Below are 57,671 nucleotides of genomic sequence, written 5' to 3' on the forward strand. Positions count from 1 at the left end.
CCGCGGAGCTGGTCGCCAACGCGGTCGAGCACACCGGGAGCGACGAACCCATCGAGCTGGTGGTGGAACTCCTGCCGACCGGCTGCCAGGTGGAGGTGCACGACCGCGCCCCCGCCCCGCCCGGCGGCCTCTACGCCGCGGCCCTGCTCAAACGGCTCGACCCGGCCCGCGACATCACCGTCTGGGAGCGCAACGCCCCCGACGACACCTTCGGCTTCGGCGTCGTCCTCTCCGACGAGACCCTCGGCGGCATCGAGCACGCCGACCCCGTCGTGTACCGGGCGCTCAAGGACGAATTCGTCCGGTGGGACGACATCGACATCGTCCACCGGGGCGTCACCCAGACCTCCGGCGGCCACGGCTTCGCGGCACTGGGCAGGCGCAGGCTCCTGGAGATCCTGCGCGAACGCTGCGCCTCCCTCGGCGTACGCCTCCACTTCCGCACCGCGGCGCCACCGGCCGCCGAGCTGGCCGCCACGCACGACCTGGTGATCGCCGCCGACGGCGTGCACAGCCCCACCCGCGCCGCCCACGCCGACGTGTTCGGCCCCCGTCTCACCACCCACCGCTGTCGCTACATCTGGCTCGCCGCCGACTTCGCCCTCGACGCCTTCCGCTTCGAGATCGCCGAGACCGCGTACGGGGTGATGCAACTCCACGGCTACCCCTTCTCGGCCGACGCCTCCACCGTCATCGTCGAGATGCGCGAGGAGGTCTGGCTCGCCGCCGGGTTCGACACCTGCTCCGTCGAGCACTCGGTCCTGCGCTGCGCCAAGGTCTTCACCGAGGCGCTCGGCGGTCGGCCGCTGCGCTCCAACAGGTCCGCCTGGACCGCCTTCCGCACCGTCGTCAACACCCGCTGGTCGCACGGCAGCACCGTCCTCATCGGCGACGCCGCCCACACCGCGCACTTCTCCATCGGCTCCGGCACCAAACTCGCCGTCGAGGACGCCCTCGCCCTCGCCGCCTGCATCGAGGAACAGCCCGACCTGCCCGCCGCGCTGTCCGCGTACGAGGCCGAACGCCGGCCGGTCGTCGAATCCACCCAGCGGGCCGCCGCGGCCAGCCTGCGCTGGTTCGAGGAACTGGGCACCTACGTCGACCAGCCGCCCCGCCAGTTCGCCTTCAACCTCCTCACCCGCAGCCGCCGCGTCACCCACGACAACCTGCGCCTGCGCGACCCCTCCTTCACCGCCGCCGTCGAGGAGGAGTTCGACGGCCTCCCGGACACCCCGCCGATGTTCACCCCGCTGCGGCTGCGCGGCCTCGAACTCCGCAACCGCGTCGTGGTGTCCCCCATGGACATGTACTCGGCCGTCGACGGCGTCCCCGGCGACTTCCACCTCGTCCACCTGGGCGCCCGCGCGCTCGGCGGCGCCGGACTCGTCATGACGGAGATGGTGTGCGTCAGCGCCGAGGGCCGCATCACACCCGGCTGCGCCGGCCTCTACACCGACGAGCAGGCCGCCGCCTGGAGCCGCGTCACGGACTTCGTCCACGCGAGCGCCCCCGGCACCGCCATCGGCGTCCAACTCGGCCACTCGGGCCGCAAGGGCTCCACCCGCCGGATGTGGGAGGGCATCGACCAGCCGCTCGACCACGGCAACTGGCCGCTCGCCGCCGCCTCCCCGATCCCGTACCGGGACGGCGTCAACCAGGTCCCGCACGCCCTGGACCGGGCCGGACTCGACGCCGTGCGCGAGCAGTTCGCGGCGGCGGCCCGCCGCGCCGACCGCTGCGGCTTCGACCTGCTCGAACTCCACTGCGCCCACGGCTACCTGCTGTCCGGCTTCCTCTCGCCGCTCACCAACCACCGCACCGACGCGTACGGCGGCTGCCTGGCCAACCGGCTCCGTTTCCCCCTGGAGGTCTTCGACGCGATCCGCGACCGGTGGCCGGACGCCCGGCCCATGACCGTCCGGATCTCGGCGATCGACTGGGCCGAGGGCGGCACGACGGCCGACGACGCCGTCGAGATCGCCCGTGCCTTCGTCGCCCACGGGGCCGACGCCATCGACGTCTCCACCGGACAGGTCGTGCCCGACGAACGCCCCGAGTACGGCCGCTCCTATCAGACCCCGTACGCCGACCGGATCCGCAACGCCCTGTGCGTGCCCGTCGTCGCGGTCGGCGCGATCTCCTCCTGGGACGACGTCAACTCGCTGCTCCTCGCGGGCCGGGCCGACCTCTGCGCCCTGGCCCGCCCCCACCTGTACGACCCGCACTGGACCCTGCACGCGGCGGCCGAGCAGGGTTACGCCGGACCCGGCGCGCCCTGGGCGGCCCCGTACCGGGCGGGCAGCCGGCCCCCGCCGACGGGCCGCACGGACGCGCCGAAACCGCGGCTCACCCTGGGGTGACCGGCAGGCACTCGTGGCAGAGGCACGGGTCGGGGTGCGGAGCCCCGTGATGGGCGTGCCGCTCCTCCCGGGCGACCCGCTCCAGCAGCGCGGCCAGCTCCTCGGCCTCCTCCCGGGTGGCCGCGACCGTCCACGGGCACCGCTTCAGCACGGCCGGGGTGTACACCAACCGGGCCCGGAAGGTGTGGAGATGACGGGTCCCCGTGTCGATGGTGATCCAGTGACCGTTGTGCCGCCCGCGCCCGACGGTGGTCAGCTGCTGGTGCCCCATCCCGGCGTAGGTGTCGACGACGTACACCTTCGCCCCGCCCCGGTACGCCTTCGTGCCGGGGCGCAGCTCCTGCCCGCCGTCCCCGTACCGCCGCCACAGCACCACGTTCGCCACGACCAGCCAGGCGGGTTCCGGCGCCCCGCTCACCGCTCCACCGCGCTGATCAGCAGCCGGTCCGAGACCGCCCGGTAACCGATGCGCCGGTACACGCCGTTGCTGGTCGGGTTCGCCAGGTCGGTGAAGAGCAGCACCTCCCGCGCACCCGCCTCACTCGCCGCCCGGCTGCTCTCCGCCGTCACCGCGGCCGCGTAGCCCCGGCGGCGGTGCTCGGGGGGCGTGTAGACCGTCGAGATCCGTACCGTGCCCGCGATCCGCGGCGAGGCGCCGGCCATCGACACCGGGACGCCGCCATCGTCCTCCCAGAGCGTCAGCCCGCCGGACGCCAGCCGCTCGTCCACCATCCGTCCGGCCCGGGCGCCGGACTGGCCGGTCCCGTCGGCGAACGCGAGGTGCCAGCGCACCAGCAGCTCCCGGTCGGCGGGGACGGCGGCCCTGGGCCGGCCCGGGGGTGCGGGGGAGGGCGGGACGAGCGTCCCCAGCCGGTGGAGCCGCTGCTCCTGGTCGACCCGGTGGCCGGGCCAGAGCCCGGCGAGCACCTCGGCGGAGGCCCGGTCCGCGTTGATCCGGGTCAGGGGCAGCGCGGCGGCCAGCGGTTCGAGCGCCTCCGGGGCGACGGACCCCAGCAGCGGCGGGTGCGGCGGGGTCCGCACCAGCGTCCCCGCGACCTCGCCGTCCGCCCCGCGCCACCAGCCCAGCAACGGAGCGGCGTCGCCGTAGGCGTGCGGGCCGTCGCGCCGGAGCGTCTCGGTGACGGTCAGCACCAGGGTGTTCTCGGCGGGCCGGACGGCCAGCGAGGCGCCGGCCGCGTCGAGGAAGACGTCTACGTCATCGGTGAAGGTCCAGGGCATGCCTCATCCTGCCGGGCGCGTGACGCGCGGGGCACGCGTATTTCGGGGCGCCGGGATCAGCCGTCCCGCAGCCGGAAGCGCTGCAGCTTCCCGGTGGCGGTACGGGGGAGCGCGGGCAGGAACTCGACGACGCGCGGGCACTTGTGCGGGGCCAGCTCGTTCTTCACATGTGCGCGCAACGCGTCGGCCGGGACGTCCGAGCCCCCGCGCAGCACCACGTACGCCACCACGATCTGGCCGCGCAGCTCGTCCGCCCGGCCCACCACCGCGGCCTCGGCCACCGCGGGATGGCGCAGCAGGGCGTCCTCGACCTCGGGGCCCGCGATGTTGTACCCGGAGGAGATGATCATGTCGTCGGCGCGGGCGACGTACCGGAAGTAGCCGTCCGGCTCGCGCACGTAGGTGTCCCCGGTGAGGTTCCAGCCGTGCGCCACGTACTCCCGCTGGCGCCCGTCGGCGAGATAGCGGCAGCCCACCGGGCCGCGCACCGCGAGGAGTCCCGGCTCGCCGTCCGGCACCTGCCCGCCGTCGTGGTCCAGGACCCGGGCCTGCCAGCCGGGCACGGGGACGCCGGTGGTGCCGGGGCGGATCGCGTCGTCGGCGGCCGAGATGAAGATGTGCAGCAGCTCGGTGGCGCCGATGCCGTTGATGATGCGCAGCCCCGTCCGCTCGTACCAGGAGCGCCAGGTGGACACCGGGAGGTTCTCCCCGGCCGACACGCAGCGCCGCAGCGCGCCCAGATCGTGCTCGTCGACGTGGTCGAGCATCAGGCGGTAGGCGGTCGGCGCGGTGAACAGCACCGAGACCCGGTGGGCGGCGAGCGCGGGCAGCAACCGGTCCGGGCCCGCCTGTTCGAGCAGCAGGGCGCTGGCACCGGCCCGCAGCGGGAAGACCACGAGCCCGCCGAGCCCGAAGGTGAAGCCGAGCGGCGGGCTGCCCGCGAACACGTCGTCGGGGGTGGGCCGCAGCACATGGCGCGAGAAGGTGTCCGCGATCGCCAGCACGTCCCGGTGGAAGTGCATGCAGCCCTTGGGGCGTCCGGTGGTGCCCGAGGTGAACGCGATCAGCGCGACGTCGTCCGCGGCCGTGTCCACGGCCCGGTACGGACCCGTCACGGTCTCGGTCAGACGCAGCAGGTCGTCCTCGTCCCCGCCCCCGTACACCGTGATCCGCAGCCCCGGCACCCCGGCCCGCACCAGGTCGTCGACCGCCCCGGCGTCGCACAGCGCGTGGCTCACCCGGGCGATCGAGCAGATGGTGGACAGCTCCGCGGGCCGCTGCCGGTCCAGCACTGTGACGGCGATCGCGCCCGCCTTCAGCACCGCCAGCCAACAGGCGGCCAGCCGGGGCGTGGTGGGACCGCGCAGCAGGACGCGGTTGCCGGGGACGACCCCGAGGCGGGAGGTGAGGACGTGGGCGATCCGGTCCACCCGCTCCCGCAGCTCCCCGTAGCTCCAGACCGCGCCGTCGGCGGTGCGGAAGACGGGGCGGTCGGGGCCGAGGCGGTCGATCGTGCGGTCCAGCAGCTCCGCCGCGCAGTTGAGGCGGTCGGGATAACGCAGTTCGGGAAGGTCGAAGAGCAGGTGCGGCCACTGGTCCGGAGGTGGCAGGTGTTCCCTGGCGAAGGTGTCGAGGTGCGCTGAGGTGTTCGGGTCCATGACGGATCGCCCCCTTGTCGCCCTTGGAGCGTATCGTTTGTGTGACGGTAGTCAACGGTCCGCGATAGAGCGAGTCGGAGGGGGCAGGAGCCGACGAGGGGGAACGGCCGACCGGGTGACGGGAGGTCGGGAGGACGGGCGCGGACGGGTACGGAGGAACGAGCGGACGGGAACGGGAAAGCAAGCAGACGAGACGCGACAGGAGAGGCGCCCGTATGACGGCATTCTCACTCGATCCGGAACAGAACGCCTGGTGCGAGGAGCTCGAAACCCTCGCCGGGCGGCAACTGCGCCCCCTCGCCGAGAAGGGCGAACCGGGCCACGTCAACCGCCCCCTGGTCGCCGCACTCGGCGCGGCGGGCCTCATCGACCGGCTGCTGGACTCCGGCGCCCTCGACCTCTGCCTGCTCCGCGAGTCCCTGGCCCGGGGCTGCCCGGAGGCCGAGACCGCGCTGGCCCTCCAGGGGCTCGGCACCCACCCCGTGGTCCGGGCGGGCACCCCCGCCCACCGCGCCCGCTGGCTCCCCGGGGTACGGGCCGGGCGCACCGTGGCCGCCTTCGCGCTCAGCGAACCGGGAGCCGGCTCCGACGCGGCGGCCCTCGCCCTGGCGGCCGGACGCGACGGCGACGGCTGGCGGCTGACCGGCGAGAAGTGCTGGATCTCCAACGCGCCCGAGGCCGACTTCTACACCGTGTTCGCGCGCACGACCCCCGGCGCCGGAGCGCGCGGCGTCACCGCGTTCCTGGTCCCCGCCGACCGCCCCGGGCTCACCGGCACCGCCCTCGACATGCTCTCGCCGCACCCCATCGGGGCCCTGGTCTTCGACGGGGTCCCGGTCACCCCCGACGACGTGCTCGGCGAACCGGACCGGGGCTTCCGTGTCGCCATGGACACCCTCAACCTGTTCCGGCCCAGCGTCGGCGCGTTCGCCGTCGGCATGGCCCGCGCCGCCCTCGACGCCACCGTGGAACACACCGCGCACCGCACCGCGTTCGGCGGCCCGCTGAAGGACCTCCAGGCCGTCTCCCACCAGGTCGCCGAGATGGCCACCCGGGTCGAGGCCGCCCGCCTCCTGGTGTACGCGGCCGCCGCCGCGTACGACGCGGGGGAACCCGGTGTGCCGCGCCGCGCCGCCATGGCCAAGCTGTACGCCACCGAGACCGCCCAGTACGTCGTCGACGCCGCCGTCCAACTGCACGGCGCCCGCGCCCTGCGCCGCGGCCACCTCCTCGAACACCTCTACCGGGAGGTCCGCGCGCCACGGATCTACGAGGGCGCCAGCGAGGTCCAGCGCACCATCATCGCCAAGGAGCTGTACGCGAACCGGGAGGCATCCGCATGAGTCCGGTCCACCGGATCAACCCCGTCGAACTGTCCCCGCCCACGGGCTTCTCGCACGCCGTCACGGCCACCGGCGGCCAACTGGTCTTCCTGGCCGGGCAGACGGCGCTCGACCAGGACGGCAAGGTGGTCGGCGACGACCTGACCGAGCAGTTCGCGACGGCGCTCGCCAACCTGCTCACCGCCCTGCGCGCGGCGGGCGGTGCCCCGGCGGACCTGGCCAGGGTCACCGTGTACGCCACCGATGTGGCCGACTACCGCAAGAGGGCCGCAGACCTGGGCAGGATCTGGCGGCGGCTGGCGGGCCGTGACTATCCGGCGATGGCGGTCGTCGGAGTGGCCAGGCTCTGGGACGAGCAGGCCCTCATCGAGCTCGACGGGATCGCGGTACTTCCCTGATTCATCGTCAGGAAGGTTGCCGCAGGCGGTCGTACGGGTCCGGGGGCCGGACCCGTACGACCGTCGGTCAGTACGGCTTCACCAGCACGTGCGCCGCGCCCGGGATGCCGACCTTCAGCAGCTCGTCCTCCTCGGGCGTGGTCGCGCTGCCCGTCTCCTGCTTGAGCACCGCGCGCGAGATGGCCTGCACCCACATGGCGCGGGGCCGGCGGCGGGCCTCCCACGCGGCGAGGGCCGCGGGCACCCCGTCCTCGGAGTCCAGCGACCGGGCGAGCACCAGGGCGTCCTCGACGGCCATCGCCGCACCCTGCGCGATGTGCGGGGTGGAGGCGTGCGCGGCGTCACCGGCCAGGGCGACCCGCCCGACGTGCCAGGGCTCCTCGACCGTCACCTGGGAGATCCGCGAGTACACCACGGCGGCCGGGTCGGTGACGTGACCGAGCGCCTCGGCGACCGGTCCCGAGAACATCGCCAGCCGCTCCGCGAGCTGCTCGTGGGCCCGCAGCGGGTCCGGCCGGAAGTCCTCGGCCTCGGCGAACACCGCGCCCAGGTACATCAGTTCCCCGGTGATCGGGGTGAGCAGCGCCTTGGCCTCCTGCCCCGCGGTGCTCATCAGGACACCCCGGACCCGGTCCTGCCGGGGCACCGTCACCCGCCAGTTGGCGAAGCCGGTGTACCGGGGGGCGTAACGGTCCCCGTACAGCCGGGTGCGCAGCGGCGAACCGATGCCGTCGAAGCCGACCACCAGGTCCCAGCGGCCCGAGGAGCCGTCGGAGAGGGTGACGTCCACCCCGGCGCCGTCGTCGGTCAGCTCGGTGATGGTGGTGCCGAAGCGGATCTTCGCGCCCGCGGCGACGGCGGCGGAGTTCAGGATCCGGGCCAGGGCGGGCCGCGGGATGCCGTTGTTGGAGGGGGCGTCGCCCATCCGGGGCTGGGGTATCTCGGCGAGGGTGTTGCCGGCCGGGTCGGCGATGGTCAGCACCTCCCACTCGAAGCCCGCCGCGAGGCATTCGTCGAGGACCCCGATCTCCCGCATGACGTGGAGGGCGTTGGACGGCTGGATGATGCCGACGCCGAGGGCCTCCAGCTCGTCGCGGAGCTCGGCGACCTCGACGGTGTGGCCGCCGCGGGCCAGGGCGGTGGCGAGGGTGAGCCCGCCGATGCCGCCGCCGTGGACGAGGACGCGCAGGGGTGTTGCCATCTCAGATCTCTCCAGAACGAGAAGAAGTACGGGAAGTGCGGGAAGTGCGGGGCCGGCGATCAGCCGGCCGCGACGGGCAGGCTCATCAGGTGGTCGACCAGGGCCAGCAGCACGTCCCGGCCGAAGGCCCGCTCCCGGACGTCGCCGATCAGCAGCGGAACGTGCGGGTCGAGGTCGAGGGCGGCCCTGATCTCTTCGGGGGTACGGGAGTTGTGGCCGTGGAAGCAGTTGATCGCCACGACGAACGGGATGTCCCGGCTCTCGTAGAAGTCGATCGAGGCGAAGCTCGTCTCCAGCCTGCGGGTGTCGGCGATCACCACGCCGCCGAGCGCCCCGTTGACCAGGTCGTTCCACATGAACCAGAAACGCTCCTGGCCCGGGGTGCCGAAGAGGTAGACCACCAGCTCGGGACTGACCGTGATCCGGCCGAAGTCCAGGGCCACGGTGGTGGTGTCCTTCTGGCCGACCCCGGCCAGGTCGTCGATGCCGACGCTGGCCTGGGTCAGGTATTCCTCGGTGCGCAGCGGGGTGACTTCGCTGACCGCGCCCACCAGGGTGGTCTTGCCGACGCCGAAGCCTCCGGCGATGAGTATCTTGACGGCGGCGGGGGCCGCCTGACTGCTTGTCATGTGGTTCAGAGTCTCCGGAGTCCGTCACGAACGGCGGCGAGCAGGCCCATGTCGGCCCCGCCGGCCGCCCGCGCCACCGAGAGCGGGGCGCGGGCCAGCAGCAGGCCCTGGGCGACGAGGTCGGCCAGCAGGATCTTGGTCACCGACACCGGGAGGCCGAGGTCGGACGAGACCTCGGCGACCGCGGACGGGCGGCGGCAGCGTTCCAGGATCATCCGGTGCTCCGGCTGGAGCCGCCCCGGCAGGACCGGCGCGCCGCGCTCGTCCCGGGGGTCCTGGACGGTCGTGAGTACGGTGATGAGGCTGAAGTCGTCCCGCTCGGGAGCGGTCCGGCCCCGGGTGATGGTGTACGGGCGCACCATCGTGCCCGCACCGTCCTCCGCGTCCTCCTCCTCCCAGTACGGGGTCACGCGAGCTGCCCGCCCCCGGTACCGAAGGCGTCGAACTCGCTGCGGGCCGGGGTGCTCAGCTTCTGGCCGACCTGCTGCACGAGGTTGTGCATGGCGAGCGACATGATCTCGGCGTCCACCTCCTGGGAGGCGATCACGGCCAGGTGGGTGCCCTGCCCGGCCGAGATGATGAAGAGCCAGAGTTCGTTCAGCTCGACGATCACCTGGTGCACGCTGCCGCCGTTGAAGAGCTGGCCGACACCGCGGGCCAGGCTCTGCTGGCCGGTGCAGATCGCGGCCAGCCGCTCGGCGTCGGGGCGCTCGATGGTGCGCGAGTGGCTGACCACCAGGCCGTCGTCGGAGAGCAGGACTGCGTTCAGGGTCTCGGCCACCGAGTCCACCAGCCCGTCGAGCAGCCAGTCGAGGTCCTGGTGAGTGGCGGTTGTGCGTGTCATGGCCGTTCTTCTCTCGTGGAAAGGGGGGTGGCGGGCGGTGCGGGCTGCGCGGACGCCTCTTCGGTGGCGCGGGCGGCGCGGGACCGGCGCTGGAACGCCCCGATCGCGGCTCCGGCCCGGCGCGGCGTCGCCGGCCGCGACGGCGGGTTCTCCTGCCGTCCGGGCTGGTCCGGTGCGGTGGGCCGGGCAGCCGGCGCGATCCGCAGTTCGTCGGCCAGGCTGGCCTGGCGCACCCGGCGCGGCAACGGAGGCTCCGCTCCGGGCGAGGGGAGGGCGGACCGGTCGGCCCCGCCCTCCTGGTGGACGGCCTCCGGCTCCGGCGGGGCCGGGTGGTCGGGCACGGAGACCGGCAGTTGCGCGGGCCGGGCGGCCTGCGGGCCGGGGCCCGGGAGGGACGAGCCGTCCCCGGCACCGGTGGGGTACGGCGCGGCGTACGGCTGCTGAGGGACCGTGTACGGCTCCTCGGGCGCCGGGTACGGCGGCTGGTCCACGGGGTACTGCCCCGCCGCCGTCATGTACGGCCGCTCGGCCTGCCCGTACGGGTCCTCGGGCGCGGGGTACGGCGCGGCCGGTGTGGTGTAGGGGCTTTCCGGCACCCCGTGGGCGGCGCCCCGCACCGGCTCGGCGGTCCCCGGTGCGTCGGGGGACCGTTCCGGGCCCGCGGCCGGATTCCCCGGTGCGGCGTACGGCTGTTCCCCGCCGGGGAACGGGGCCGGGTCCGGCTGGTGGGACCGCTGTTCCCGCTCCGCCGGGTACGGCTGCTGCTCCGCGGTGGCGTAGGGCGCGCCCGCGGCGTTCAGCGCGGTGACTCCGGCCAGGGCCTGGCCCTGTACGCGGGTGGGCAGCGCGCCGTCGGCCCGGTCTCCCACGTGCTGGCCGAGCTGATCGAGAAGAAGGGTGAGGGTGGAGCGGTAGGTGCCGGACTCGCCCTCGGTGAGCGGGGTCTCCAGGGTGAGGCCGGCGGCGGCCATCCGGTCGTACTCGGCGAGGATCAGGTTCTTGGTGCGGTATTCGCCATGGGCCTTGATGTCGTTGTCGCGGGTGACGTTGAAGGTGTCCAGGATGTACGCGGTGTCGTCGCGGGTGATGCCGTAGAGGTGGAAGAAGAGCGCGTCCAGCTCGGCACGGATGACGGCGCGGCGGTCGGTGTCCCAGCGGAAGGGGGCGCCGGTGTCGCCTAGATCGCGGGCGAAGGGGGTCATGTCGGTTGCGGTGTAGGTGAGTTCGAGGACGCGGGGGGTGATGAACTCCGCGTGGGGCGCGAGCTGGTTGGGAGTGGGGACAGGCATCTGCTGGATGTAGCCGTAGGTGAGGTGCGTGCCGCCGATCTTCTGGCGGACGGAGTAGTCGCAGGCCATGGAGGACCAGACGGCGGAGAGCAGAGGGGTGTGGTCCGGCGAAGCGGGGAGGGCCAAGGGGTAGGGGTGGCCGAAACCGTGGGCCGGAGTTGCAGTTGCGATCAGCGTGCGCTCGTTGCCCGCGTTGGTGATGTCACGCCACCCGAAGACCCACTCCCGGTTCCACCCCTTGGCAGTCAGACGGCTGTGGGCGCCCGGCTTCATGATCGGCTTGCCGTCCTTGTCGACCTCGCCGGTCGGGACATCCTGTTCCGGCACCCAGTAGCGTGGCAACGGTACGGCGGAGGCGTCCTGATGCTGCTCCACGGTGAAGCGCGGCAGGGTGCCCACGGCAAGCTGCTTTTCCGTGGCGTTCTCGTACGTGGAGAAGCGGTGGTCGTAGTGGTGCAGCACCTTCGCCTCGTACAGCGGGAGCAGGCGCTCCTCGCCGCGGGCGAGCACGTTGCCGTCGAGGGTCCAGCCGGTCTTGAGGAGGTCGTCGAGCGTCTCGGCGTTCTGGGCTGAGGGGCGGAACAGATGGGAGTCATCCGACATGTGGAACATGCGCATGAGCGAGATGTCCCAGGGGTTCCCACCCGCCTCCTTCGCCTCGTCGATCAGTACCGGCACGCGGCGATAGATCCCCAGTGTGATCTCGGCGTCCCGGCGGCTCCGGAAGACCGGGCAGGTGCCGGTGTTCGGGTTGAGGAGCTGGATGTCGCGGCCTGTCAGGGGGTAGGAGCGTTCCGAGATCTGCTCGATCTGACGGACTCGGAAAGCGATGGAGATCGGGGTGTCGGGAGAGCCGGAACCCGCCATGCAGAATAGGAAGAATGGCCGGTCGTGGTGAACACCGGGGAAGATCCGCTCTTCGTTCTCGAAGCCGTACAGCGCGACGAGGTGCCCCCTGGTAATCAGGTCCTTGAAGAAGAACTGCGTCGTCGCGTCCGTGGCGATCCCCGTCGGCACGATTACGCCCGTCCGCCCCCGAGGCCTCGTCAGCACGCGGTCGCTCTCCGTGAACACGGCGTACGTGTTGATGTCACCCCGCCCTGTCAGCGGGAACCGATCGCTGGCCCGCAGGAAGTGCTTTTCGCCCTCCGCGCGCCGCTTGGCGGCCTCGAACTCGGCGTAGAGGTGCGCGCCATCACGGTCATCGCGCAACTCAGCAATGAGCCGCTTCCGCGCGGCCGCGTTCTTGGCCCCGGCGATGCGGGGGTCACGCTGCGCGAAGAACTCCTGCTCCTGGAGCTTCACCCGCTCCCACGGCGGGTTCCCCACCACCGCGTCGAACCCGCCGGCCCACCCCGTCCCGCCCTGCACGCCAACCCCCGACTCCGGGACGGCGAACACCTCCGGGAACTCCAGGTGCCAGTGGAAGAACCGGTACTGGTCCCGCAGCTCCAGGATCTGCTCGTGCGTCGCGTCCGACACCGAGGACTGGTCCCGACCCCGCAGCGCCCGGAACACCTGGTCGGTCGGGGCATCCGGCGCACCCGCGTGCTTGGGCCACACGAACGCCGCGCACCAGGCGTCGGCGGCGTGGAGGTCCTGGACGTACGCCGACGACTCCACGTACACCCGGTACGCGGCCTCCTGGGCGTGCACGTCCTCCAGCGAATCGGCGGGAGCGGCAGTGATCGCGGCGAGCTCGACGGCGTACCGCTCGTTGCCCGGCAGGGGCTCCGTGTCGAAGAGGAGTTCGTCCTGGCCGCCCCGCTGGGCCTTGTTGCGCTTGACGAGGCCGGAGGCGTGCTTCTTGTCGTCGCCCTCGATGGGCTTGAAGGCGTCGTCGGGGACGCCGTCCGCCAGCAGTTTCGGTGTCGCGCCGATGAGGCCGTTGCCGTGCTTGACGTGGGCGTCGAGGAAGCCGAGTGCCTTGCCCGGTTCCATGGCCTCCAGCCACAGGGAGACCTTGGCCAGTTCCACGGCCATCGGGTTGAGGTCGACACCATAGATGCACCGGGCGACGACCTCGCGCAGGGCGTGGCGCACGGTGCCGTCCGTCGGCTCCGGGTTGTGCTCGCGCACCGAGGCCACCCGCTTGGCGATACGCCGTGCCGACGCGACGAGGAAGTGGCCGGAGCCGCACGCCGGGTCACAGACCGTCAGGGACAGCAGCTCGGCGACGATGTCGTCGGCCGGGTCGGGGCGGCCGGCGGCGGTGGCCCGCTGGTCACCCCGCTTGAAGGCTTCGTCCAGCACCGGGTCGAGCGTCGTGTCGAGCAGGCACTCGATGAGCGAGGACGGGGTGTAGTAACTGCCGGTCGTCTTACGGCTGTTGCCCGCCACCTCCACCAGCTCGAAGGAGCGGTCCGTCGCGGAGTGCTTCGGCTCCAGCTCAAGCAGGGACTCGTAGACCGAGCCGAGCTCCTCCGCGTCCAGGTGGCGGTAGTCGACGGGACGCCAGCGGCGGGCGCCCGGGTCGCGGACCTGGGCGAGGTGGCGGACGGCGGAGAGCAGCGACTCGTTGGACAGCTTGAGGCCGTCGAGCGGGGCATCGGTCTCGGTGGGGGAGAACAGGCCGCCGAGGCCGGGCAGGGCCAGCTCGGGGCGGCCACCTTCCTTCCCGAGGGCTTCGAGGACGATGCGCAGGGCCTCGTACTGGTCGCCGTGGGCCGTGCCCTGGCGGCGGCGGGCGCGTTCGCGGAGGCGGGCGGAGGAGAAGTACCGCTCGTACGCCTCTCGACGGGAGTCGTCGGCCTCCGGGTCGAGCAGGGCGTCCCGGTCCTCGGCGACGAAGACGAACAGCAGCCGGTAGACCAGGCGCAGCAGGGCGTCGCGGAGGGCCTTCGGGTCGGTGTCCTCCCGCAGCGCGCCGTTGTCCGGGTGGCGCAGGAAGCCGGTGCCGAGGACGGTCAGGGCGTTCTGGACACCCAGGCGGAGCTGGTCCAGGGCGCGGGTTCCGGAGGTGACGGCCTCGGCGCGCCACTTCTCCAGCCAGCACCCCGACGCCGCCGTCCCCTCAGGCACCGCGAACCGTGACGCGTGCAGCAGGCTGTACAGCAGCACGAACTCGCTGAACAGCTCGCCGTCGAAGAGGGCTTCCAGGTCGAAGTCGACGTAGGCCGCCGTGGAGAAGGACGACGAGTCGCGCAGCAGGCGCAGCTGACGGCCGTTGGTGACGATGGCCCACAGGTGGGCCTCGGTGCGGTTGAGACAGTCCTGCACCATCGATTGGGGCGGGATCTGGCCCTTCACCGGGGGCTTGTCGAGCTTCACGTTCCACGGGACCTGGTGGATGAGGGCCGGGCCGTGGCGGTGGGAGACCGGGAAGCGCTTCTCCGGGTCGGAGTCCGCCGGAATCCCCGCCGCGCCGACCTCCGTCAGCGCGCCGAAGTCCAGCTTGCGGAAGAGCTGGGCCAGCCAGTCGGTGCCCGCGCGGCCCGTGGGGTCGGCGGCGGGATCGCCGGTCACCGGGTCGGAGGGGAGCGCGGTGCGCAGGTCGCGCCAGAGGGGCTTGAGGTACTCCCAGGCGCGCTCGGCCTCGTTGCGTACGGGCACCGAGGCGGGCAGGCCGTAGTCGGCGGGCTTGGTGCCCGGCAGGTTCCGGGTCTCCGCGATGCGCAGCAGCATGTCGGAGGGGAGCAGGCCGCCGACCGGGGTGACGGCGGTGAAGGCCAGGGAGTTGCGGGTGGCGGCGGACATCAGGCTTCGGCTCCGGACACGGTAGAGGCGGCGGACGCGACGGGGGCGGGCTGCTGCGGCAGGTAGACGTAGACGCCGAGGACGTCGGCGGGCTCCTGCGGGACGACCTTCAGGCCGCGGACGATCTCCTCGTTCGCCTTGCGGACCCGGCGGTGCGAGGAATCGAGCTCGGCGGCCAGGCGGGTGCCGTACTCGGTGAGGTGCGCGGCGAGGTCCGGCAGGCCGTTCAGGTCCTTGGCGATCTGGTTGCGGACCAGCTGCTCGTGGGTGTTGGCGGTGGCGCGGGCCGAGAGGAGGGCGGCGGTCGCGTCGTCGTCCAGCCAGCGGGCGCGCGACGGCATCCCCTCGTACGCGAGCAGACGGGCGTCCTCGGCGACCAGCTGCCGCTCGCCGTTGCGGGACGGGAGCGTGAGGTGGAAGCGGTAGCGGACCAGCAGGAGTGTGGTGCGGGTGGTGACCGCGTCCGTGGTGACGACGCCGCAGCGGCGGGCCGGCCGGGGGCCGGGGGTGTTCGCGTCGAGGGCCGAGTCCAGGACGTACGAGGCGATGGCGCCGATCACCGGGTCGGTGCGGACCAGGGCTGCCTCGCCGCGCGCGACCGCGGGCGTGGTGCGGAAGGGGATCTCCCGGTCCTCCTCGACGAGCCGTCCACCGAGCGTGGCGGCGAGCGCGTCGCGCAGTCCGGCCGGGGCGCCGCCGGGCTGGGCCGTGAAGTCGCCGCTGTCGTCACGCGGGTCGCGGACCAGCGTGTCCAGGCCGCCCAGCGCCTCCAGGGCGAAATCGCGGACCTCCTCCGCGCCGCCGAGCGCCGCTCGTACGGCGGCGACCTCGCGCGCCACCTCCTCGGGGTGGATCGCGCGCTGGGCGTACTTGGAGCGGGACGTCTTCTCGCGTTCGGCGGCCGAGTTCCACTCGCGCTCGATGCGGTCGAACGACTCCTGGTGGCCGTCCAGTTCGAACAGGCTCTCCTGGCTGCCCTGCCGCCCGTGCAGCAGCAGCCACTCCACCACCGCGTCGGTGACGCCGGAGGCGGTCTCGTCGGGGACGGAGACGGAGATGCCCAGGTCCTTCATGATCTGCCGGTGCTTCATGAACAGCACCTCCAGGACCTTGCCGTCGATGCCGTTGTCCTCGCCGAACATGGTGATGACACGGACCTGGTCGCGCTTCTGCCCGTAGCGGTCGACCCGGCCCTCGCGCTGGTCGTGACGGGTGGGGTTCCAGGCCAGGTCGTAGTGGACGACGGCGTCGAAGTGGTGCTGGAGGTTGACGCCTTCGGAGAGGCAGTCGGTGGCGATCAGGACGCGGCGGACTGCCGGGTCACCGGCTTCCCCGGCCGCCTCGGCGGTCTCGGCGGCGAGCTGCTCGATGCGCTCCAGGCGCTGCTGCGGGGAGAGGGTGCCGGTCACCGCGGCGATCCTCGTCTTCTTGCCGAGCTTGCCCTCCAGCTGGGTGGCGAGGTACTCGGCGGTGGGGATGTAGCGGCAGAAGACGATCGGGTGGTAGCCGTCGGCGATCAGGCTCTTCAGATGCCGGGTGAGCGCCTTCAGCTTCGCGTCCCCGGCCGGGCCGACGAGTTCGGCGGCCCGCTGGGAGAGTTCGAGCAGCCGGGCACCGGCCTCCTCCGACTCGGCGGCGCCCGGTGCGACGTCCATGCCTTCGAGCCGGTCGTTGTCGGCGGAATCGGCGGCCACCGGGAAGCCCAGCGCGTCCGCCTCCTGCGCGGTGCGGGCGGCGGCGGACTCGGAGCGGGTCTTCAGGGTCTGCGCGGCGGCCGCGGGCGAGGACACCATCGAGCGCAGCAGCGCGATCACCGACCACCAGGCGATCCGCGCCTCCCGCTTGCCCTGCTCGCCCGCGGTCGCGACGCGGTCGCGGGCGTACGCGATGGCGTCGTCGAGCAGCGCCCGGTAGGCGGGTGCCAGCTTGTACGGCTCGTCCTTCGTCCAGCGGTCGGACGGGAAGGCGGTCCGCTCGGCCAGGGAGTCGTCGGCGAGCCCGTCCTCCTTGGTGAGGTAGTCGCGGACGTCGGCACGCTTGCGGGCCACGAAGTGCTCGGCGAGCTTCGCCCGCCCCGCGGGCGACTCCAGGTCCAGCGTCGCGAGTTCGGGCCGCACCAGGCCGAGCAGATTGCGGAACGCGGACTCCTTGCCGGAGTGCGGGGTCGCGGTCAGCAGCAGCAGATGCCGGCCCGTGTCGGCGGAGATCTTGCGCAGCAGCTCGTGACGGAGCTGGTTCGACGTGGACGCGGAGCCCTGCGCGGCGTCGTCGGCGGCCACGCAGGAGTGGGCCTCGTCGACGATCACCAGATCGGGGCAGTGCCGTACGAAGTCCTCGCGGTGCCGGGTCGACTTGATGAAGTCCGTCGAGATGATCGTGTACGGGTGCTTGTCGAACAGGGACTGGCCCAGCTCCAGGCCACGCTCCAGGCGCGACACCGTGGAGGCCAGGACCAGTTCGGCGTCGATGGCGAACTTCTCCCGCAGCTCGGACTGCCACTGCTCGGCCAGTGCCGGGGAGCACAGCACCGCCAGCCGGGCCGCCTCGCCCTGCGCGAGCAGTTCCTTGGCGATCAGACCGGCCTCGACCGTCTTGCCGATGCCGACGTCGTCCGAGATCAGCAGCCGCACGGTGCGCTGCCGCAGCGCCATCAGCAGCGGGACCAGCTGATAGGCCCTCGGCTCCACGGCGATCGAGGCCAGCGAACGGAACGGGCCCGCGCCCGAACGGAAGCCGATACGGAGCGCCGTGCGCAGCAGACCGGCGGACCGCTGGTCACCCAGGTCGTCCGGGCCCGGTGCCGCGAATTCGGCCGGGCGCACCTTCTCGAAGGAGGGGAAGACGGCCGCGATGTCGTCCTCGCTCCCGCCCAGGGGGCGCAGCACCAGCATGTCGGGGGCGCTCTCGGGCAGCACCACCCATTCCCGGCCACGGGCGGCGACCAGGGAGCCGGCTGTGTACGTGAGGCTCATGAGATGTCCCAGTTCCTTGGATCGAGAAGAGGTGGTGCGGTCAACGCATGTGGAAGTAGGCGGCGTTGTGATCGATGATGGCGTCCCAGTCCGCATCCGTGGGGAAGCGCAGGACGTCCCATCCGGCGTCCTCCAGGCGGTAACCGGCCTCGACGTCGCGGGTCGAATCGGCCGCCCGGCCGGGGACGTCGACGAACACGGCGAGGTTGGCACCGTCCAGACGGAAGACGAGATCCGGGCAGGCCCCCGCCTCCGGGACGAGGACCTTGGCCTTGTCCGGCATCCGGAAACCCTTCGCCCTGAGCCAGCCGAGCAGGTCACCGCTCGCGACGAGGGCCCCCAGATCCGTCTCCAGTGGCGTCGGCGTCGGCGCGGGCGCTGCGGGCTCCGCGGCCCCGGCGGGCGTGTCGGTCTTGCCGTTCGCTGCCGGGGCCAGCCTGCGGAAGCGTTCGCTGCGGGACTCACCGCGGTCCTCCCGCGTGGTGCGGGCGGTGGCCAGCCGCGCGAGCAACGGCTGCGCGCTGTGCCGGCTCAGCTTGCGGTGATGAGTCTGGTTGGCGTAGGTCAGCAGGCAGGCGTAGCAGCCGCGGGCGCACTTCTCGCCCTGTGCCGGACCGCCCTCGTCCTCGCCCGTCTCCGGGTCGAAGTGGCAGATCTCCAGTGCTGTCCGGGCGGCCCTGGCGAGGGCGTCCTTCTCGTGCTGGATGCGCCGCAGCACACCGGCGCCGCCCTCGGCCGCCTCCGTGAACAGGATGCGACGCCGCGGGCCGTCGTCCGGAGGCAGCAGTTCGGCGGTCAGCTCGGAGTCCTCCAGCTCGAACGCGGCCTCGATGCCCCGCTCCAGCGCGTACAGGAACGACAGGGCCACCGGCTCGGGCTGCGGCTCGTCCAGGGTGAGCACGAGGATGTTGCGGCGGTCCTCCACATAGGGCAGGACACGCTTCTTGCGGCGCTTCTCGTTGCCGTCCTCGTCGACCACCGGCATGCCGGTGCCCTCGATGGCGTCCGCGGCGGCCCGGTCGTTGAGCCAGCGGCCGTCGCCGAGATCGAGCCAGTAACCGTCCGGCTCGTTCTCCTTGTCGCGGACCCGGCCGAGGTTGGTGATGCGGACGGTCGCCGAGTCGCCGTAGTCCAGATCGAGGACAGGCGCCCCGTCGATGTCGGTGACGTGCGAGGTGAGGCGTCCCTTGCGGGCGCCGTGGCCCTGGAACGCGTACGAGGTCTCCAGGCGGAAACCGGCCCGGCGGCGCTCCTCCTCGTCGGAGGAGATCCGCTCGCGCGGGGTGGTGTACACGGTGTGCAGGTGGAGCAGGCCGGTGCGCTTCTTTCCCAGGCTCTCGTCGCACATCTCGCACACGTCCACGCCGGGCTTGACGACGTGGTGGTAACCGCAGTTGTCGCAGCGCCGCGTTTCCGCCGTCGCCAGGTCGCCCGAGGCGTCCGGCGGCAGTTGCACGCGGGTGACCTGGTAGCGGGCGCCCTCGTGGTAGATCAGCGCGCCGGGGCCGAACTCCCGGATCGCAAGGAACCGGGGACGCTGGAGGTAGTCCCCGTCGGCGTTGCGGCGGTTGCCGGAACGCGGGATGTACGCGGCCAGCGGGAGCCGCGGGAAGCTGTAGCCGGGCAGGAACCCCTCGGACGCCAGATAGCGGTACGGATTGAAGTCGCTCATCACCGACTTGCTGTCGGACGAGCGGTTCAGCAGCAGGTTCGTCTGGGTCTCGGCCTCGCGGCGCCGACTGCGCGCCCGGCTCTGCTCGCCCTGCGAGAGCGTGTGGTCGACGACCCGCTTGTTCTGCTCGTACTGATCGACGACAGCCGCCCGGAACAGCTCGCGCCACCGCTCGAAGGACTCGTCGAACCAGTGCGGCGCCCGGTCGATCCGGTCCTCGATCCACTCGTCGTACCACCAGGTGGTGGCCGCGAAGTCGGCGATCAGCGGGGCGAGGACGGTACGGGCGGCGGCGACCGCGCGCCGCCGCGCGCCCTCGTCCAGGGACAGGTCGCGGATGTGGGGGAGGAGCGGCAGCGGCATCTGCGGATCGGGGCGGTCGCTGCCGTCGGGGTCGTAGGCCACGTCGACGACGTCCGGGATCGCGATGCCCAGCTTCATCCCGGTCTCCGCCAGCCAGATGCCCTGGAGGTGGGAGCGGACCAGATCCTCGTTGGCGAGATCCAGTCGCGGGGGCGCCACCTGCCCGGACACCATGTCCTGGGAACGCCGGAAGTAGTACTGGTCGTGGCTGTTGCCCGTGGCGCAGTACGTGGTCACCAGCGCGGGCTGACCGGAACGGCCTGCCCGGCCCGAGCGCTGCGCGTAGTTCGCCGGGGTCGGCGGCACATTGCGCATCAGCACGGCGTTGAGCGAGGAGATGTCCACGCCCAGCTCCATCGTCGGGGAGCAGTACAGCAGCGGCAGTTCGGCCTTCCGGAACTCCTCCTCGCGCTCCAGCCGGTCCTCCGGGGGAACCTGCGCGGTGTGTTCCCGGGCGAACAGTCCGGCCAGTTCGGCCGCCGCCGTCCGGTACAGGTCGCGGAAGAACGGGTTGACGCGCGGGCCCTCACCGCTGCTGTACGTGCGCGCCAGCGGGTCGACCGCGCCCCGCTCGCCGTCTCCGGCCCGCCAGACCAGGGCGGCGGCCGACACCCGGTAACCGGTGCGCTTCTCGGCCGCCCGGCGGCGGAAGGCGGGGCCGGAATACTCGGGGGCCGCCTCCACCTCGCGCACCAACTCCGCCTGGAGCAGCACCTTCAGCAGGTCCCCGATGACGGCCTGGACATCGTCCAGCGACAGCGCGCGCAGCTCGGGCATGTTTCGCCGGAGGTACTTGCCGAACTTGCCGCGGGCCGACAGGAACAGCGCGGAGCGCTCCATGCCCGGCCGCGAACCGTACGGGTACGCGGTGCCGACGGTGGGCTTGTCGCTCTCGCTCAGGACCCACGGCCCGACGAGACGTTCCTCGCTCGCCCGCTGCAAGGTGTCGAAGTCGTCGCGGAAGTACTGGACGTCGATGGCGAGGGCCCGCCGCATGTGGTCGAGCAGTGTGCGGGCGACCTCCTCGCGCAGGGCGGGGTCGGCGTCGCGCAGCACGGCGTGCGCGGACTGCCAGCGGTCCGGCCGGGCCGCGATCCAGTCCAGGTCCTCGTAGTCGATCCGCAACAGCCCCGTCTGTTCGAGGTTGGGCATCGTGATGCGCCAGCCGCGCTCCAGATCCCGGTAGAGCCGGTACCCCACGACGTCGCGGAAGGCCTTCGTCGCACGGCGTTCCATGGAGGGAGCGAGGGAGGCGGCTCCGGCGTACTCACGGGGCGACAACCCCATCACCTCGGTCACCGCCTCGGCGAGGTCGTCGTGGCGCAGCCCCTCCTCGCCCGCCTGCGCCGCGGCCCGGTACAGCGCGCCGCGCAACTGGGTCACCTGCGCGAAGTCGTTGAAGTGGCCGGCCTGGAGCGAGGCGTCCTGCCGGTTGTCGACGAAGGTGAGGAGCTTGCGCGCCTCCTTGCCCAGGCTCTCCTCGGGCACCGCGCGCAGGGACTTCACGATCGACGCGGAGATCAAGGAGGTGGCCGAGGAACGCCCCTCCTGGTCCAGGGTGGCCAGCTTGGCGAAATCCCGGCCGCGGGTCTGCTCGTAGGAGACCTGGCAGTGCACACAGAACAGGAACGGCGCCGGGACGAACGCCGCCACCAGCCCCTCGCCCGACTCGTTCCCGAACGCGTCCACGACGACGCGCCTGGGCACCCGGGGGCGGTAGGACTTCTTGACGACGGTCACGCCCTGCGCGTCCGGCTCCAGCCACGACTCCGGCAGCCGCCTGTCGTCCACGGCGCTCTGCGGATCGGCCGGCCACTCGTAGTCCTCCCCGGGCATGCCCAGGTACAGGTAGCCCTCGCCGTCGCGGCCGCCCGACGCGGAGGTGTTCCGGCGCGGTTCGTACCGGTACGTGCCGTTCTCCTCGGAGCGCCAGACGGTCAGGTACTCCTGGCCGCACTCGCGGCAGAACGCCAGCGGGAACAGCGGCTTTCCGTCACTGTCCGGCTGTTCCAGCTGGTAGGTGCGGGTGAGCGGACGGGTGAGCGGGTCCTCCAGCGTGGTGTAGACGGTGTCGCCCTTGGAGAGGAACTGGTGCAGCCGGAAGGCGAACAGCGGCCGCTCCGTCACCGGATGCTTCGCCTGCGCACCCGCCTCCAGCGTGGCGCGGATCGCCTCGCGCACCCTCTCCTCGGGCACCCCGGACTCCGCGGCCAGCCCGGCCGCCGCGGCCTCGACGGTGTCCGGTGCGCAGCGGCGGAGCCGCCCCGTGCCCGCCTCGTGTTCCAGACCGAACCGGGACTCCACCCAGCGGGCCAGCGAGTCCTTCGTCAGCGCCTCGTACGAGCGGGGCGCCGCGGATGACCGCAGCCGCTCGGCGGGCACGGTCGCCGGGGCCTCATCGGCCGCCCGAATGAGAGTTTCGCCGATGACCCGCTTCGGCAGCACCGTCGTACCGAACAGCCGGCCGGCGACCTTGGCGACCTCGCGCCGCTGGTCCTCCCAGGAGCCCTCGGTGGACATGGTCGCCGAGGTGCCGATGCACTGCATGGTCGCCGAGGCCCGGCAGGCCTCACGGACCCGGCGGATCAGGAACGCCACGTCCGCGCCCTGCCTGCCCCGGTAGGTGTGCAACTCGTCGAAGACGAGGAACTGCAGACCGTCGGCCATCCGGATCAGGCTGGACCGGTCGTCCGGCCGGGTCAGCATCAGTTCCAGCATCACGTAGTTCGTCAGCAGGATGTCCGGAGGGTTCTTGCGCAGCTCCCGACGCTGCTCCTCGGACTCCTGGCCGGTGTAACGGGCGAAGGTGACCGGCTCGCGGCCGTCCCCGAAACCGTGGTGCAGGTACTTCTCCAGTTCCTTCAGCTGGGAGTTGGCCAGGGCGTTCATCGGGTACACGACGATCGCGCGCACCCGGCCACCCGCGCCCGGACCGGCCGCCTCGCGCTCCTTCAGGACGTGGTCCACGATCGGGACGATGTACGACAGGGACTTCCCGGAACCGGTACCGGTGGTCAGCACATAGGAGTCGCCCGCCTGCGCGGCCTCGATCGCCTGTCGCTGGTGGAGGTGGAAGGTGAGCGGACGGCCGTCCGGGCGCGGCGAGGTCTCCTTCTTGTCCGCCTGGAAGATCTCCGCGCACCGGGGGTGCAGCATGCCGTCCCGCACGAGATCGGTGACCTTGCCGCCGTCGGCGAAGAACGGGTTCAGCGACAGCCACGGGTCGGGCCACTGCGACTTCGCCGCCAGGTCGTCCTTGACGAAGCCGTCGATCCGGGCGTCCCGGAACACCGTCGCGCTCCGGGTGAAGTTCTCGTACTCGCGGATCAGGTCGGAGTGGATGCCGAAGACGTCCATCGTCTCGGGCAGGCGCGGCTTCCTGCGCGGCACGGGTGCGGGCGCGGCCGGGGTGCGCTCGGGAAGCAGAGTTCGCAGCCGCTCCACCGGGTCCATCACCTGCCAGTGCGGGGCCAGCAGGGCGGCGGTGTCGTCCGGCGCGAGCGCGAGCGGGACCAGCGCGTCATGGACCAGAGCGGCGTTCTCGGGCCGGAGCTCGGCGTCCTTCTCCAGGAGTCGGTCCACGAGCCGGACCAGTCCGGCGGGCAGGTCCGGGCGGACCAGGGTCAGTGACGGCGGCTGCTCGTGCTGGTGCTGTTCGGAGAGCTCGAACGGGGTTCTGGCGGAGAACGGCGGCTGCCCGACCAGCAGTTCGTACAGGATGCAGCCGAGCGCGTAGAGGTCGGCGAGGGCGGAGACGCGCTCGGCGCGGAACTGCTCGGGCGCCATGTAGCGGGCCGTGCCGACGCTGACGCCCGTGCTGGTCAGACGGGTCTGGTCGGGATCCTCGACGATCGTGCCCATGCCGAAGTCGAGGATCTTGACCGTGCCGTCACCGGTCAGCATCACATTGGCGGGCTTCAGGTCGCGGTGGACGACCCCGGCCGTGTGCGCGGCGGCGAGACCGGAGGCGATCTGCGCCCCGACGGCAGCGGCCCAGGAGACCGGGAGCTGAGGCTCTTCGTCGATGAGGTCCGCGAGCGGATGACCGTCCAGCAGCTCCATGGCGAGGTAGGGCAGACCACTGCCGCCCGGCGTCCCGTCGACGCCGCCGTCGATCAGCCGGGTGAGGTTCGGGTGCCCCTGGGAGAGCATGCGCATGATCCGCACTTCGCGGCGGAAGCGGTCGATCTCCGTGTTGGACCCCGAGGTGTCGACGGCGATCCCGGTCCGGCCGCGCAGCACGGTCTTGAGCGCGACCTCCCTGTGCGGGGAGTCCGGGGCGGCATGGAGGTCCTCGGCCCGGTGGACTTCGCCCATGTTTCCGCGCCCCACGATTCCCTTGATCCGGAACCGTGCGTCGACCGTCTCCGGGCTCATGCCCCTCCCCGTTCCACTTGTCGCGTACATCCCGCGAGGGAGTGTACACCAATGCCCTGTTGACTCAAGTCGAATGAGTGTGTTGACGTCGTCAACGCACTCAAGGGTTCTGGTCTGTGGAGATGGATCCGGCGGTGCGGCGGATCGAACGGGCGGCACTGTGAGGGGGTGAACGTGCGGTGAGCCGGGCCGGGTGGGTCGCACAGCCCTTGATCCTGCCCGGGCAGGGGAGGCCTTTTTGGTTCCGGCTGCCCGGCTACGATCGTCCCATGACGACCTCGGACACCCCCCAGCTGCCGAAGATCACGGAGGAGCACTTCCTCGACACAGGCACCGGAGTCGAGGCGGAGATCGAGACCGAGGAAGCGCCACCGGAGATCGAGCGGCCGTGGAATCCGGAGCAGATTCGGGTCAATACCAAGCAGTTCTCGTTGCGCAACGTCCTGGACATGATCGAGGATGAGTCGTTGGAACTGGCACCGGACTTCCAGCGCGGTCAGGTGTGGAAGCCGGTGCAGAAATCGAGGCTCATCGAGTCCGTACTGCTGCAGATTCCCCTTCCGGCCTTCTACTTCGCCGAGGACACCGATGGGCTCATGCGTGTGGTCGACGGTCTCCAACGCTTGTCGACCATTCGCGATTTCGTGCGCGGGGGAACGGAGCGGGGATTCGCGCTGAAAGGCCTGGAATACCTGAAGGGCGCGGTGGAGGGAAAGCGCTTCGAGGATCTCCCCGCCCCGTGGAGGAGACGCATCTACAACACTCAGATCGTCACCAACGTCATCGACCCGACGACTCCGTCGGATGTCATGTACGACATCTTCAAGCGCATCAACACAGGGGGTACGCCCCTGAACGCGCAGGAGATCCGGCACTGCATGAGCAAGGACCGCAGCCGGACAGTCCTGAGGGAGATGACCTCCACGGCGGAGTTCAACGCGGCGACCAACGACTTGGGCGGCCACATCCGGATGAACGACCGGGAGATGGCCCTGCGCTTCGCCGCGTTCTGGTTGATGGGGACGGACGGCTACGCGAAGTACGCTGCGATGGACCCCTTCCTCCAGCGGACCACCATCATGCTGGACAACGAGAAGGACGTGACTGAGGCCAGGATCGAGGACCTCATGGCGGCTTTCCGTAAGGCCATGGTGAATGCCCGGCTGGTTTTCGGCGACCAGGCGTTCCGCAAGTGGCCGTTGGGGTCGGTTGGTCGGAACCCGATCAACCGGGCGCTCTTCGAGACGTGGTCGATCGTCCTCGCCGATTATGATTCCTCGGATCTTGAGCAGCGCAGTGAAGAGATCGTCACCCTCGCACGCAAGCTGATGACGCGCGACTATCGCTACCTGGAGGCCATCACCTCCTCCACGGGTGATGTCCGTCGGGTGATGTACCGGTTCGAGGCCACCGCCCGGATCGCGGGGGATCGGTAGATGATCACCAACCTGCGTGTCCGGTACTTCAAACGCTTCGCCGATGAGTCCTTCGCCCTGCGTCCTCTCACCGTGCTCACCGGACTCAACGGCACGGGAAAGAGCACCACCATCCAGAGCCTGCTACTGGCCCGCCAGCTCGTGGACGCACCGGCCGGCAAGGTGGTGCAGCTCAACGGCCCCTACGGACTCGCCCTGGGCGAGGCGCACGAAGTCCTTCACCCGGACGCCCCCGACTCCACCATCGAGATCGAGATCACCGGCGACGGCGCGGAGCCGCCGAGCGTTCACCGTTTCGTGGTCCGCGACGAGCAGGCGCTCTACCTGGGGGTTGCAGACAAGGTCGATCGGCCGCCGACGGCACTGTGCGGCAGGGGAAGCGCGTTCACCTATCTCTGCGCCGAGCGTCTCGGGCCCCGCGACCAGCTGGGCGTTTCCGCCGAGCATCCCGACCTTCTCGGTGTCGGCGTGCAGGGCGAATACACGGCGCAGGTGCTCGCCCTGCACGAGACCCGGCAGGTGTCCGAGCCGCTGCTCCACCCGACGACCCGGAGCACGCACAACGTCACCACCTTGCGTACACAGGTGGAGACCTGGGCCTCGGACATCATCCGCCCCATCAAGATCACCGCGCAGTGGCCGCCCGGGATCACGGCGAGCACCATCCGCTTCCAGGAGCCGGGACTGCTGAGCGAGCCGATCCGCCCGGCCAACATGGGCTTCGGGTTCTCCTACGCCCTGCCCGTGATCGTCGCGGGTCTTCTCGCCGGCCCCGGGGACCTGTTGATCGTCGAGAACCCGGAGGCTCATCTCCACCCCGGCGGTCAGTCCAAGCTGGGCCGTTTCCTCGCCCGAGTCGCCGGGACCGGTGCCCAGGTGATCGTGGAGACGCACAGCGATCACGTCCTCAACGGGGCCCGGCTGGCCATGGCGGAGGAACAGAGTCTGCTGCCCGAGAACGCGGTCGTGCACTACTTCGGCGAGGAGGAGGCCGGCTCCGTGCCCATCGAGTTCACCGCGAAGGGCGAACTGACCGAGTGGCCGCGGGGATTCTTCGACCAGATCGAGCAGGACCTGGGGAGGTTGGCACGTGCCAGGCGCAGGGGACGGTGAACCGTACCGGATCGTCGTGGACGAGTCGTCCTTCGACTTCAGGGGGCTGACGGAGGAGCGGCTGACGGACCTGCTGGACGATTTCAGCGACACGCTGGAGGAGCTGTTCGAAGAGCAGGCGGTCGCTGTTTCGCCGTTCTGGTTGGACGTGGAGTGCGTGGACGACCGTGCGGTCTACGACGTCCTGTACGAGGGGGAGGCGCCGCGCGCCGGGCGGGACGCACGGCTGAGGATGGTCCGCCTCATGGATCGCTGCCCCACCTGGGACACGGACCTCTCCGGCTTGCCCGACCGCGTCGAAGTAGTGGGCACCGAAAGGGACTTCGCCTGGTCTCTCTGCTACGCCTGGTGGCAGACGAGGCAGAGGCGCCACGTGGCATGCCTGGTCTTCCCCGCCGAAGCCCGCAGCGGCTGGCTTCCGGTCTCCGCCATTGACGGGGTGGTCGGCGAGCCGATGGCGGAGAAGGTCTTTCACTTCGTCGATCCGTCTGCGCTTTCCGAGTTCTGGCGCTCCCTCTTCGAGCGGGAGAACACCACGGAGCAGGACTTCTTCGACCGTGCCCGCCAGAGTTTTCCCGGGTTGGTCTTCGCCGATTCCCTCTCCTTCCGCAAGTTCGACGGCACCTACACGGAGATGCGTGACTGGGTCGTAAAGATTCTGGGCGTGGTGCACGACCACTTCGCCGATGCCATGACCCTGCACTCGGGGCAGCCGCACCAGGTGCAGGCGGAGTTGGGGCGCTTCGGCCTGGCCCTGTCCCCCGAGAGCCCCAACACCCGTTCAAAACCCGGGATCATGAAGCAGCGGGACGTCGACCATGAGGGCGAGACCTATCGCTGCGAGTGGCACGGCAAGAAGGAGCGGCATCGCAACCGCGTCCACTTCAGCCTGCCCGAAGCCCGTCTCGGCGGTCGCATACTCATCGGAATCTTCGTGGACCACTTGGACACCTGACGAGAGTGTTCAGGAGACAGGGGCCGGGCCGCGTACCGATCCGGTCCTGGGACGTCCCCGGGGAGAGGCGGTGGACAGCTTGCACCCGAGGAATGTGGTGAGGCGATACGGCGGCTTGCGGTTCTGGTTCAGGAGTGGGCAGAGCCGCCGAGGGCTCCCCTCCGCAGGGGTTCGGTCTGCGGAGGGGAGCCCTCATGGAGCCCGGTGTCGGGACACCGGGCTCCTGCGTCCGGTCGGCAGGAGGTCGGGTCAGACGCGGTCGGCCGCGATCAGGAGGTACTGGAAGGAACCGTCCTTGTAGGAGTTGATGAACGCGTCCTCGATCCCAGTGACCAGCGAGGACGTGGCCCGCAGCTCCCAGTAGGGCAGGGTGTCGGGGGTGAGGTCGATGACGGCCTGCGGCACGAGGCGGTTGTCGGCCATGGCGCGCAGGTACTCACGGCGCGAGTGGATGTTGCACTCGAAGTGCGCGTTGATCTGCGAGACCCACTTCGAGGGCTGGCCGTACCGCGGGTTCCAGCAGCCGGTGATGGTCACGTAGCGGCCGCCGACCGAGAGGACGCGGGAGTGTTCGGCGAAGAGGTCGTGCAGGTCGACGTACATGCTCGACTCGTTGTTCCACGAGGCCGCGGCCGAACCGGTCTCGAAGGGCGTGGCGAGCATGTTGCAGACGCGGGCGCGGACGTGGTCCTCGAGGCCGAGCTCACGGGCGCGTCCGTTGGCGAAGTCGGCCTGCTTGGCCGACAGCGTGACGCCTTCGACCTTGCACCCGAAGCGCTGGTGGGCCATCACCATCGTGCCGCCGCGGCCGCAGCCGGCGTCCACCAGGGTGTCGTCGCGCCCGATGTCGCCGAGCTGCCCCAGGAGGAACTCGGCCTGCGCCGACTCCAGTCGGTGGAGCTCGGTGATCAGCTTCTTCTCGCGCTCGCTGTCCTCGGGGTCGCCGAGCGCGGCGTGGTCGACCTCACCGATGCCGTAGTGGTGGTGGTAGAGGCCGTCGACAGCGCCGAGACGCAGGTTCACGGGCCTGGCCTCCCCGTCCCAGTAGCGGGCGATGTCCCCCTGGTAGGGCGTCGCCGGGTGGGGGATGAGCGGGGATGCGACGGTGGCGGTGAGCTCGGTGTTGGGCACGGATGAATCCATTCTCTTACCAGAAATCGGGCAGGCTGTAGCGATAGGTGTTGGACTGGTGCCAGTGGTGGTTGCCGTCGACCCACGCGGCCACGCCCCGCAGGAAGCGCTGCACGGTCGGGACGGGGCAGGCGGCGGCCAGGGCCGCGGCCTCGGTCTCGAAGTCGTGCATGAGGTCGTTGTGGACCTCGATCGACTTCAGATAGGCATCCCGGTCGGAGAGGCCCTCGCGCTCGGCGATCACGACGGGCAGGTTCAGGTGCTGCCCGGGAGCGTCGAGCTCCTTGGTGTACGAGTACAGGTCGTTCACGATGGTCGTCGCGTTTCCCGCGAGGGCGATGACCTTCTGCATGGCGGCTTGGGCGTGCAGGTCCGCCGGCAGTTCGTAGCCACCGACGGTGTCGGTGATGGTCGGGCAGGGGCGGAAGTTGTTGAACTGACGCATCGCCAGGTACTCCCACACCTCCGGGACGCGGCCCAGCTGGGCCCAGGCCGCTTCGGCGAGGTACCCCATGTGCAACCGGGCCATGTCGTGCCGGAACCGGTCCGCCTGGGAGGGACTGGCCGCACTGACGAAGTACTCCATGGCGGAGCGGTAGGCGCGCCGGGGCGCGTCCGAGTGGAGCGACTCGGCCCACTGCGGCTGGTATTCCTTCGTCGTGTACAGGGGGTCGAGGGCGGTGTGCGCCAGCAGGAGGCGTTCGCCCAGGCCGACGGGCGAGCCCCCGTGGTCCTCGCAGTAGCAGTCGTCCACCGCGTTCTCGGCCACCATCAGACGCGTGGCGAGCATCAGGTGGTCGACGGTGGGCGCGTCCGGGTGGCAGCCGACCATGTAGCGGCCCACGGAGAAGCCGTCGAACTGCTCCTCCCACTCCTCGGGGTACAGGGAGACCTCGTCCAGCGCCCAGGACTTGATCCTTCGGCTGACCTCCTCGACCCGCACCGGGTCGGGCTCGGGCACCGGGTGGTGGTAGAGGCCCGGGACCGGCATGCCTTCCGGCGCCCCCGCCGGGGGGACCGGAGGTGTCGGCGGTTCCTCCCGCGGTGTCAGGCGCAGGCCCGCCGTGCCCAGCCCGTTGGGGCCCCGCAGGATCCGGTCCAGGTCGGCGACCGGTACCGGTGCGGATGCCCCGGCCGCCGGGGCGTCGGGGACGGGCGGGGCAGGCACGGAGGGCGCGGAAAGCGTGGGCGGGGCGGGCGGGAAAGGTGCGGCGGGCGGGCCGCCGAAGGCGGCCCCGGCATCGCGGGCGCGGGCCGCGGCGGCAGCCAGTACGTGCGTCCCGAAGCGGGAAGCGGCCTCGGGCAGGCTCGACTGCGGCGGTGGCAGTTCGGGCACGGGCATCCAATGGCTCCTCGGTGGGTGGGCGGCTGTCCCGGGGCCCTCGGGCACGCGCGACCTCCCCGGAGGGTCCGGGGTGTCGCGCGTCTGCCCTCCGGGCCGGGGCCGTTACTTGGGCCAGCGGGCGATCTGCACGTTCTCCAGCACGCCGACCGCGTCCGGCACGAGGATCGCGGCGGAGTAGTAGGTGCTGACGAGGTAGGAGATGATCGCCTTCTCGTCGATGCCCATGAAGCGGACCGACAGGCCCGGCTCGTACTCGTCCGGCAGCCCGGTCTGGTGCAGGCCGACGACGCCCTGGTTGTCCTCGCCGGTACGCATGACCAGGATCGAGCTGGTCTTCTCCGGCGTGATGGGGATCTTGTTGCAGGGGAGGATCGGCACCCCGCGCCAGGCCGGGACCTGCTGGCCCCCGAGATCGGTGTGGTCGGGGTAGATCCCGCGCGCGTTGAACTCGCGCCCGATCGCCGCGATCGTCCGCGGGTGCGCGAGGAAGAACTTGGAACCGCGGCGCCGGCAGAGCAGTTCGTCCAGGTCGTCCGGGGTCGGCGGGCCGGAGTGCGTCTGGATGCGCTGCTTGAAGTCGGCGTTGTGGAGCAGGCCGAACTCCCGGTTGTTGATCAGCTCGTGCTCCTGGCGTTCGCGCAACGCCTCGATGGTGAGCCGGAGTTGCTCCTTGGTCTGGTTCATCGGCTCGTTGTAGAGGTCGGCTACCCTCGTGTGGACCCGCAGAACGGTCTGGGCGACCGAGAGTTCGTACTCGCGCGGGTGCAGTTCGTAGTCGACGAAGGCGCCGGGCAGTTCGTGTTCCCCGACGTGGCCGGCCGACATCGCGATCTCCGCCTCGCCGCGGTGGTTCTGCCGCCGGTCGGAGAGCGAGGAGAACTCCTGGACGTGGGCCTGGAGGCCGGGCGCCGTGGACAGCACGGCCGCGAAGTCGGCGCGCGACAGCGTGAGCAGCGTGCCCGAGGTCTCGGCGGTGACGGTGTGCTCCCACCGGCCGTCCCCGTCCAGGAGGGCGTGCTCCCCGAACCGGTCGCCGTCGGCGAGGACTTCCAGCGCGACCTCGTCACCGTAGTTGCCGACGGAGGTTTGGTTGACGCGGCCGTGGGCGATCAGGTGGAGCTTGTCCGCGGGCGTCCCGCGCTCGGCCAGCGTCTCGCCCGCCCGGAAGTCCTGCTGGACGCAGCGTCCGGCGAGCGCGGTCAGCACCTCCAGGTCGTCGAAGCCGCGCAGCATGGCCAGTTCGCCGAGCTCACGGGGGATCACCCTGACGTGGGAGCCGTCCTGGACGAACTCCACGGTCCCGTCGCCGACGGTGTAGGACAGGCGGCGGTTCACCCGGTAGGCCCCGCCCCGGGCCTCCACCCAGGGGAGCATCCGCAGCAGCCAGCGGGAGGTGATCTCCTGCATCTGCGGGGCCGATTTGGTCGTGGTGGCCAGGTTGCGGGCGGCCGCCGTGCCCAGGCTGGATTGCCGGGGCAGCTCCGGTCGTACTTCCGGGCTCGAGTCAACAGTCATCGGGCAAGCGCTCCTTGGGAGGGCGGCGACACGCGTATGCGGACGTCATTGGGCAACGGGGGAGGAAAGGTGTATGTGACGGGAATCCGTCCAGATCCAGGGGAACCCTAGTTGCCGCTTCGCTTTCCGGAGCAAGGAAAGCTGTCGACGTTAACTCGATACGCTGATCGTGCCCGCCCGCATGTTTGCCCGAGGACCGACGTGATTCAGCCGCAATCGGCGATGCGCCCGACAGGTGGCCGATTTGGCATCCGGCGATGCGGTAGTGACGGCCCCGAGCAACGGGAAGGCCTGACTCCTCCCGGCCCAACTCCCCGAAGAAACAACGGGAATGCCGTCGCACCCTTCCCCGCCCGGCATGCATGCGGGGTGGGGAAGGGCGCGACGGCATTCGCGGTGAAGAGGGGGTGTGCAGGTGTCCGCGGCGAAGGGGTGCGACGGTGTCCGCGGCTCAGATGTCGCGGAAGATCTCGATCTGCGCGCCCACCGAGTTGAGCCGTTCCGCCAGCTCCTCGTAACCCCGGTTGATGACGTACACGTTGCGCAGGACGGACGTGCCTTCCGCCGCCATCATGGCGAGCAGCACCACCACCGCGGGGCGCAGGGCGGGCGGGCACATCATCTCGGCGGCGCGCCAGCGGGTCGGACCCTCGACCAACACCCGGTGCGGGTCGAGGAGTTGGAGCCTGCCGCCGAGGCGGTTCAGGTCGGTGAGGTAGATGGCCCGGTTGTCGTAGACCCAGTCGTGGATGAGGGTCTGGCCGTGGGCCGATGCGGCGATCGCCGCGAAGAAGGGCACGTTGTCGATGTTGAGCCCGGGGAACGGCATGGGGTGGATCTTGTCGATCGGCGCCTCCAGCTTGGAGGGCCGGACCGTGAGGTCGACCAGGCGGGTGCGGCCGTTGTCGGCGGCGTACTCCGTCGTACGGTCGCAGTCGACGCCCATCTCCTCCAGCACCGCGAGTTCGATCTCCAGGAACTCGATCGGCACCCGGCGGATCGTCAGCTCGGACTCCGTCACCACGGCGGCGGCGAGGAGGCTCATCGCCTCGACCGGGTCCTCGGAGGGGGAGTAGTCGACGTCCACGTCGATGTGCGGGACGCCGTGCACGGTCAGTGTGGTCGTGCCGATGCCGTCCACGCGTATGCCGAGCGTCTCCAGGAAGAAGCAGAGGTCCTGGACCATGTAGTTGGAGGACGCGTTGCGGATGACGGTGGTGCCGTCGTGCCGGGCGGCGGCCAGCAGCGCGTTCTCGGTCACGGTGTCGCCGCGCTCGGTCAGGACGATGGGGCGGCCGGGGGTGACCGTGTGGTCGACCTGGGCGTGGTAGATGCCCTCGGTCGCGGCGATCTCCAGGCCGAAGCGGCGCAGCGCGATCATGTGCGGCTCGATGGTCCGCGTGCCGAGGTCGCAGCCGCCCGCGTACGGGAGCTTGAACCGGTCCATGCGGTGCAGCAGCGGGCCGAGGAACATGATGATGGAACGCGTCCGGCGCGCGGCGTCCGCGTCGATGGCGTCCATGTCGAGCCGGGCCGGCGGGACGATCTCCAGATCGGTTCCCTCATTGATCCACCGGGTGCGCACGCCGATGGAGTTGAGCACCTCCAGGAGGCGGTAGACCTCCTCGATCCGGGCCACCCGGCGCAGCACCGTGCGGCCCTTGTTGAGCAGTGAGGCGCAGAGCAGTGCCACGCACGCGTTCTTGCTCGTCTTGACGTCGATGGAGCCCGAGAGCCGGCGTCCGCCGACCACCCGCAGGTGCATGGGCCCGGCGTAGCCGAGCGACACGATCTCGCTGTCGAGCGCCTCACCGATGCGCGCGATCATCTCAAGGCTGATGTTCTGGTTGCCGCGCTCGATGCGGTTCACGGCGCTCTGGCTGGTGGCGAGCGCCTCGGCGAGCTGACTCTGTGTCCAGCCCCGGTGCTGACGGGCGTCACGGATGAGCTTGCCGATGCGTACGAGGTAATCGTCTGACATGGCGAAAGGTTATCTCAGATATGAGATGAGACTTGCGCCGGGGTATGCCGTTCGGGTGAACGGGTGCGCATGACCGCGTGGCGGTCGCGCTTCCGGGCCCGTACGAGTGGTACGGGCCCGGCGCTCACCGCGCGTTCCATGGTTCCCGCGGGCCGCCGCGACGGCACGCGCTGCGCGTCCGTCCGGGGCGGAGGGGGCTCCTCGCCGTCAGTTCTCGAAGCCGTTCGCGCGCAGGATGTCGTCGATGCGGGCGCGGTGCGCGGCCTCCCACGCGTCGAGGGACTCGCCGGCCTCCTTGTCCGCCTTCTTCCGGGCGTCGGCGAGCACCTGCTCCCGCCGGTCCCGGGGCGTGACCACGATGCCCTCCTCGTCGGCCACCACGATGTCACCGGCGTTCACCAGCACACCGCCGCACCGCACCGGTCCGCCCAGCGGCTCGACGGCCTTCTTCGTGCCCGGGATGGGGATGATGCCCCGGGCGAAGACGGGGAAGCCCATCTCGCGCACCTCGGCGAGGTCGCGGATCACCCCGTCGGCCACGAACGCCGCGATACCCCGGCGCCGGGCGACGGCGCAGACGTTCCCGCCGGCCAGCGCGTGATCCACGTCGCCCGACTCGACGACGATGACGGAGCCGGGCTCCGCGCGGTGGATGGCCGCGTGGAGCATGAGGTTGTCGCCGGGCGGGCACCGCACGGTGAACGCCGGTCCGGCGACGCGCGACACCGGGGACCACAACGGGCGGATGCCGATGTCCATGACCTGTCCGCGGCCCAGGAGGTCGGCGAGGGTGGTCGGGGAGATGTCCTTGAACCCGCTGACGTCGTTCACGTTCCGTCTTCTCCTTCGTCTTCGGTGGTTCGCGCCTTCACGGACGACGCGTTCTCATGGGTGCCGGGTGTTCAGCAGTGGAGCCCGAGGACGCCCCAGCCGCGCCGGTCGGCCTCGGTCATGACCTCGCCCCAGTCCTTCAGCAGCAGGGCGAACTCGTCGAAGTCCGCGATCCAGCTTCCCGGGGACGCGGCGTGCTCCGCGAACGGCTCCCGCAGCGTGTCGAGTTCGGGCGCGGCCCGGTCCCAGAGCCGTTTGATCCCCGGCACATCGTCCGGTGCGGACCACATCAACGTCCGTATGTCCCAGGGGCATTCCTGCTCGGACTCCTCCTCGCCGTCGCCGCCGTCCATGAACGGAAGGCCGCCCCAGAACAGCGCCGACAGGTAGTGGTCCAGGGCGGTGCGCAGACCGGGGGCGGCGTGGTCGCGGACGGCCTCCCATCGTTCGCCCGCCCAGAAGTGGGGCTTGTAGGAGCCGAGCGTGCCGTGGAAGTCGTATCTGCGGCACCAGTCGGCGTCCTCCTCCCTCGGCCGGACCCACCCCGCCGGAGGGGGAGGGCTCCAGGTGTCATCGTCGTCGTCGAAGATGTCCCAGAGAAGGGCGGACCGCTGGTCCGCCGGGACGGTTCCCAGCCGTTCCCAGTCCACGATCAGGACCTCGATGCACACTCCCATTGCACGGAGGCTAGTCCCGCGGGTCCGGCGCCCCGGCGAGCACCTCCCGCGCCGGGGCCGCACGGGGCCTGTCGCGACGCCCTTACTCGGCGGTAATCTGCGGGCCCGTCCGCAGCATGGGGGAGTGGTATGGGCACCGTCACGAGGTTCGATCCCGTCGCCGAGCACGAGAGGGCCCGCGCCGCGCTGGGGGTTGTGATCCCGCGGCTGGTCCGGCTGTTGCGCGACGTCCCCGACGCGGGCGCGGCCTCCGGCGTCCCGGTGTGGACGGTGGGCGACGTCGGCGCGCACCTCGCGGCCGTGTACCTCGGGTACTGCTCCGTCGTCTCCGCCGACGGGGCCGTGGAGTGGGACGGCCTGCTGCCGTCGGGCGAGGCGTCGTTCGGCGAGCGGATCGCGGCCATGAACGCCAGATCCATCGACCTCTTCGGCGGCGAGGAGCGCGCCCGCCCCGCCGATGTCGTCGCCGAGCGGGGTGAGGAGTTCCTGCGGATCACCGAGGGCCTCGCCCCGGACACCCCCGTCGCCGTGCCCTGGTACGGGGAGGGGGTGACGATCTCGTTGGCGACGATGACCGGGCTGCTGATCAGTGAGAGCCTGGTGCACGGCCTGGACGTCGCGCGCGGCGCCGGACTCCCGTGGTCGATCGGCCCGGACGAGGTGGCCCTGGTGATCGGTCAGTCGATGCCGACGATGATGGCGCTGGCCCTGGACGAGGAGAAGGCGCGGGGGGTCGGCATCGCGTTCGACCTCAGGATCAAGGGCGGGCCGCGACTGGCGGTCGTCGTCGAGGACGGGGCGATGACGGTGACCCGCGACGCCCCGCCGCGCGCCTACGACTGCCGGATCACGGCGGCGCCGGTCGCGTTCCTGCTGGTCTCCTTCCGGCGTACGCCGATCTGGAGGGCGATCGCGAGCGGCCGGATGCTGGCCGGCGGCCGCAGGCCGTGGCTCGCCATGCGACTCGGCGAACTCGTCGCCACTCCCTGATCCGGCGGGCGGGGCCACCGGGCGGCGCGGGCCGGTCCCGGTTCATGACCCACATGGCCGCAGGCGGGCGCCGGGGCACCGGCCGGGCATGACCGCGCCACGGTGATGTACTAGAGTTATCTCGACATCGAGATATATGCCGAAGGCGCACGCGTCAGCCAGTTGGTAAGGGTTACCTAACCAAGCCTTACCTCAGCGGATGGCCGGGGCCGTAGGCGGCACCACGCGGCGCCCGCCGTAAGAGAGGCGCGGCGCGGAGTACGCGCACATTGATGAAGGAGACTGTCGTGTCGGCGAACAGCTTCGACGCCCGCAGCACGCTGCGCGTGGGCGACGAGTCGTACGAGATCTTCAAGCTGGACAAGGTCGAGGGCTCCGCGCGCCTCCCCTACAGCCTGAAGGTGCTGCTGGAGAACCTGCTCCGCACCGAGGACGGCGCGAACATCACCGCCGACCACATCCGGGCCCTCGGCGGCTGGGACTCCCAGGCCCAGCCCAGCCAGGAGATCCAGTTCACGCCGGCCCGCGTGATCATGCAGGACTTCACCGGTGTGCCGTGCGTCGTGGACCTCGCCACCATGCGCGAGGCCGTCAAGGAGCTGGGCGGCGACCCGGCGAGGATCAACCCCCTCGCCCCGGCCGAGCTGGTCATCGACCACTCCGTCATCGCCGACAAGTTCGGTACGAAGGACGCCTTCGGCCAGAACGTCGAGCTGGAGTACGGCCGCAACAAGGAGCGCTACCAGTTCCTGCGCTGGGGCCAGACCGCCTTCGACGAGTTCAAGGTCGTCCCCCCGGGCACCGGCATCGTCCACCAGGTCAACATCGAGCACCTGGCCCGCACGGTCATGGTCCGGGGCGGCCAGGCGTACCCCGACACCCTCGTCGGCACCGACTCGCACACCACCATGGTCAACGGCCTCGGTGTGCTGGGCTGGGGCGTCGGCGGCATCGAGGCCGAGGCCGCGATGCTCGGCCAGCCGGTCTCGATGCTCATCCCGCGCGTCGTCGGCTTCAAGCTGACCGGTGAGCTCCCGGCCGGCACCACCGCCACCGACCTCGTGCTGACCATCACCGAGATGCTCCGCAAGCACGGTGTCGTCGGCAAGTTCGTCGAGTTCTACGGCGAGGGCGTCGCCGCCACCTCGCTCGCGAACCGCGCCACCATCGGCAACATGTCGCCGGAGTTCGGCTCCACCGCCGCGATCTTCCCGATCGACGACGAGACCCTGAACTACCTGCGTCTGACCGGCCGCGACGCCCAGCAGGTCGCGCTCGTCGAGGCGTACGCCAAGGAGCAGGGCCTCTGGCTCGACCCGGCCGCCGAGCCCGACTTCTCCGAGAAGCTGGAGCTGGACCTCTCCACGGTCGTCCCCTCCATCGCCGGCCCGAAGCGCCCGCAGGACCGCATCGTCCTGGCCAACGCCGCCCAGCAGTTCGCGCAGGACGTGCGCAACTACGTGGACGAGGTCGACGAGGCGGGCAAGGAGTCCTTCCCGGCCTCCGACTCCCCGGCCGTCACCCCCAACGGCGGTCCGTCCAACCCGGTCACCGTGACCGCTCCCGACGGTTCGACGTACGAGCTGGACCACGGCGCCGTCACCGTCGCCGCGATCACCTCCTGCACCAACACCTCGAACCCGTACGTCATGGTCGCCGCGGCGCTCGTGGCGAAGAAGGCGGTCGAGAAGGGCCTGACCCGCAAGCCGTGGGTCAAGACCACCCTCGCCCCGGGCTCCAAGGTCGTCACCGACTACTTCGACAAGGCGGGCCTGACCCCCTACCTCGACAAGGTCGGCTTCAACCTCGTCGGCTACGGCTGCACCACCTGCATCGGCAACTCCGGCCCGCTGCCGGAGGAGGTCTCCAAGGCGGTCAACGAGCACGACCTGGCCGTGACCTCGGTGCTCTCCGGCAACCGCAACTTCGAGGGCCGGATCAACCCCGACGTCAAGATGAACTACCTGGCGTCCCCGCCGCTGGTCGTCGCGTACGCCATCGCCGGTTCGATGAAGGTCGACATCACCAAGGACGCCCTCGGCGTCGACCAGGACGGCAAGCCCGTCCACCTCGCGGACATCTGGCCGACCGAGGCCGAGGTCAACGACGTCGTGGCGAACGCCATCGGCGAGGACATGTTCAACAAGTCCTACCAGGACGTCTTCGCGGGCGACGCCCAGTGGCAGGCGCTGCCGATCCCGACCGGCAACACCTTCGAGTGGGACTCCGAGTCCACCTACGTGCGCAAGCCCCCGTACTTCGAGGGCATGACCATGGAGACGACCCCGGTCGAGGACATCGCCGGCGCCCGTGTCCTGGCCAAGCTCGGCGACTCGGTCACCACCGACCACATCTCCCCGGCCGGTGCCATCAAGGCCGACACCCCGGCCGGCAAGTACCTCACGGAGCACGGCATCGAGCGTCGTGACTTCAACTCCTACGGCTCGCGCCGTGGCAACCACGAGGTCATGATCCGCGGCACCTTCGCCAACATCCGCCTGCGCAACCAGATCGCGCCGGGCACCGAGGGCGGCTTCACCCGCGACTTCACCCAGGACGGCGGTCCGGTGTCGTTCATCTACGACGCCTCGCAGAACTACCAGGCCGCCGGCACCCCGCTGGTGATCCTGGCGGGCAAGGAGTACGGCTCCGGCTCGTCCCGCGACTGGGCCGCCAAGGGCACCGCGCTCCTCGGCGTCAAGGCCGTCATCGCCGAGTCCTACGAGCGCATCCACCGCTCGAACCTCATCGGCATGGGCGTCCTCCCGCTCCAGTTCCCGGAGGGCCAGACGGCCGAGTCCCTCGGCCTGACCGGTGAGGAGACCTTCTCCATCGCCGGTGTGACCGAGCTGAACGACGGCACCACGCCGCGCACCGTCAAGGTCACCACCGACACCGGTGTGGAGTTCGACGGCGTCGTCCGCATCGACACCCCCGGTGAGGCGGACTACTACCGCAACGGCGGCATCCTGCAGTACGTGCTCCGCAGCCTGATCCGCAAGTAGCCGATCCGGCAGGAGACAACGGGCCGCCCCCCTTCGCGCGACGAAGGGGGGCGGCCCTTTCCCGTACCGGCCCACCGGACCCGGACGACCCGTCACCGCCCGTACGCCGAGGGCGAGCCGCACCGGCCGCCGGGCGTACGGGAATGCGATCGTGGGCCCGCGGGTTCACGCAGCGACAGCGACAGCGACAGCGACAGCGACAGCGACAGCGACAGCGACAGCGACAGCGGTACGGAAACAGAAGGAAAGAGCGGAAACACCATGGGCGAGCTGATCCTGATCCGGCACGGCGAGACGGAGTGGTCGCGGTCCGGACAGCACACGAGTCACACCGATCTTCCCCTGACCCCCCTCGGTGAACTCCAGGCCCGCGCGCTGGCGCCCCTGCTCGCCGAACGGCCGATCGCACTCACCCTGGTCAGCCCCGCGGTACGCGCCCGGCGCACCGCGGAACTCGCCGGGCTCGCCGCTCCCCGCATCACGCCGGAACTGCGCGAGTGGGACTACGGCGGCTACGAGGGGATCACCACCGACGAGATCCACCGCACCCGCCCCGGCTGGAACCTGTGGACCGACGGGGTCGCCCCCGGGCCCGAGGCGCACCCCGGGGAGACGCCCGCCGAGGTGGGTGCCCGCGCCGACCGGGTGCTGGCCGAGGTCATGAGGGCCGCGGGCCGGGACGAGGGCGAGGACGTCGCGCTCGTCGCCCACTCCCACTTCCTTCGGGTGCTCACCGCCCGCTACCTCGGACTGACCCCGGCCGAGGGCACGTTGTTCCAGCTCGCCACGGGGGCCGTCTCGCGGCTGGGCACCGAACACGGCCAGCCGGTGATCACGGCGTGGAACGTGACCCTGCCCGAGAGCCTGTTCTCCCGGGCCGTCCCGGAGAACCCGGAACGGGACCGGAGCCAGGGCCTGTGAACGGACCGGCGGCCGGTGCCCCGGGGAAAGGGGCACCGGCCGCCGGCCGTGACGCGGGTGGAACCCGAGGTCAGGAGAACAGCTCCAGTTCCGCCAGCCTGCCCCCGCCGGCGAACACCAGGCGGTAGTGGGCGTACGTCCCCGGACCGTTCACCGAGAACACCCTCGTCTGCCGGTCCCAGGCGAACCGTTCGGCCCGGCGCCTGTCGAGGTCCTTCCACGTGGTGCCGTCCGACGAGCCCTGGAGGACCCAGCCGGACGGGGCCCCGGCCGCCGTGTCCGACGTCAGCGTGTACCGGACCGCCTCCGTGGCCGAGGCGACCGGCAGGTCCACCGAGGTGACCTCCGCCGAGGTGGCCGACGTGTCGTCGAACAGGGCGCCCTCACCCTTCAGCACGTCCGTCCGCGGCGACGCCACCTCGTCGTCCGTGGTGATCGAGACCGGGGCCGCGTCCTTGCCGGTGCCCCACGAGGACGGCTCGGGGCCCATGGCGAAGTCCAGCACACCGCCCCTGGCCAGCAGCCCGTGCGGCAGCGCGGTCGAGGTCCACTTCTTGCCGTTGACCCGCAGGCCCTGCACGTAGACGTTCCTCGCGCTGTTCCCCGGCGCCCGGACGACCAGGTCCCGGCCGTTCTCCAGATGGACCGTGGCCTTCTCGAAGAGCGGGGAGCCGATCGCGTACTCTCCGCTGCCCATGACCAGCGGGTAGAAGCCGAGCGCGGAGAAGAGGTACCAGGCCGACTGCTCGCCGTTGTCCTCGTCGCCGTGGTAGCCCTGCCCGATGTCGCTGCCCGTGTAGAGCCGGCCCAGGACCTCGCGGACCTTCTCCTGCGTCTTCCAGGGCTGCCCGGCCGCGTCGTACATGTAGGTGGCGTGGTGCGCGACCTGGTTGCTGTGGCCGTACTGCCCCATCCGCACGTCGCGCGCCTCGGTCATCTCGTGGATGACACCGCCGTACGAACCGACGAACTCGGGGCCGGCCGTCTCCGGAGTGGTGAAGTACGTGTCGAGCTTCTTCGCCAGACCGGCGCGCCCGCCGTACAGGTTGGCCAGGCCCCGGCTGTCCTGCGGGGCCGTGAAGGCGTAGCCCCAGCCGTTGGTCTCCGTGTAGTCGTGGCCCCAGACCCGCGGGTCGTACTCCTCCGAGGGAAGCCGCCAGTCGCCCTTCGCGTCCCTGCCCTGGAAGAAGCCGGCCTTCCCGTCGAAGAGCCGGACGTAGTTGCGGGCGCGGTCCAGGAAGTACGCGGACTCCTCCTTGTACCGGGCCTTCCCGGTCTTCCGGTGGAGGGCCTCGCCCATCCGCGCGATGCCGTAGTCGTTGAGGTAGCCCTCCAGAGACCAGGACAGGCCCTCGTGCGTCGAGGTGTTCGCGTAGCCGGTGAACGGGGAGGTCACCATGCCCTTGCGGCCGACGCCCGAGGTCGGCGGGACCACCGTGGCGTTCTTCAGGGCCGCCTCGTACGCCGCCTCGGCGTCGAACCGCACGCCCTTGACGTACGCGTCGGCGAACGCGACGTCCGAGGAGGTGCCGGTCATCAGGTCCGAGTAGCCGGGGGACGACCAGCGGGATATCCAGCCGCCGTCCTTGTACTGCTGGACGAAGCCGTCCACCATCTCGCCGGCCCTGCCCGGGGTGAGCAGGGAGTACGCGGGCCAGGTGGTCCGGTAGGTGTCCCAGAAGCCGTTGTTGACGTACACCTTGCCCTCGACGATCTTCGCACCGGTGTGCGTCGGGGTGTCGGGGCCGGTCCGCGGTGAGAAGGGGCTGGCGTACTTGTCCTTGCCGTCCACCTTCTCGAAGCCCGAGTTCGGGTACAGGTACAGCCGGTACAGGTTGGAGTAGAGGGTGGTCAGCTGGTCGGCCGTGGCCCCCTCGACCTCCACCTTGCCCAGGATGTCGTCCCAGGCCCGCTGCGCGCGGTCCTCGACCCGGTCGAAGGAGCGGGCGGCCGGGATCTCGGCGGCGAGGTTCCGCTTCGCCTGGTCGACGCCGATGAGGGAGGTGGCCAGCCGCAGGTTCACCGTGCGATCCCTGCCGGCGTCGAAGCGGAGGTAGCCCGTGACGTCGTCACCGCCGCCGCCGGACAGCTTGCCGCTCGCGGTGACCGGGGCGTCGAAGACGCCGTACACGAACAGCCGGGTCGCGCCGGTCGAGCCGCCGCTCTTCACGTCGGAGAAGCCGGTGAAGGAGCTGGTGGCCGGGTCGAGGGTGAGCCCGCCGTCGTTGGAGACGTTGTCGAAGACGACGCTCGCGTCGTCGCCGGGATAGGTGAACCGCATCCGGGCCGCGTGGTCGGTCGGGGTCATCTCGGCCCTGAGGCCGTTGTCGAAAGTCACCCCGTAGTAGTGCGGCCGCGCGGTCTCGTTCTCGTGGCGGAAGGGCAGCGCCCGCGCCCCGCGGGCGGCGTCCGGGGTGCCGGCGACCGCCGACGGCATCAGCTGGAAGGTCTGCCGGTCGCCCATCCAGGGGCTCGGCTCGTGGCTTGCGCTGAAGGCCTGGAGGGTGGGCAGGTTGTCGTCGTTGTTGCCGCGCGCGTAGTCGTACAGCCAGCTCGTCGAGCCGGCGTCGGTGACCGGTGTCCAGAAGTTGAAGCCGTTCGGCACGGCGGTGGCGGGAAAGTTGTTGCCGCGGGAGAAGGCGCCGCTGGAGTTGGTGCCGCGGACCGTCGAGGCGTAGTCGGACAGATGGGCGCGGCGCTTCCCGGGCGCCTTCGGGGCGATCTCGATGTCGTCGATCCAGCCCTGGAACTTCGCCGCGCCCTCGGGGGAGTCGTACGCCACCAGGACGCGGTCCACCGTCCTGCCCGCCGCGACCGTGCCGATCCCCGACTCGACCCTGTTCCACTGGTTGACGTACAGCCGCTTGGCGTCGGCCTGGCCCTGCGGCGTCAGCGGGCCGCCGTTGCTGTCGGTGGCCCGCAGGTCGCTCAGGTACGTGCCGTCCGTGAACGCCAGGTCGACCGCCACGTGCGTCGCCGGGTAGGCGAGGTCCGTCTCGCCCATCCGGGGATACACCAGGTAGGACAGCGAGGTGTCACGGGTGACGACCGTGTTCACGTCGAAGACCTTGTTGTACGAGTAGCCCCGGCCGTCCGCCTTGTGCGTGCCCGCGTACCGCAGGGCCTTCCTGCCGGTGAAGCCCGCGCCCGCCTTGGCCGTGGGGGAGCCGGAGGGGCCGCGCTCGGGCCGGCTGAGCATCTGCGCCGGGGCCGGGGCGGAGGTGTCGCCGTCGGAGAACTGGACGTCGGCGAGCTGGGTGATGTCGGGGGAGCCGTTGTTCTTCGTGATCCGCAGCCGGAAGTGCCGGTACGCCGTGTCGGAGGCGAAGTCGTACGACTTCGTCCGGAACCGTTCGGTGAAGGTCTGGTCGGTCCGGGAGTCGAGGTCCTTCCAGGCGGTGCCGTCGGCGGAGCCCTGCAGGGTCCAGTCCCTCGGGTCGCGCTCGTCGTGGTCGTTTGCCGAGGTCAGCGCGTACGTCACGACCTCGACCGGTTCATCGAGGTCGAACTCGACCCAGCCGGTGGGCTCGAAGGTCAGCCATTTGGTGCCGGGCTCCACATCGATCAGGTTCTCCTTGACCTCCCCGCCGCCGGTGTTCTCGCCACTGGCGCGGACGTCCGTCACCCGGTCGGTGACATTGCCCGGTATTCCTGCGGAGAAGCCGCCATCGACACCCGATGACCGTTTCTTTCCGTCCGGGCCCTCTTCCACGGTGTTGAGCCAGTCCGGCTGCTTTTCATCCGCTTCGAAGGAAGTCCTGAAGGTTCGTTCCCCCGCGAGGACTTGATCCTTTTCCGGCGGACCGGCCGACTGGGCGGCGGTGGCGGGAGCGGTCGCGATCAGGACGAGCGAGGCCGCGATCAGCGCGACCGTACGGCTTTGTCTTCTGCGAGAACCATGTCGGGGCTGCATGCCGAGCCATTCCTCCCGGGGACGTACGCATGGACAACGTTGTCAAAGAGATGCGCAAGGTCCAGTAGGGAGGCAAGTGCCGTGGTGTGTCAAGGGTGTTGGATGGCAATGGCCGACCGTATCGACCGTAATGCGGAAAACGTTACAGCCGGAGCGGGAGGCGCGGGTTCCAGGTATCCGCGAGGTCTCAACTCGGGAAAGACTGCTGTTCAACCTTGTGTTCGATCTTGCTCAGTTGAGTGTGAGTGGACTATACCTGTCGGCGTCCGCACCGAATGTTTCGTCGGCGTGGACGAGGGGGACGCGGGGGGAACGGACGGGAACGGCGCGAGGAATGCGCCCGATGTCCGGCCTTCTCCGACCCCCGATGCACGTGGCTAGCCTTGAAACAGCACTACCCAAGCGCAACTGACCGCGGTGGCGGGGCCCTTCGCCTGAGGCGAATTTCGACGGGCGACCGGTACACACCGCCTGAGTCCTGGAGAAGGCGAGGACTTGAGCATGGGATCCACCTCCGCCCACAAGAATGAGGGCCCCGGCCGTCGCGATGTGATCAAGCGATCTGCCGCACTCGGCCTGATCAGCGTCCCGGCGATGGGCTTCCTGTCGGCGTGCGCGAGCGGCGACGGCGGCAGCGACAAGAAGGTCGAGAAGGGCAAGGTCACCAAGGCCAACCCGCTCGGCGTCAACGAGACGGCCCCGCTCGAAGTCGTCATCTTCAACGGTGGCTTCGGCGAGCAGTACGCGATCGACGCGGAGAAGAAGTACAACGAGGCGTTCCCGAAGGCCCCGAAGGTCAAGCACGCCGCGACCCAGAAGATCCAGTCGCAGCTGCAGCCGCGCTTCAACGGCGGCACCCCGCCGGACCTGATCGACAACTCCGGCGCCGAGCAGATGGACATGGGCGTCCTGGTCGGCAAGAAGCAGCTGCTGGACCTGACGCCGCTGATGGACGCCCCGTCCATCGACGACCCGAACAAGAAGGTCCGCGACACGCTGCGCCCCGGTGTCCTGGAGATGGGCCAGTTCGACGGCGACCCGGTCTGGATCATGTACTACGCGTACACGGTCTACGGCGTCTGGTACTCGCAGACCGCGCTCGAGAAGCTCGACGCGGAGTACCCGGAGGACTGGGACGCCATGCTCGCCCTCTGCGCGAAGGCGAAGAAGCAGGGCATCGCCGGCTGGACGTACCCGGGCAAGTACCCCTACTACCTGCCGTTCTCGCTCTACCCGTTCATCGCCAAGATCGGTGGCCGGGAGGTTCTCGACAAGATCGACAACCTGGAGCCGAACGCCTGGAAGGACCCCGCGGTCAAGGCGGCGTTCGAGGCGTACTACGAGCTGTACAAGAAGGGCTACATCCTCAAGGGCACGCCCGGCCTCACCCACATCCAGTCGCAGACCGAGTGGACCAAGGGCAAGGCGCTCTTCATCCCGAACGGTTCGTGGGTGGAGAACGAGGCGGCGCCGACCACGCCCGAGGACTTCAAGATGATGGTCGCGGCCCCGTCCGGCCTGGACTCGTCCGACCAGATGCCGTTCGGCACCATCTGGGCCTCCGGCGGCGAGCCCTTCATCGTCCCGGCCAAGGCGAACAACCCCGAGGGCGGCATGGAGCAGCTGCGCATCATGCTCTCCGAGGAGTCCTCGAAGAACTTCACCAAGCAGGTGAAGTCGCTCAGTGCCTTCAACGGCGGCACCGACGGCCTGACCCTGTCGACCGCGCTGCAGGCCGGTGTCGACGCGCTGAAGAAGGCCGGCGACAACGTGGTGAACCCGCGTATGCAGGACTGGTACGTGAAGCTCCAGAAGGAGCAGATCGGCACGGCGGGCATCGGCGAGATGATGGCCGGCCGCCTGACTCCCGCCGAGGCCATCAAGAAGATCCAGGCCTTCGCCGACGCGGCGGCCAAGGACCAGTCCATCAAGCACTACAAGCACCAGTGAGCAACCGTCACCAGCGGCGGCACCCGCGGAAAGATCGGGGTCGGTAAACGATGCAGCACGGCAAGTACCGTTTCATCGTGGGGTTCTTGGTGGCCCCACTGGCGTTGTACGCGGTCTTCGTCATCTGGCCGTTCATCCAGTCCATCTACTATTCGTTCACGGACTGGACCGGCCTGAGCCCGGACTTCAAGATGGTCGGGTTCGACAACTACACGAGGATGTTCAAGGACGACATCTTCTGGAAGTCGCTGCAGCACAGTGTGCTGCTCGTGCTGCTGCTGCCGCTGGTGACGTTGGGTCTGGCGCTGTTCTTCGCCTTCATGCTCAATGTCGGGGGTCGACGGCGGAAGAACGCCACGGTCTCCGGTGTGCGAGGGTCGAGTTTCTACAAGATCGCCTACTTCTTCCCGCAGGTGCTCTCGATCGTCATCGTCGCCCTGCTCTTCCAGTTCGCGTTCAACCCGCGCGACGGGATGATCAACTCGACGCTGGAGGGAATCGGTCTGGATTCCCTCCAGCCCGAATGGCTCGGCGATCCGAACCTGGCGCTCGTCTGCGTCATGACGGTGCTGATCTGGTCGACGGTCGGATTCTTCGTCGTCCTCTTCTCGGCCGGAATGGCGTCCATTCCCAAGGACTTCTACGAAGCGGCGCTCCTCGACGGGGCCAACCGTTTCACCACGTTCTTCAAGATCACGCTGCCGCTGCTCTGGGACACGGTGCAGTCGGGCTGGGTGTACATGGGCATCCTGGCCCTCGGCGTGGAGGCGTTCACCGCCGTACAGGTCATGACCGTGGGCCCCGGCGGCCCCGACTACTCGACCACGGTCCTGCCGCTGTACGTCTACCAGACGGCCTTCCGCGACGGGCAGGCCGGCTACGCGACGACGATCGGTGTCGGACTGCTGGTCGTCACCATGCTCTTCGCCGCCGTCGTGATGCGACTGGGCCGGCGCGAACGGCTGGAGTTCTGATGCCGCGCACGACGGGCGACGGCCCCCGGACCCCCAGCAGGCACCACAGGTCGGCCCCCGTGTCCGGCTCGACAGTACGAGGTGAGTACACGTGAAGACGACTGACACCCCGCCCGCGGCCCCGGCGGCGGGCCCGGCCCCCGCGGCCAAGAGCCCCGCGCCGGCCGTCGAGGAGAAGAGCAGCGAGGGCAAGGTCCTCAACGTCTTCTCGCACGGTGTGCTGATCATCTGGGCGATCCTGGTCGTCATGCCGCTGCTCTGGGCGGTGATGGCGTCGTTCAAGACGGACGACTCGATCCTGTCGACGCCGTGGGCGCTGCCCGACAAGCTGCACTTCGAGAACTGGTCGCGCGCCTGGAGCCAGGCGCACATGAGCGACTACTTCTTCAACACGATCGTGGTGGTGGGCGGCTCGCTCGTCGGCACGCTGCTGCTGGGGTCGATGGCGGCCTACGTGCTGGCGCGGTTCGACTTCCCGGGCAACCGCTTCCTGTACTTCCTGTTCATCGGCGGGATGAGCTTCCCGATCATCCTGGCGCTGGTCCCGCTGTTCTTCGTGATGAACAACATGTCCCTGCTGAACACGCAGCACGGACTGATCCTGGTGTACATCGCGTACTCGCTGCCGTTCACCGTCTTCTTCCTCACCTCGTTCTTCCGGACGCTGCCGACCTCGGTGGCGGAGGCGGCGATGCTCGACGGGGCCTCGCACACCCGGACGTTCTTCCAGGTGATGCTGCCCATGGCGAAGCCCGGCCTGATCAGCGTCGGCATCTTCAACTTCCTCGGGCAGTGGAACCAGTACATGCTGCCGACGGTGCTCAACACCGACCCGAACCAGCGGGTGCTCTCCCAGGGGCTGGTCGAACTGGCCAACAGTCAGGGGTACAAGGGCGACTGGTCGGGTCTGTTCGCCGGTCTGGTGATGGCGATGCTGCCGGTCCTCGGGGCCTACATCGTCTTCCAGCGCCAGGTCGTCGCGGGGCTCACCGCGGGCGCCGTGAAGTAACGGTCCGGCCCTCGGCCCCCGGTACACCGCCCGTACGGGCCGTCCACACGCACCACCCACACGCACCGCCCGCCGGCTTCCCGCCGGCGGGCGGTGCGCGTGTGCGGGCAGCCGTCCGGGGCGGGGACGGAGCGAGGAAGGAGTACGGGCGGAACGTGGACGGGACGTGGGCGGGGCGAGGAAGGAGTACGGGCGGRACGTGGACGGGCGCGAGCGGGACGTGGACGGGGCGCGGGCCGCGCGCGAGGGCGCTCATCCGAGGCTTCGCTCGCTCAAGGTCTTGACGGGGAGCACCTCAAAACGCTCAGCTTGGAGTTCACATGTTGGAGAGAACGCTAGGAGTGAGAGAGTCAATGGAGACTCCGGGGTCGCAGACGTCGCTGCATCGCGCCAACCTGGAGCGGGTCGTGCGTGCGGTGCGCATGGCGGGTTCGCTCACCCAGGCCGAGATCGCACGGAGCACCGGCCTGTCAGCGGCCACCGTCTCCAACATCGTTCGTGAACTGAAGGAAGGCGGCACGGTCGAGGTGACCCCCACCTCGGCAGGCGGCCGCCGGGCCCGCAGCGTCTCGCTCAGCGGTGACGCGGGCATCGTGATCGGCGTCGACTTCGGGCACACGCACCTGCGGGTGGCGGTCGGCAACCTCGCCCACCAGGTGCTGGCCGAGGAGGCCGAACCGCTGGACGTGGACGCCTCGTCCGCGCAGGGGTTCGGGCGGGCGGAGCAGCTCGTGAAGCGGCTGATCGAGACGACCGGGATCAGCCAGGACAAGGTGATCGGGGTCGGCCTCGGTGTTCCCGGCCCGATCGACGTGGAGTCCGGCACGCTGGGCTCCACGTCGATCCTGCCGGGCTGGACGGGCATCAACCCCAGCAAGGAGCTCGCGAGCCGGCTCGGCGTGCCGGTGCACGTGGACAACGACGCCAACCTCGGGGCGCTCGGCGAGCTGGTCTGGGGGAGCGGACGCGGCGTCAAGGACCTCGCCTACATCAAGGTCGCCAGCGGCGTCGGCGCCGGCCTGGTGATCGACGGGCGGATCTACCGCGGGCCGGGCGGCACGGCCGGGGAGATCGGGCACATCACGCTCGACGAGTCGGGGCCGGTGTGCCGTTGCGGGAACCGGGGGTGCCTGGAGACCTTCGCGGCGGCCCGGTACGTCCTGCCGCTGCTCATGCCCAGCCACGGCCCCGATCTCACCATGGAGCGGGTGGTCCAGCTGGCCCGCGGGGGCGACCCGGGCTGCCGCCGGGTGATCGGGGACGTCGGGCGGCACATCGGCAGCGGGGTGGCCAACCTCTGCAATCTGCTCAACCCCAGCCGGGTGGTCCTCGGGGGCTCGCTCGCCGAGGCGGGTGAGCTGGTCCTCGCGCCGATCCGCGACTCGGTCTCCCGATACGCCATCCCCAGCGCGGCCCGTCAACTGTCGGTGCTGCCGGGTGCGTTGGGCGGCCGGGCCGAGGTGCTGGGGGCGCTGGCCCTGGTGCTCAGCGAGATGGGGGATTCACCCCTTTTGGAGGGCACCCTGCCGACGGGCACTCCTGCCTTCACTTAGATAACGAATGGCACCGTTGTCATCTCGTTAAGGATTTACTCCTTGACGCTGACGTTGCGGCCGAGTTGACTGCCAGCCACCTCGGCCGCAACGTTGCGGCCTCGTCAGGGAGGCAACCCGTAATGAACGCAACGACGCGACGCCTGGTCATGGGAACGGCCGCGATCTCGATGGCCCTCTCCCTCGCCGCCTGCGGCAAGGCGGGCGACGACAAGGACTCCGGCAGCGGTGGCGACGGCAAGACCATCGGTCTGCTCCTGCCGGAGAACAAGACCACGCGTTACGAGACGTTCGACCGTCCGATCATCGAGGACAAGATCAAGTCGCTGTGCGGCGACTGCGAGGTCAAGTACAACAACGCCGCGCAGGACACCGAGACCCAGAAGAAGCAGTTCGACGCGCTCGTCACCCAGGGTGTGAAGGTCATCATCCTGGACACCGTCGACTACAAGGCCGCCAAGTCCTGGGTCCAGCAGGCCGCGAAGAAGGACGTCAAGGTCGTCGCGTACGACCGGCTCGCCGAGGGCCCGATCTCCGCCTACGTGTCGTACGACAACGAGAAGATCGGCCAGCTCCAGGGCGAGGCGCTGGTCAAGGCGCTGGGCGCCAAGGCCGCGGACAGCAATGTCGTCATGATCAACGGTTCGCCGACCGACCCGAACGCGCCCTTCTTCAAGAAGGGCGCGCACAGCGTCCTCGACAAGCAGGTCAAGAAGGTCGTCTACGAGCAGGACATCCCGGACTGGTCGCCGGACGAGGCCAACAAGAAGATGGGCGCGGCCATCGACTCCCTGGGCAAGGACGGCTTCCAGGGTGTCTACTCCGCCAACGACGGCATGGCCGGCGGCATCATCACCGCCCTGAAGAAGCAGGACGTGAAGGTTCCGGTCGGCGGCCAGGACTCCGAACTCGCCGGTCTGCAGCGGATCATCGCGGGCGAGCAGGCCTTCTCGATCTACAAGCAGATCAAGCCGGAGGCCGAGACCACCGCCGAGATCGCCGTCCGGCTGCTCAAGGGAGAGAAGATCGACGACCTGGCCCCGGTCAAGGTCGACAGCCTCTCGGGCGAGTTCAAGGGCATCCCCTCGAAGCTGTACGACGCCTCGGTCGTCACCAAGGAGAACATCGCCTCCACGATCGTCGCGGACAAGGTGTACAAGGTCGAGGAGATCTGCACCGCCCAGTACAAGGCGGCCTGCGACGCGGCCGGCATCAAGTAACGCCCGCCGGCAAGCGTCCCCCGGTCCGGTCCGGCGCCCGCCCCGTCACATGCCCCGCAGCAGGGGCGGGCGCCGGACTTCCCACCGGTTCCGGTCACCCGCGTGCGGCCGTCCCCCGGGACGCGCCACGGGCCCGGCCGGGCGGAACCTCCCACCGGGTCCGGCCCTCGGCGCGCGGTCGTCCCCCGGCGACGACGTTCCGAGGCGGACCCGTCCGGAGACCTCCCGGCCCGGTGCCCGGAGACCCCCGGCCGCCCCCGCGCGGTCCGGTGACCGGCACCGCCCCCTTGAGCTCAGCAGCACCATCCCCGCCGGTCAGGCGGCGAAGGAGATGATTCACGTGTCCGCTACGCCCGTGCTGGCGTTGCGCGGAGTCTCCAAGCGGTTCGGCGCCGTCCAGGCGCTCACCGATGTGGACCTGGAGATTCGTTCCGGCGAAGTGGTCGCCCTGGTCGGCGACAACGGCGCCGGCAAGTCGACCCTCGTCAAGACCATTTCGGGCGTCCACCCGATCGACGAAGGCGCCATCGAGTGGGAGGGCAGGACGGTCCGGATCAACCGGCCCAACGACGCCCAGGAGCTCGGAGTCGCCACCGTCTACCAGGACTTGGCCCTCTGCGACAACCTCGACGTGGTCGCCAACCTCTTCCTCGGCAGCGAACTGCGCAGGGCCTCGGTCCTCGACGAGATCGCGATGGAGAAGCGCGCCAAGGAACTGCTGGACACCCTGTCCATCCGGATCCCCAGCGTCCGTATCCCGGTCGCCTCGCTCTCCGGCGGTCAGCGCCAGGTCGTGGCCATCGCCCGCGCCCTGATCGGTGACCCCGAGGTCGTCATCCTCGACGAGCCGACCGCCGCCCTCGGCGTCGAGCAGACCGCCCAGGTCCTCGACCTCGTCGAGCGACTGCGCGAGCGCGGTCACGGCGTCATCCTCATCAGCCACAACATGGCCGACGTGCGCGCGGTCGCCGACAAGGTGGCGGTGCTGCGGCTGGGCCGCAACAACGGAGTCTTCGACGTGGCGACCACGTCCCACGAGGAGATCATCTCCGCGATCACCGGCGCGACGGACAACGCCGTCACGCGCCGCCAGGCCCGCACCGCCTCGAAGGAGGACGCGAAGTGAGCGACCTCGCCAAGACCCCCGAGACCTCTGCCGAGACCCCCGGGACCCCCGCCGAGACCCCCGGGACCTCCCGGGTCTCCATCGAGAAGACCACCGAGCCGTCGGCGGCCCCCGTCCCCGCGGTGGACCCGCGCCTGCTGGTCCGCGAGGAGGGGCTCAAGGGCTACTGGTCCGAGTTCACCCGCAAGGTGCGCGGCGGCGAGCTCGGCTCACTGCCGGTCTTCGTCGGACTGATCGTCATCGCGATCGTCTTCCAGCTCCAGAACAGCAACTTCCTCTCCGCCAGCTCCGTCGCCAACATCGCCGTCTACAGCTCCGGCCTCGGCATCATGGCGGTCGGCATCGTCTTCGTGCTGCTGCTCGGCGAGATCGACCTGTCCGTCGGCTCGGTGGCCGGCGTCGGCGCGGCCGTCTGGGCCGTGCTCAACGTCAACCACGGCTGGAACGACTGGCCGGCGGTCCTCGTCGCGGTGCTCTCCGGCACGGCGCTCGGCGCGCTGCACGGCTTCTTTTTCGCCAAGATCGGTGTGCCGGCCTTCGTCGTCACCCTGGCCGGGTTCCTCGGCTGGAGCGGCCTGCAGGAATGGATGATGGGCGGTGAGGGCTCGATCAACACCCCGAGCGGCAGCATCGTCGAGAACCTCACCAACTACTTCTTCGAGGACAAGGCCGCCGGATACGGCCTCGCCCTGGTCGCCGTCCTGGCGTACGCGGCCTCGCTCCTGGTGGACAGCCGGCGCCGCCGGACCGCGGGCCTGCCCGCCCGTCCGACCAGCGAGATCGCGCTCCGCACGGGCGTCGTCGCGATCCTGTGCTTCGCCGTCGCGTACGTGCTGAACGAGCCCTCGGGCGCCCGCGGCCTGCCGCTGGCCCTGGTGCTCTTCCTCGCCGTGCTGGTCGTCGCGGACTTCGTGGCCCGCCGGACCGCCTTCGGGCGCCAGGTCTTCGCGGTGGGCGGCAACCCGGAGGCGGCCCGCCGCGCGGGCATCAGCGTCGACCGCATCCGGATCACCGTCTTCGCGCTCTCCGGCATGCTGGGCGCCTTCGGCGGCCTCTTCATCGCGAGCCTGTCCGGCGGCGCCACCAAGAGCGTCGGCGGCGGCAACACACTGATGCTGGTCATCGCGGCGGCCGTCATCGGCGGCACCAGCCTCTTCGGCGGCCGGGGCAAGGTCTGGTCCGCGCTGCTCGGCATGATCGTGATCCAGTCGATCCAGCAGGGCCTGAACATGATCGGCATGGCCAACGCCATCCAGTACATGATCACGGGCGCCGTCCTGCTGGCCGCCGTGGTCATCGACTCGGTCTCGCGCCGCACCCAGAAGACGGCGGGCCGCGCGTAGCGTCACGGAAGGGCGGGCCGCACGGCGGCCCGCCGGCCCGGCCCGGTGCCCGGCGCCCCCATACGGGCGCCGGGCACCGCCGTGTCCCCGCCCCGGCGGCGCAAAACGCGGCCGGCCGGACCGGGACGTGACCGGCCGGACACGGTCATGTGCACGAGGCGCGACCGTATGTACGGAATACGTCCCGAACGCACCGCCCGATGACCCCGCACGCGACCGGAACATTAGACTCATCGGATCGGCATGCTCGACCAGCTCAAAACGCAAGGAGGCACGGGTGGCCCTGCTGACCCGCATCGGTGGACCGCGTGACCTGGACCGGCTCACACCCGAGCAGCTGGACCAGCTCGCCGAGGAGATCCGGACCTTCCTCGTCGACGCCGTGTCGAAGACCGGTGGCCACCTCGGCCCCAACCTGGGCGTGGTCGAGCTGACCATCGCCCTGCACCGGGTCTTCGACTCCCCGAAGGACAAGGTGCTGTTCGACACCGGCCACCAGAGCTACGTGCACAAGCTCCTCACCGGCCGGCAGGACTTCTCGAAGCTCAAGAGCAAGGGCGGCCTCTCCGGCTACCCCTCCCGCGCGGAGTCCGAGCACGACGTCATCGAGAACTCGCACGCCTCCACGGTGCTCGGCTGGGCCGACGGCCTCGCCAAGGCCAACGAGGTGCTGGGCAAGGACGACCACGTCGTCGCGGTCATCGGTGACGGAGCTCTCACCGGCGGCATGGCCTGGGAGGCGCTGAACAACATCGCCGCCGCCAAGGACCGCCCGCTCGTCATCGTCGTCAACGACAACGAGCGCTCCTACGCGCCGACCATCGGCGGCCTCGCCAACCACCTCGCCACGCTGCGCACCACCGACGGCTACGAGCGCTTCCTGGCCCGCGGCAAGGACATCCTGGAGCGCACCCCCGTCGTCGGCCGGCCGCTGTACGAGACGCTGCACGGCGCCAAGAAGGGGCTGAAGGACTTCATCGCCCCGCAGGGCATGTTCGAGGACCTCGGTCTGAAGTACGTCGGACCGATCGACGGCCACGACATCGAGGCCCTGGAGTCGGCGCTCCAGCGCGCCAAGCGCTTCGGCGGCCCCGTCATCGTGCACTGCATCACGGAGAAGGGCCGCGGCTACACCCCGGCCCTCCAGGACGAGGCGGACCGCTTCCACGCCGTCGGCAAGATCCACCCGGACACCGGACTGCCCATCGCCTCCTCCGGCCTGGACTGGACCTCGGTCTTCGGCGAGGAGATGGTCAAGCTCGGCAAGGAGCGCGAGGACATCGTCGCGATCACCGCGGCCATGCTCCAGCCGGTCGGTCTGACCAAGTTCGAGAAGGAGTTCCCGGACCGGATCTACGACGTCGGCATCGCCGAGCAGCACGGCGCGGTCTCCGCGGCCGGGCTCGCCACCGGCGGACTGCACCCCGTCTTCGCGGTGTACGCCACCTTCCTCAACCGCGCCTTCGACCAGGTCCTGATGGACGTCGCGCTGCACAAGTGCGGTGTGACCTTCGTCCTGGACCGGGCCGGGATCACCGGTACCGACGGCGCCTCGCACAACGGCATGTGGGACATGTCGATCCTGCAGTGCGTGCCCACGCTGCGGATCGCCGCCCCGCGCGACGCCGACCAGGTCCGCGCCCAGCTGCGCGAGGCCGTCGAGGTCGACGACGCCCCGACCGTGGTCCGCTTCTCCAAGGGAGCGGTCGGCCCGGCGGTCAAGGCCGTCGGGAAGGCCGGCGGCATGGACGTGCTGCGCGAGCCCGGCACCGACCGGCCGGACGTCCTGCTGGTCTCGGTCGGCGCGCTGGCCCCGATGTGCCTGGAGATCGCGGACCTGCTGGAGGCCCAGGGCATCTCGACGACCGTGGTCGACCCGCGCTGGGTCAAGCCGGTCGACGAGGCGATGGCGCCGCTCGCCGAGCGGCACCGGGTCGTCGTCACCGTCGAGGACAACAGCAGGGCCGGCGGTGTCGGCTCGGCCGTCTCCCAGGCGCTGCGCGACGCCGGGGTCGACGTACCGCTGCGCGACTTCGGCATCCCGCCGCGCTTCCTCGACCACGCCTCCCGCAAGGAGGTCCTGGCCGAGATCGGGCTGACCGCGCCGGACATCGCCCGCCAGGTCACCGGCCTGGTCGCCAAGCTGGACGGCCGCTTCGGGGACGCCGACCCCCGCTCCGTGATCGAGCCCGCCCGCGACTGACACCCCGCGACCGGCCGTTCGCACCGCTACGACGAATGGGCCGGGCGGACCACTCCGCACGAGTGGTCCGCCCGGCCCATTCGCGTGAAATCGCCCGCCGCCGAACCCTTCGGGGCCGGGGCGGTCCCGAACATGGCGTACACGACGAGCGCGTGGAGGTACGCCGGTGACGGCCCAGCAGGACACACCACCCAGCAGAGACGGACTGTTCCGGACCAAGACGGTCGAGCAGTCCATCCGCGACACCGAGGAGCCGGAGCACGCGCTCAGGAAGTCCCTCTCCGCCCTGGACCTCACGGTCTTCGGAGTGGGCGTCATCATCGGCACCGGCATCTTCGTGCTCACCGGCAAGGTGGCCAAGGAGACGGCCGGCCCCGCCACCGCCCTCGCCTTCGTGGTCGCGGGCGTCGTCTGCGCCCTGGCGGCGCTCTGCTACGCCGAGTTCGCCTCCACCGTGCCGGTCGCCGGCTCCGCGTACACGTTCTCCTACGCCTCCCTCGGCGAGCTGGTCGCCTGGATCATCGGCTGGGACCTGGTGCTGGAGTTCGCGCTGGGCACGGCTGTGGTGGCGGTCGGCTGGTCCGGCTACGTGCGATCGCTGATGGACAACTTCGGCTGGCACATGCCCGAGGCGCTCTCGGGAACGGACGTGGCGGAAGGTTTCGGCTTCGACATCCTGGCCTTCGCCCTGGTGCTCGTCCTGACCGTGGTGCTGGTGCTCGGCATGAAGCTCTCGGCCCGGGTCACGAGCGTCGTGGTCGCCATCAAGATCGTGGTGGTCCTGATCGTGATCGTCGCGGGGCTGTTCTTCGTGAAGGCCGCCAACTACTCGCCCTTCATCCCCGAGGCGGAGCCGCAGGAATCGGGCACCGGACTGACCGCGCCGCTGGTCCAGCTGATGTTCGGTTACGCGCCCACCAACTTCGGCGTCATGGGCATCTTCACCGCCGCCTCCATCGTCTTCTTCGCCTTCATCGGCTTCGACGTGGTGGCCACCGCCGCCGAGGAGACGAAGATCCCGCAGCGGGACATGCCGCGCGGCATCCTCGCCTCGCTCTTCATCTGCACCGTGCTCTACGTCGCCGTGTCCCTGGTGGTCACCGGCATGGAGCACTACACCGAACTGTCGGTCGAGGCGCCGCTGGCCGACGCCTTCAAGGCCGTCGGCCATCCCGTCTACGCCGGACTCATCAGCTTCGGCGCCGCGATCGGCCTCACCACGGTCTGCCTGATCCTGCTGCTGGGACAGACCCGGGTGTTCTTCGCGATGAGCCGCGACGGGCTGCTCCCGCGGTTCTTCTCCAAGACGCACCCCAAGTTCGGCACCCCGTACCGCCCGACCGTCCTGCTCGGCGTGATCATCGCGGTCGTCGCCGGTTTCACCAGCATCAACGAGCTGGCGACGCTGGTGAACATCGGCACGCTCTTCGCGTTCGTCGTCGTCGCGCTGGGCGTCCTGGTGCTGCGCCGCACCCGCCCCGATCTGCACCGCGCCTTCCGCACCCCGTGGGTGCCGCTGGTCCCGCTGCTGTCCGTGGCCGCCTCGGTGTGGCTGATGCTCAATCTGCCGGCGGAGACCTGGCTGCGGTTCGCGGTCTGGATGGCCCTCGGCGTGATCGTCTACTTCGCGTACGGGCGCGGGCACAGCCGCCTCAACGACCCGGCCGATCGCTGAGGCGGGCCGTCAGGGCGTACCGGCGGGCGGGGCCGGCCGCACCGTACGGGGGCCCACGCACCTCGCCCCGTGCTCCTCGGCCCGCCGCCTCAGCTCCCGGTCGGCGGTGACCACCACGCAGACGCGGTCCGCCGCCGCCCCGGCGAGTTCGGCGATCCGGTCGTCGCCGCTGTCCGGCGCCGGGTCCACCCGCACGCCGGGCACCGACGCGACGCCGCGGGCCCGGCCCTCGACGACCAGCACCAGCTCGACGGGGCCGGGATGTCCCGGCAGCCCCGCCGAGGCCAGCGGGACCAGGGCGTCCCGGAGCCGCTCGGTGGCGGCGCGACGGTCCCGCCACCACCCGTCGGGCACGGAGCCGACCACGTTGGCCGCGTCCACGATCACCAGGGTCCGTTCGCTCGGCATGCCGGAAGGGTGTCACGGGGCCGCGCCCCGCGTCGCGTCAGCCGCCGGTCGCGGGGGACTTCTTGGCGGACTCGGGGATCACGCCGTCCTTGCGGATGGCCTTCCAGAGCCGGTCGGCCTGGGGCCGGGCCGCCACCACCCGGTTGGGGTCCTGCTTGTCGTACGCCACCGGAAGCATGATCGTCTCCATGGTCTCCGGGTCCACGCCGTTCATCGACCGGCCGAACTCGGCGAGGGACTTCAGCGAGGCGAGCCCCGAGTCGGTGGTCAGCGACCGGGTGGCCGAACTGGCGATCTTGTACGACTTGGCCGGGCTGCCCAGCAGGTCCTGCGACTTCACCTCGCTCAGCAGCGCG

Annotated in this window: 38 protein-coding genes (1 of these 38 running past the window's edge); 18 read left to right on the forward strand and 20 right to left on the reverse strand. The window is 70.5% G+C overall.

The features are described 5' to 3' along the window. Nucleotides 1-89: 89 nt before the first annotated feature. The gene (locus EAO76_RS34200; protein ID WP_148840467.1) at nt 90-2,360 is read left to right on the forward strand and encodes a bifunctional salicylyl-CoA 5-hydroxylase/oxidoreductase; all 2,271 of its coding nucleotides are present in this window, start codon (nt 90-92) and stop codon (nt 2,358-2,360) included. Here EAO76_RS34200 and EAO76_RS34205 read toward each other — a convergent pair. The 3 genes from EAO76_RS34205 to EAO76_RS34215 are packed head-to-tail and all read right to left on the reverse strand — an operon-like array spanning nt 2,347 to nt 5,257. Beyond that, nucleotides 2,347-2,778, reverse strand: a complete 432-nt coding sequence (locus tag EAO76_RS34205) for a hypothetical protein (protein ID WP_148839963.1) — start codon at nt 2,776-2,778, stop codon at nt 2,347-2,349. The two genes, EAO76_RS34200 and EAO76_RS34205, sit on opposite strands and share 14 nt — an antisense overlap. After that, nucleotides 2,775-3,599 (reverse strand): GNAT family N-acetyltransferase, encoded by an 825-nt coding sequence (locus EAO76_RS34210; RefSeq protein ID WP_148839964.1) that lies wholly within the window; start codon nt 3,597-3,599, stop codon nt 2,775-2,777. Before EAO76_RS34210 ends, EAO76_RS34205 begins: the two co-directional genes overlap by 4 nt. A gap of 56 nt (nt 3,600-3,655) precedes the next feature. Then, entirely contained in the window at nt 3,656-5,257 is a 1,602-nt protein-coding gene (locus EAO76_RS34215) for an AMP-binding protein (RefSeq protein WP_148839965.1), read from the reverse strand. A gap of 215 nt (nt 5,258-5,472) precedes the next feature. Between EAO76_RS34215 and EAO76_RS34220 the strand changes: the two genes are divergently transcribed. After that, the gene (locus EAO76_RS34220; RefSeq protein WP_148839966.1) at nt 5,473-6,600 is read left to right on the forward strand and encodes an acyl-CoA dehydrogenase family protein; all 1,128 of its coding nucleotides are present in this window, start codon (nt 5,473-5,475) and stop codon (nt 6,598-6,600) included. Next, a complete protein-coding gene (locus tag EAO76_RS34225; protein WP_148839967.1) occupies nt 6,597-6,998 on the forward strand; it encodes a RidA family protein in 402 nt (133 codons plus the stop codon). The genes EAO76_RS34220 and EAO76_RS34225 overlap by 4 nt, the downstream gene beginning before the upstream one ends. A gap of 67 nt (nt 6,999-7,065) precedes the next feature. On the opposite strand, the gene EAO76_RS34230 is transcribed toward EAO76_RS34225, so the two are convergent. The 7 genes from EAO76_RS34230 to EAO76_RS34260 are packed head-to-tail and all read right to left on the reverse strand — an operon-like array spanning nt 7,066 to nt 24,041. Further along, entirely contained in the window at nt 7,066-8,199 is a 1,134-nt protein-coding gene (locus EAO76_RS34230; RefSeq protein WP_148839968.1) for an FAD-dependent monooxygenase, read from the reverse strand. Nucleotides 8,200-8,258: 59 nt separating this feature from the next. Beyond that, a complete protein-coding gene (locus tag EAO76_RS34235; protein WP_148839969.1) occupies nt 8,259-8,828 on the reverse strand; it encodes an ATP/GTP-binding protein in 570 nt (189 codons plus the stop codon). 5 nt (nt 8,829-8,833) lie between these two features. Continuing rightward, a complete protein-coding gene (locus EAO76_RS34240; protein WP_376041163.1) occupies nt 8,834-9,238 on the reverse strand; it encodes a DUF742 domain-containing protein in 405 nt (134 codons plus the stop codon). Then, nucleotides 9,235-9,672 (reverse strand): roadblock/LC7 domain-containing protein, encoded by a 438-nt coding sequence (locus EAO76_RS34245; RefSeq protein ID WP_148839970.1) that lies wholly within the window; start codon nt 9,670-9,672, stop codon nt 9,235-9,237. The genes EAO76_RS34240 and EAO76_RS34245 overlap by 4 nt, the downstream gene beginning before the upstream one ends. After that, a complete protein-coding gene (locus EAO76_RS34250; protein ID WP_316248388.1) occupies nt 9,669-14,657 on the reverse strand; it encodes an Eco57I restriction-modification methylase domain-containing protein in 4,989 nt (1,662 codons plus the stop codon). The genes EAO76_RS34245 and EAO76_RS34250 overlap by 4 nt, the downstream gene beginning before the upstream one ends. Further along, entirely contained in the window at nt 14,657-17,629 is a 2,973-nt protein-coding gene (locus EAO76_RS34255; RefSeq protein WP_148839971.1) for a DEAD/DEAH box helicase, read from the reverse strand. Before EAO76_RS34255 ends, EAO76_RS34250 begins: the two co-directional genes overlap by 1 nt. Nucleotides 17,630-17,669: 40 nt before the next feature. After that, nucleotides 17,670-24,041, reverse strand: coding sequence for a protein kinase domain-containing protein (locus tag EAO76_RS34260; protein WP_148839972.1), 6,372 nt, complete (start codon nt 24,039-24,041; stop codon nt 17,670-17,672). Nucleotides 24,042-24,310: 269 nt separating this feature from the next. On the opposite strand from EAO76_RS34260, the gene EAO76_RS34265 reads away from it, so the two are divergent. Genes EAO76_RS34265 through EAO76_RS34275 form a run of 3 tightly spaced genes read left to right on the forward strand, consistent with a single transcriptional unit; the run spans nt 24,311 to nt 27,545 of the window. Beyond that, nucleotides 24,311-25,477: a DUF262 domain-containing protein gene (locus EAO76_RS34265; protein ID WP_148839973.1), complete on the forward strand. Its 1,167-nt coding sequence runs from the start codon at nt 24,311-24,313 to the stop codon at nt 25,475-25,477. After that, nucleotides 25,478-26,590, forward strand: a complete 1,113-nt coding sequence (locus EAO76_RS34270) for a DUF3696 domain-containing protein (RefSeq protein WP_148839974.1) — start codon at nt 25,478-25,480, stop codon at nt 26,588-26,590. Further along, nucleotides 26,568-27,545: a hypothetical protein gene (locus tag EAO76_RS34275; RefSeq protein ID WP_148839975.1), complete on the forward strand. Its 978-nt coding sequence runs from the start codon at nt 26,568-26,570 to the stop codon at nt 27,543-27,545. Before EAO76_RS34270 ends, EAO76_RS34275 begins: the two co-directional genes overlap by 23 nt. Before the next feature lie 249 nt (nt 27,546-27,794). On the opposite strand, the gene EAO76_RS34280 is transcribed toward EAO76_RS34275, so the two are convergent. From EAO76_RS34280 to EAO76_RS34305, 6 genes are all read right to left on the reverse strand, one after another. Next, nucleotides 27,795-28,676, reverse strand: a complete 882-nt coding sequence (locus EAO76_RS34280; protein ID WP_376298739.1) for a geranyl diphosphate 2-C-methyltransferase — start codon at nt 28,674-28,676, stop codon at nt 27,795-27,797. Between the two features lie 16 nt (nt 28,677-28,692). Continuing rightward, nucleotides 28,693-30,018 carry a family 2 encapsulin nanocompartment cargo protein terpene cyclase gene (locus EAO76_RS34285; RefSeq protein ID WP_148839977.1) on the reverse strand — a complete coding sequence of 442 codons (1,326 nt, stop codon included), beginning with the start codon at nt 30,016-30,018 and terminating at the stop codon, nt 28,693-28,695. 105 nt (nt 30,019-30,123) lie between these two features. Continuing rightward, the gene (locus EAO76_RS34290; protein WP_148839978.1) at nt 30,124-31,536 is read right to left on the reverse strand and encodes a family 2B encapsulin nanocompartment shell protein; all 1,413 of its coding nucleotides are present in this window, start codon (nt 31,534-31,536) and stop codon (nt 30,124-30,126) included. Between the two features lie 451 nt (nt 31,537-31,987). Then, nucleotides 31,988-33,517, reverse strand: coding sequence for a UDP-N-acetylglucosamine 1-carboxyvinyltransferase (locus EAO76_RS34295; RefSeq protein WP_148839979.1), 1,530 nt, complete (start codon nt 33,515-33,517; stop codon nt 31,988-31,990). Nucleotides 33,518-33,724: 207 nt separating this feature from the next. Beyond that, the gene (locus EAO76_RS34300; protein WP_148839980.1) at nt 33,725-34,348 is read right to left on the reverse strand and encodes an RraA family protein; all 624 of its coding nucleotides are present in this window, start codon (nt 34,346-34,348) and stop codon (nt 33,725-33,727) included. A gap of 71 nt (nt 34,349-34,419) precedes the next feature. Beyond that, nucleotides 34,420-35,025, reverse strand: coding sequence for a hypothetical protein (locus tag EAO76_RS34305; RefSeq protein ID WP_148839981.1), 606 nt, complete (start codon nt 35,023-35,025; stop codon nt 34,420-34,422). 129 nt (nt 35,026-35,154) lie between these two features. Between EAO76_RS34305 and EAO76_RS34310 the strand changes: the two genes are divergently transcribed. Together EAO76_RS34310 and acnA are read left to right on the forward strand one after the other, a co-directional pair. After that, nucleotides 35,155-36,015 carry a maleylpyruvate isomerase N-terminal domain-containing protein gene (locus tag EAO76_RS34310; protein ID WP_148839982.1) on the forward strand — a complete coding sequence of 287 codons (861 nt, stop codon included), beginning with the start codon at nt 35,155-35,157 and terminating at the stop codon, nt 36,013-36,015. A 287-nt stretch (nt 36,016-36,302) separates the two neighbouring features. Further along, nucleotides 36,303-39,020 carry an aconitate hydratase AcnA gene (gene acnA / locus EAO76_RS34315; RefSeq protein WP_148839983.1) on the forward strand — a complete coding sequence of 906 codons (2,718 nt, stop codon included), beginning with the start codon at nt 36,303-36,305 and terminating at the stop codon, nt 39,018-39,020. A 92-nt stretch (nt 39,021-39,112) separates the two neighbouring features. On the opposite strand, the gene EAO76_RS44940 is transcribed toward acnA, so the two are convergent. Further along, nucleotides 39,113-39,283 (reverse strand): hypothetical protein, encoded by a 171-nt coding sequence (locus EAO76_RS44940; protein WP_187438881.1) that lies wholly within the window; start codon nt 39,281-39,283, stop codon nt 39,113-39,115. Between EAO76_RS44940 and EAO76_RS34320 the strand changes: the two genes are divergently transcribed. Beyond that, complete coding sequence (locus EAO76_RS34320; protein ID WP_148839984.1) at nt 39,282-39,941, forward strand: histidine phosphatase family protein; 660 nt, start codon at nt 39,282-39,284, stop codon at nt 39,939-39,941. The genes EAO76_RS44940 and EAO76_RS34320 overlap by 2 nt on opposite strands. 70 nt (nt 39,942-40,011) lie before the next feature. On the opposite strand, the gene EAO76_RS34325 is transcribed toward EAO76_RS34320, so the two are convergent. Further along, the gene (locus EAO76_RS34325) at nt 40,012-43,854 is read right to left on the reverse strand and encodes a GH92 family glycosyl hydrolase (RefSeq protein WP_148839985.1); all 3,843 of its coding nucleotides are present in this window, start codon (nt 43,852-43,854) and stop codon (nt 40,012-40,014) included. Between the two features lie 501 nt (nt 43,855-44,355). On the opposite strand from EAO76_RS34325, the gene ngcE reads away from it, so the two are divergent. From ngcE to EAO76_RS34370, 9 genes are all read left to right on the forward strand, one after another. Then, entirely contained in the window at nt 44,356-45,804 is a 1,449-nt protein-coding gene (gene ngcE / locus EAO76_RS34330; protein WP_148839986.1) for an N-acetylglucosamine/diacetylchitobiose ABC transporter substrate-binding protein, read from the forward strand. Nucleotides 45,805-45,854: 50 nt separating this feature from the next. After that, the gene (locus EAO76_RS34335) at nt 45,855-46,778 is read left to right on the forward strand and encodes a carbohydrate ABC transporter permease (protein WP_148839987.1); all 924 of its coding nucleotides are present in this window, start codon (nt 45,855-45,857) and stop codon (nt 46,776-46,778) included. Between the two features lie 91 nt (nt 46,779-46,869). Beyond that, entirely contained in the window at nt 46,870-47,787 is a 918-nt protein-coding gene (locus tag EAO76_RS34340) for a carbohydrate ABC transporter permease (RefSeq protein ID WP_148839988.1), read from the forward strand. A 353-nt stretch (nt 47,788-48,140) separates the two neighbouring features. Next, nucleotides 48,141-49,340: an ROK family transcriptional regulator gene (locus tag EAO76_RS34345; protein WP_148839989.1), complete on the forward strand. Its 1,200-nt coding sequence runs from the start codon at nt 48,141-48,143 to the stop codon at nt 49,338-49,340. A 122-nt stretch (nt 49,341-49,462) separates the two neighbouring features. Beyond that, nucleotides 49,463-50,560, forward strand: coding sequence for a substrate-binding domain-containing protein (locus EAO76_RS34350; RefSeq protein ID WP_262375938.1), 1,098 nt, complete (start codon nt 49,463-49,465; stop codon nt 50,558-50,560). 331 nt (nt 50,561-50,891) lie between these two features. Next, nucleotides 50,892-51,686, forward strand: coding sequence for an ATP-binding cassette domain-containing protein (locus EAO76_RS34355; RefSeq protein WP_148839990.1), 795 nt, complete (start codon nt 50,892-50,894; stop codon nt 51,684-51,686). Then, entirely contained in the window at nt 51,683-53,029 is a 1,347-nt protein-coding gene (locus tag EAO76_RS34360; RefSeq protein WP_148839991.1) for a sugar ABC transporter permease, read from the forward strand. The genes EAO76_RS34355 and EAO76_RS34360 overlap by 4 nt, the downstream gene beginning before the upstream one ends. Nucleotides 53,030-53,306: 277 nt before the next feature. Further along, nucleotides 53,307-55,232 carry a 1-deoxy-D-xylulose-5-phosphate synthase gene (gene dxs, locus EAO76_RS34365; RefSeq protein ID WP_148839992.1) on the forward strand — a complete coding sequence of 642 codons (1,926 nt, stop codon included), beginning with the start codon at nt 53,307-53,309 and terminating at the stop codon, nt 55,230-55,232. Nucleotides 55,233-55,398: 166 nt separating this feature from the next. After that, on the forward strand, nt 55,399-56,907 hold the full coding sequence (locus EAO76_RS34370) for an amino acid permease (RefSeq protein ID WP_148839993.1): 1,509 nt from the start codon (nt 55,399-55,401) through the stop codon (nt 56,905-56,907). Nucleotides 56,908-56,916: 9 nt separating this feature from the next. Here the strand turns inward: EAO76_RS34370 and EAO76_RS34375 are convergent, their stop codons facing one another. Next, the gene (locus EAO76_RS34375; RefSeq protein WP_148839994.1) at nt 56,917-57,315 is read right to left on the reverse strand and encodes an NTP pyrophosphohydrolase; all 399 of its coding nucleotides are present in this window, start codon (nt 57,313-57,315) and stop codon (nt 56,917-56,919) included. Nucleotides 57,316-57,352: 37 nt separating this feature from the next. Beyond that, nucleotides 57,353-57,671, reverse strand: the 3' portion of a protein-coding gene (locus tag EAO76_RS34380) for an LCP family protein (RefSeq protein ID WP_148839995.1). It continues 776 nt past the right edge of the window; the window shows 319 of its 1,095 coding nt (coding positions 777-1,095); its start codon lies beyond the right edge, outside the window; the stop codon is at nt 57,353-57,355.

Origin of the sequence: Streptomyces sp. sk2.1 (genome assembly GCF_008120935.1) — a bacterium.
Classification (GTDB): Bacteria; Actinomycetota; Actinomycetes; order Streptomycetales; family Streptomycetaceae; genus Streptomyces.

Coding starts and splice junctions, on each gene's coding strand:
- EAO76_RS34210 (WP_148839964.1), bottom strand. CDS start 3,599: ATGCCCTGGACCTTCACCGATGACGTAGACGTCTTCCTCGACGCGGCC.
- EAO76_RS34215 (WP_148839965.1), bottom strand. CDS start 5,257: ATGGACCCGAACACCTCAGCGCACCTCGACACCTTCGCCAGGGAACAC.
- EAO76_RS34220 (WP_148839966.1), top strand. CDS start 5,473: ATGACGGCATTCTCACTCGATCCGGAACAGAACGCCTGGTGCGAGGAG.
- EAO76_RS34225 (WP_148839967.1), top strand. CDS start 6,597: ATGAGTCCGGTCCACCGGATCAACCCCGTCGAACTGTCCCCGCCCACG.
- EAO76_RS34230 (WP_148839968.1), bottom strand. CDS start 8,199: ATGGCAACACCCCTGCGCGTCCTCGTCCACGGCGGCGGCATCGGCGGG.
- EAO76_RS34235 (WP_148839969.1), bottom strand. CDS start 8,828: ATGACAAGCAGTCAGGCGGCCCCCGCCGCCGTCAAGATACTCATCGCC.
- EAO76_RS34245 (WP_148839970.1), bottom strand. CDS start 9,672: ATGACACGCACAACCGCCACTCACCAGGACCTCGACTGGCTGCTCGAC.
- EAO76_RS34250 (WP_316248388.1), bottom strand. CDS start 14,657: ATGTCCGCCGCCACCCGCAACTCCCTGGCCTTCACCGCCGTCACCCCG.
- EAO76_RS34255 (WP_148839971.1), bottom strand. CDS start 17,629: ATGAGCCTCACGTACACAGCCGGCTCCCTGGTCGCCGCCCGTGGCCGG.
- EAO76_RS34260 (WP_148839972.1), bottom strand. CDS start 24,041: ATGAGCCCGGAGACGGTCGACGCACGGTTCCGGATCAAGGGAATCGTG.
- EAO76_RS34265 (WP_148839973.1), top strand. CDS start 24,311: ATGACGACCTCGGACACCCCCCAGCTGCCGAAGATCACGGAGGAGCAC.
- EAO76_RS34270 (WP_148839974.1), top strand. CDS start 25,478: ATGATCACCAACCTGCGTGTCCGGTACTTCAAACGCTTCGCCGATGAG.
- EAO76_RS34285 (WP_148839977.1), bottom strand. CDS start 30,018: ATGCCCGTGCCCGAACTGCCACCGCCGCAGTCGAGCCTGCCCGAGGCC.
- EAO76_RS34290 (WP_148839978.1), bottom strand. CDS start 31,536: ATGACTGTTGACTCGAGCCCGGAAGTACGACCGGAGCTGCCCCGGCAA.
- EAO76_RS34295 (WP_148839979.1), bottom strand. CDS start 33,517: ATGTCAGACGATTACCTCGTACGCATCGGCAAGCTCATCCGTGACGCC.
- EAO76_RS34305 (WP_148839981.1), bottom strand. CDS start 35,025: ATGGGAGTGTGCATCGAGGTCCTGATCGTGGACTGGGAACGGCTGGGA.
- EAO76_RS34310 (WP_148839982.1), top strand. CDS start 35,155: ATGGGCACCGTCACGAGGTTCGATCCCGTCGCCGAGCACGAGAGGGCC.
- EAO76_RS34320 (WP_148839984.1), top strand. CDS start 39,282: ATGGGCGAGCTGATCCTGATCCGGCACGGCGAGACGGAGTGGTCGCGG.
- EAO76_RS44940 (WP_187438881.1), bottom strand. CDS start 39,283: ATGGTGTTTCCGCTCTTTCCTTCTGTTTCCGTACCGCTGTCGCTGTCG.
- EAO76_RS34325 (WP_148839985.1), bottom strand. CDS start 43,854: ATGCAGCCCCGACATGGTTCTCGCAGAAGACAAAGCCGTACGGTCGCG.
- ngcE (WP_148839986.1), top strand. CDS start 44,356: ATGGGATCCACCTCCGCCCACAAGAATGAGGGCCCCGGCCGTCGCGAT.
- EAO76_RS34335 (WP_148839987.1), top strand. CDS start 45,855: ATGCAGCACGGCAAGTACCGTTTCATCGTGGGGTTCTTGGTGGCCCCA.
- EAO76_RS34345 (WP_148839989.1), top strand. CDS start 48,141: ATGGAGACTCCGGGGTCGCAGACGTCGCTGCATCGCGCCAACCTGGAG.
- EAO76_RS34350 (WP_262375938.1), top strand. CDS start 49,463: ATGAACGCAACGACGCGACGCCTGGTCATGGGAACGGCCGCGATCTCG.
- EAO76_RS34355 (WP_148839990.1), top strand. CDS start 50,892: ATGATTCACGTGTCCGCTACGCCCGTGCTGGCGTTGCGCGGAGTCTCC.
- EAO76_RS34375 (WP_148839994.1), bottom strand. CDS start 57,315: ATGCCGAGCGAACGGACCCTGGTGATCGTGGACGCGGCCAACGTGGTC.